This is a genomic window from Pseudomonas sp. NPDC087814, from assembly GCF_044742865.1.
Classification (GTDB): Bacteria; Pseudomonadota; Gammaproteobacteria; order Pseudomonadales; family Pseudomonadaceae; genus Aquipseudomonas.
This window is the reverse complement of sequence record NZ_JBIUVK010000033.1, coordinates 1-57,396: the sequence shown is the minus strand read 5'-3', so window position 1 is coordinate 57,396 and position 57,396 is coordinate 1. Positions and strand designations below refer to the sequence as shown.

Below are 57,396 nucleotides of genomic sequence, written 5' to 3'. Positions count from 1 at the left end.
GGGTGTTCGCACCACAGGCTGTTCCGGCCTTGCCTACGTGCTGGAGTTTGTCGACGAGGTGGTCGAGGAAGATCAGGTGTTCGAGAGTCACGGCGAAAAAGTGATCATCGACCCGAAAAGCCTGACCTACCTGGACGGCACCGAACTCGATTTCGTCAAGGAAGGGTTGAACGAAGGCTTCAAGTTCAACAACCCCAACGTGCGCGGTGAATGTGGCTGCGGCGAAAGCTTCAACATCTGAGGCTGATCGTGGGTACTCCTTGTCATTTCGCTTTGTTCGAGCTGCAGCCGAGTTTTCGACTGGACCTTGAACAGCTTGCCACGCGCTACCGTGAACTGGCGCGTGGGGTGCATCCGGACCGCTTCGCTGACGCTTCCGAGCGTGAGCAACGCCTGGCGCTGGAGCAATCAGCCAGCCTCAACGAAGCCTATCAGACGCTCAAGAACCCTCCCAAACGCGCGCGCTACCTGCTCGCGATGGGCGGTCGCGAGCTGCCGCTTGAAGTCACGGTCCAGGACCCTGATTTCCTGATGCAGCAGATGCAATGGCGCGAGGAGCTTGAAGAACTGCAGGACGAGGCTGGCCTGGCCGGAGTCGCAGTGTTCAAGCGCCGTCTGAAAGTGGCCCAGGATGAACTCAACGAAAGCTTCGCAGCCTGTTGGGATGATGCAGCGCAACGTGAACAGGCCGAACGCCTGATGCGGCGCATGCAGTTCCTCGACAAGCTCACCTACGAAGTGCGCCAGTTAGAAGAGCGCCTCGACGATTAACCCAGTGCCGCCCAGGTTGCACGCCTGATATACAGATAAGTCCTGATTACCATGGCCCTACTGCAGATCGCCGAACCCGGTCAAAGTCCTCAACCGCACCAGCGTCGTCTGGCGGTCGGGATTGACTTGGGCACTACCAATTCGCTGGTCGCTGCATTGCGCAGCGGTCTTTCCGAGCCGCTGCCCGACGCGGATGGCCAGGTCATCCTGCCGTCTGCCGTGCGTTATCACGCTGACCGTACCGAAGTGGGCGAGTCGGCCAAGCTGGCGGCGTCTACCGATCCTTTGAATACCGTGCTGTCGGTCAAGCGCTTGATGGGTCGTGGTTTGTCCGATGTCAAGCAGCTGGGCGACCAGCTTCCATACCGCTTTGTCGGCGGCGAATCACATATGCCGTTCATCGACACGATCCAGGGCCCGAAAAGCCCGGTGGAAGTGTCGGCCGATATCCTCAAGGTCTTGCGCCAGCGCGCCGAGACCACCTTGGGTGGCGAACTGGTAGGTGCGGTGATTACTGTTCCTGCATATTTCGATGACGCTCAGCGCCAGGCCACCAAGGATGCGGCGAAACTTGCCGGCCTGAACGTGCTGCGCCTGCTCAACGAGCCGACCGCAGCCGCTGTGGCTTACGGCCTGGATCAGCACGCCGAAGGCCTGGTGGCTATTTACGACCTGGGCGGCGGTACCTTTGATATTTCGATCCTGCGCCTGACCGGCGGTGTCTTCGAAGTGCTGGCTACCGGTGGCGATACCGCCCTGGGTGGCGATGACTTCGATCACGCCATTGCTGGCTGGATCATCACCAGCGCCGGCTTGTCTGCCGACCTGGACCCGGGTGCGCAACGTAATTTGCTGCAAACTGCCTGTGCCGCCAAAGAAGCGCTGACTGACGCTGCGTCGGTTGAAGTTTCCTACGGTAGCTGGTCGGCTCAACTGACCCGCGAAGCGTTCGATTCGTTGATCGAACCGATGGTCGCCCGCAGCCTGAAAGCCTGCCGCCGCGCCGTGCGTGATTCCGGTGTCGAGCTGGAAGACGTGGTCGCCGTGGTCATGGTGGGTGGTTCGACCCGCGTGCCGCGTGTTCGTGAGGCGGTCGCTGAAGCCTTCGGCCGTCAGCCGCTGACTGAAATCGACCCGGATCAAGTGGTGGCTATCGGTGCCGCGATCCAGGCCGATACCCTCGCCGGTAACAAGCGTGATGGTGGCGAACTGCTTTTGCTCGACGTGATTCCGTTGTCCCTGGGGCTGGAAACCATGGGCGGCCTGATGGAGAAGGTGATTCCCCGCAACACCACCATCCCCGTTGCCCGCGCCCAGGACTTCACCACGTACAAAGATGGTCAGACGGCCATGATGATTCATGTGCTGCAGGGCGAGCGTGAGCTGATCAGCGACTGCCGTTCCCTGGCGCGCTTCGAATTGCGCGGCATTCCGGCGATGGTGGCTGGTGCGGCGAAGATTCGCGTGACCTTCCAGGTCGACGCCGACGGCTTGCTCAGCGTTGCCGCTCGCGAACTGGCCTCCGGCGTTGAAGCCAGCATCCAGGTCAAGCCGTCCTACGGCCTGACCGACGGCGAAATCGCCAAGATGCTCAAGGATTCGTTCCAGTACGCCGGTGACGACAAGGTCGCCCGCGTGCTGCGTGAGCAGCAAGTCGACGCCCAGCGCCTGCTCGAAGCGGTGCAGGGCGCCCTTGAAGCTGACGGCGAGCGTCTGCTGGATGCCGAAGAGCGCATGGTCATCGACCTGCAAATGCAGGAACTGGCTGAATTGATGAAAGGCACCGATGGTTACGCCATCGAGCAACAGACCAAGCGCCTGTCGCAAGTGACCGATGCCTTTGCCGCCCGTCGCATGGACCAGACGGTGAAAGCCGCCCTGGCGGGCCGCAACTTGAACGAACTTGAGGATTAACTGATGCCGCAGATCATTTTTCTGCCACACGCCGAGCATTGCCCGGACGGTATGGTTGTGGAGGCTGAGACCGGCAAGTCCATTCTCGAAGTCGCTCACGATAACCACATCGAGATCGAAAGCGCCTGCGGCGGCGTTAACGCCTGTACCACGTGCCATTGCATCATTCGCGAAGGTTTCAATAGCCTGGAAGAGGCTGATGAGCTGGAAGAGGACTATCTTGATAGGGCGTGGGGCCTTGAGCCGACGTCGCGATTGAGCTGTCAGGCAAAAGTGGGAACAGAAGACCTTACCGTCGAAATTCCGAAGTATTCGCTCAACCATGCCGCCGAAGCGCCGCATTGATTCAAGGAAATGTCATGAGCCTGAAATGGGTTGATGTACAAGAAATCGCTATCCTGCTGGCCGATGGTCACCCGGACTTGAACCCTTATTCGCTGAACTTTGTAGCTTTGCGTGACATGGTCATGGCCTTGCCAGGGTTCGAAGATGACCGGGAACGCGGCGGTGAAAAGGTGCTTGAAGCTATTCAGACTGCCTGGAAAGAAGAGCAGGACTGAAGCCTCCCTTACGCAGTTAGGCAATACCCAAGAACCCGCGTATAATTCGCGGGTTTAATTTTTCGCAAATTACCGTTTCTGGAGTTACACCATGGCTGTTCAACGTACTTTCTCCATCATCAAGCCTGACGCTGTTGCAAAAAACGTCATCGGCGAGATCACCACTCGTTTCGAAAAAGCCGGCCTGAAGGTTGTAGCTTCGAAACTCAAGCAACTGTCCAAGGCTGAAGCTGTTGGCTTATTCGCTGAGCACTGCGGTCGTTGTTTGTTCGGCGAACTGGTTGCCTTCCTGATCTCCGGCCCTGTTGTTGTTCAGGTTCTGGAAGGCGAAAACGCTATCGCTCTGAACCGTGAGCTGATGGGCGCTACCAACCCTAAAGAAGCTGCTGCCGGCACCATCCGTGCTGACTTCGCTGAATCGATCGACGCCAACGCCGTTCACGGTTCGGACTCCGAAGCCGCTGCTGCCCGCGAAATCTCGTACTTTTTCGCTGCTACTGAAGTAACCGCTCGCTAAGCATTGGCTTAAAAGAGCGAAGGTGAATCCATGACTACATTGACTGCAAAAACCAACCTGCTGGGTCTGACTCAACAGGAAATGGAAAAATTCTTCGACTCAATCGGGGAGAAGCGTTTTCGTGCCGCTCAGGTAATGAAGTGGATTCACCATCTTGGCGTCGATGATTTCGACGCCATGACGAACGTCAGCAAGGCCCTGCGCGACAAGCTCAAGGCCATTGCCGAAGTTCGCGGCCCCGAAGTGGTCAGCGAGGACATTTCCACCGACGGCACCCGTAAGTGGGTGGTGCGCGTGGCGTCCGGCAGCTGCGTCGAGACCGTGTATATTCCCCAGGGCAAACGCGGCACTCTGTGCGTTTCGTCCCAGGCAGGCTGTGCCCTGGACTGCAGTTTCTGCTCCACCGGCAAGCAAGGTTTCAACAGCAACCTCACCGCCGCCGAAGTCATCGGCCAGGTGTGGATTGCCAATAAATCGTTCGGCAGCATCCCGGCGACCGCCGACCGTGCCATCACCAACGTGGTGATGATGGGCATGGGCGAGCCGCTGCTGAACTTCGACAACGTTGTCGCGGCCATGCACCTGATGATGGACGACCTGGGCTACGGTATCTCCAAGCGCCGCGTGACCCTGTCGACCTCCGGCGTGGTACCGATGATCGATGAGCTGGCCAAGCACATCGACGTCTCCCTGGCGTTGTCGCTGCACGCACCGAATGACGCATTGCGTAACCAATTGGTGCCGATCAACAAGAAGTATCCGCTTAAGATGCTGCTCGAATCTTGCCAGCGCTACATGGCGACCTTGGGCGAAAAGCGTGTGTTGACCATTGAGTACACCATGCTCAAGGACATCAACGACAAGGTCGAGCACGCGGTCGAGATGATCGAGTTGCTCAAGAACGTACCGTGCAAGATCAACCTGATTCCGTTTAACCCGTTTCCCCATTCTGGCTATGAGCGGCCGAGCAACAACGCCATCCGCCGTTTCCAGGATCAACTGCACCATGCAGGCTTCAATGTCACCGTGCGCACCACCCGCGGCGAAGACATCGATGCGGCATGTGGCCAATTGGTAGGACAGGTGCTGGATCGCACCCGTCGCAGCGAACGTTATATCGCCGTGCGTGAATTGAGTGCCGCCGACGATATGCCGCAAAGCGCCGCGACTCGAACCTGAGAGAGGATCTCTATGCCCTTGCGCCTTGCGCTGCTTTTGCTTGTTGCCAGCCTCGCGGCTGGCTGTGTTTCATCGGGCCATGACAGCCCGTTGCAAACCGGCAAGGGCCGTGACGAAGCGCGAGCTGCCTATGTGCAGCTGGGCTTGGGGTACTTGCAGCAAGGGATGACCGAACAGGCCAAGGTGCCGCTGAAAAAAGCCCTCGAGCTGGATGGCAGCGACGCCGACGCCAATGCTGCGTTGGCCTTGGTGTTCCAGGCCCAGGCCGAGCCCGAATTGGCCGATCAATATTTCCAAAAGGCCCTGGCCACACGCCCTGGCGACCCAAGACTGCTGAATAACTACGGCAGTTTTTTGTTTGCGCAGAAACGTTATGCCCAGGCATCCGAATATTTCCAGCAGGCTGCGGCCGATACCCTCTATCCTGAGCGTTCGCGGGTTTTCGAGAACCTGGGGGTGACCTCAATGCTTCTCGGCCAGCGCGACACCGCACGCCAGCAACTGGAAAAAGCCCTGCACCTGAACCAGCGCCAGCCACGGGCCTTGCTCGAAATGGCTGAGTTGTCCTTCGAAGACAGGCATTATGTGCCGGCACGTGACTATTACGAGCGTTTTAGCCTGCTGAGCGGGCAAAATGCACGTAGTCTATTGCTCGGTGTGCGCCTGGCGACGGTTCATGAAGAACGCGACAAGGCCGCACTTTTTGGCCAGAAACTCGAACGACTCTATCCCGGTACGCCGGAATATCAGCAATACCTGTCGGAGCAATGATGAAAGCGGCGCACCCGGAAGTTGTAGCAGCTAATCGTGGAAACCCAGGCGAGACCTTGCGTCAGGCCCGCGAAAGCAATGGTTGGTCGCTGGCAGAAGTGGCCCTCAAGCTCAATTTGACCACGACTTCATTGGGCAACCTTGAAGCTGGCGCATTCGACAAGCTGCCAGGGCATACCTTTGCCCGCGGCTATATCCGCGCCTACGCGAAGTTGCTGGGTATCGACCAGGCTGCATTGGTCCAGGAATTCGACCAAATCACCGGTACCGATTCCCAGGGCAGCAATGTCCATGGTCTTGGCCGCATTGAAGAGCCTGTGCGGGTTTCCCACACCATTTTGCGCATTGTCAGCCTGTTGCTGCTCATCGCCGTGATCGGCGGTGGTTTTGTATGGTGGCAGGATCAGACCGCCCAGCGTGGCAAGGACTTGTCCAGCAACGCCATGGAGCACGTCGAAGTCGAAAGCGCCGACGGCACCACCCAGATTCATCCGTTGGATGAGCCGGAAGACCAGGCCGTGGCCCAGGGTCAGGCGGCGCCTGAGGCAGAGCCAAGCGCCGAGCAGCCTGCGCCCGAAGCAGGTACTGCCGCCGCAGTGGCACCCGTCGCACCCGCTCCAGCGGTTGCAGTGACGCCTGCTGCTCCAGCTCATACGCCAGCAACGCCAGCAGTACCGGCGCAGGCTCCGGCAACAACGGCTCCCGTCGCCCCGGCGATTTCCGCGCCAACCACCCCGGTACTGATCGCCGGTGATGGCCGAGTACAAATTACCTACGTCGCTGACTGCTGGACGCAAGTCTCCGATGGCAACGGCAAGGTGCTGTTCAGTGGTCTGAAGCGTAAGGGAGATACACTTGACCAGGGCGGCAAGCCTCCTTTGACGCTGCGTCTGGGCTTTGCCCGTGGCGCGCAAGTGGCCTACAACGGCCAGCCTGTGGACGTGGCGCCGTTCACCAGTGGCGAGACTGCTCGCCTCAAGTTGGGACAATAAAGTCATGCACGGCGAATCTCCAATCAAACGTCGCGTATCGCGCAAGATCTGGGTCGGCTCGGTGCCGGTGGGCGGCGATGCCCCCATCGCAGTACAGAGCATGACCAACAGCGACACCAATGATGTGGCGGCCACTGTCGCCCAGATCAACCGCCTGGAAGCGGCGGGCGTCGACATCGTGCGGGTTTCCGTACCGGACATGGACGCTGCCGAAGCCTTTGGCCGCATCAAGCAACTGGTCAAGGTGCCGCTGGTCGCCGATATCCACTTCGACTACAAGATCGCGTTGCGCGTGGCCGAGTTGGGCGTCGATTGCCTGCGGATCAACCCGGGCAACATCGGCCGTGAAGACCGGGTTCGCGCCGTGGTGGATGCCGCACGTGATCGCGGGATTCCAATCCGCATCGGCGTCAACGCCGGCTCCCTGGAAAAAGACCTGCAAAAGAAGTACGGCGAGCCGACGCCGGCCGCACTGGTCGAGTCCGCGCTGCGCCACGTAGAACACCTTGAACGCCTGAATTTCCAGGACTTCAAGGTCAGCGTAAAGGCTTCCGACGTGTTCATGGCGGTAGAAGCGTACCGCCTGCTGGCCAAGGAAATCGTCCAGCCGCTGCACCTGGGTATCACTGAAGCCGGCGGTTTACGCTCAGGCACAGTGAAATCTGCGGTGGGTCTCGGTATGCTGCTGGCCGACGGGATTGGCGATACTATTCGCATCTCCCTCGCGGCAGACCCGGTAGAGGAAGTGAAAGTCGGTTACGACATTCTCAAATCCCTGCATTTGCGTTCCCGTGGCATCAACTTCATTGCCTGCCCGAGCTGCTCGCGGCAGAACTTCGACGTGGTGAAAACCATGAACGAACTGGAAGTACGCCTCGAAGACCTGCTGGTGCCGCTGGATGTCGCGGTGATCGGCTGTGTGGTCAACGGGCCGGGTGAGGCCAAAGAGGCCCATGTGGGCCTGACCGGTGGTACGCCAAACCTGATTTACATCGACGGCAAGCCGTCGCAGAAATTGACGAATGACAATCTGGTGGATGAGCTGGAACGGCTGATCCGCCAGAAAGCGGCCGAAAAGGTCGAAGCTGACGCAGCGGTTATCGCGCGCGGCTGATCGAACGAATTTAAGGATTTGATGTGAGCAAGTCTCTGCAAGCCATTCGTGGCATGAACGACATCCTGCCTGAGCAGACGCCCCTGTGGCGCTACTTCGAGGGCACTGTCGCGCGCCTGCTGGATAACTACGGTTACAAGCAGATCCGCATGCCGATCGTCGAGTTCACCGAGCTGTTCAAGCGCTCCATCGGTGAAGTGACCGACATCGTCGAAAAAGAGATGTACACCTTCGAAGACCGCAACGGTGACTCCCTGACCCTACGTCCGGAAGGTACTGCCGCGTGTGTGCGTGCGGTGCTCGAACATGGCCTCACCGGCGGTGGCCAGCCGCAGAAGCTCTGGTACATCGGCCCGATGTTCCGCCACGAGCGTCCGCAGAAAGGCCGTTATCGCCAGTTTCACCAGATCGGCCTGGAAGTCTTCAACCTAGACGGTCCGGACATCGACGCCGAGCTGATCGTGCTGACCTGGCGCCTGTGGGGCATGCTGGGCATCCGTGATGCGGTCAAGCTTGAACTCAACAGCCTGGGCACCAGCGAATCCCGGGGCCGCTACCGCGAAGCCCTGGTGGAATTCCTGTCGGCCCACCTGGACAAGCTGGACGAAGACAGCCAGCGCCGCCTGAAAACCAACCCGCTGCGGGTACTGGACACCAAGAACGCCGAGACCCAGGCCGTACTGGTGGACGCGCCGAAAATGGCCGACTACCTGGACGACGAGTCCCGTATCCACTTCGAGGGCCTCAAGGCTCGCCTGGATGCAGCCGGTATTCCTTACGTCATCAACCCGAAACTGGTGCGTGGCCTCGATTACTACAGCAAGACCGTGTTCGAGTGGGTCACCGACAAGCTCGGCGCCCAGGGCACGGTGTGTGCCGGTGGTCGTTACGACGGCCTGGTCGAGCAGATGGGCGGCAAGCCGACCACCGGCGTAGGTTTTGCCATGGGCATCGAGCGGCTGATCCTGCTGCTGGAAACCCTGGAGCAGGTTCCCGAAGAAATCTCCCGTCAGGTGGACGTGTACTTCTGTGCCTTTGGCGAGGCGGCCGAACTGGCTGCCCTGGCCCTGAGCGAGAAACTGCGCGACCAACTGCCGAACCTGCGCTTGCAAGTCAATGCCGGCGCCGGCAGCTTCAAAAGCCAGTTCAAGAAAGCCGACAAGAGCGGTGCGTTGTATGCACTGATCCTGGGTGATGATGAGTTGGCCCAGCAAGTGGTAAGTTTCAAACCCCTGCGTGGTCAGGGTGAACAACAAAGCATTGCCTTTGATGCGCTTGCAGCGCACCTGGCCACCTGCATCGTGCAGGGTTGAAGCTGTCAAACAGCCGATTTAGCGATTAAGGAGTATTGGGGTGTCGAGTACTGATGATGACCAGCTGGCCGAGTTCAAAGACTGGTGGCAGCGCAACGGCAAGCCCCTGGTCACTGGCGGCTTGCTGGCTTTAGTAGTGGTGTTCGGCTGGCAAGCCTGGCACAAGTATCAGGCTAACCAGTCGCAAGGCGCCTCGATTATCTATCAGCAACTGCTGGAAACCACGCTGACGCCAAACGGCAAGCCTGACCTCGCCCAGGTTGCAGACCTGGCCGGCAAGCTGAAGAGCGAATTCGGCGGTAGCACCTACGCGCAATACGGCAGCCTGTTCGTCGCAAAAGTTGCGGTCGACAACGGCAAGCTGGATGACGCCGCCTCCGAGCTGAAAGCCATCACCGACAAGCCGGCCAACCCGACACTGGGTGAAATCGCACGTCAGCGTCTGGCTCAGGTACTGGCGGCACAGAACAAGGCCGACGAAGCACTGAAACTGCTCGACGGCGATGCTGACAAGGCATTCCTGGCCACTCGTGAAGAGCTCAAGGGCGACCTCCTGGTCCAATTGGGTCGTACCGACGAAGCCAATGCTGCGTACCAAAAAGCCAAGGCGGCGCTGTCTGATGAAGCGGCGGTCGGTGGCTTACAAATCAAGCTCGACGACTTGGCCAAACCGGATGCGTGACGAGATCCGTTGGAAACATGCAGCATTGCTGGCTCTGGCCGTTTTGGCCGCGGGTTGCAGCAGCAACAGCAAAAAAGAACTGCCTCCGGCCGAGCTGACCAGCTTCAAGGAAGAAGTGGTCCTGCAAAAGCAGTGGAGCCGCTCCATTGGTGACGGTCAGGGCGATCTGTACAACCTGATGGTCCCGGCGATCGACGGTGACACTATCTACGCCGCTGATTCCACCGGTGTTGTGGTCTCCATGGATCGCATGAACGGCGACGTCAAGTGGAAGAAAGACCTCGAACTGCCTGTGTCCGGCGCCGTTGGCGTGGGTTCTGGCCTGGTGATGCTCGGCACGCTGAAAGGCGACGTCGTGGCACTGGATTCGAGCACCGGTGAAGAGAAATGGCGCGCTCGCGTGACTAGTGAAGTGCTCTCGCCACCGGCTACCAACGGTGACGTGGTTGTCGTGCAGACCCAGGATGACCGTGTGATCGGCCTCGACGCCGCCACCGGTAACCAGCGCTGGTTGTATGACAGCACGCCGGCGGTCCTGACCTTGCGCGGTACCAGCGGTCCGGTTGTGACCAGCAACCTGGCACTGGCAGGCCTGTCGACCGGTAAAGTGGTCGCCCTGGACACCCAGAACGGCGTGCCGGCCTGGGAAACCCGGGTCGCGATTCCTCAAGGTCGTTCGGAACTGGACCGCGTAGTGGACATCGACGGTGGCTTGCTGCTGTCGGGTGATACCCTTTACGTCGCTACTTATCAGGGCCGTGTTGCGGCGCTGGACGTGCAGAGCGGCCGGATCAACTGGCAGCGTGATGCTTCCAGCTACGCCGGTGTCGCCCAAGGGTTTGGCAGCGTCTACGTAAGCCTGGCGTCCGGCACCGTTGAAAGTGTCGACGAGCGTTCCACCACTGCATTGTGGAGCAACGACTCCCTGGCCCGCCGTCAGTTGTCGGCACCGGAAGTGTTCTCCAGCTACGTGGCGGTAGGCGACTTTGAAGGTTACCTGCACCTGCTGAGCCAGGTGGACGGTCGCTTCGTGGGTCGCGAACGTATCGACAGCGACGGCCTGCGTGCCCGTCCGCTGGTGGTAGGTAACATGCTTTACGTGTATGGCAACAGCGGCAAACTGGAAGCGCTGACCATCAAGTAATGGTTTGACTATGCTTGGGGTAATTCCCAGGCGGCCCTGCTTCGGCAGGGCATGCGGCGCTTTCGAGCGCTGCCCCGAGCACCAGCCGCTGCCTTGCAGCGGCTTTTGTATTTTCTGAAATAACGAAGTGGAGAGCCGCATGGTTCCCGTAATCGCCCTGGTGGGCCGACCGAACGTCGGCAAGTCCACCTTGTTCAACCGCCTGACCAGGACTCGCGACGCCATCGTCGGCGACTTGTCCGGTCTGACCCGTGATCGCCAATACGGTGAGGCAAAGTGGCAAGGGCGCTCCTACATTATTGTCGACACCGGTGGTATCTCCGGTGACGAGCATGGCATGGACGAAAAGATGGCCGAGCAGTCGCTGCTGGCCATTGAAGAAGCTGATGTCGTGTTGTTCCTGGTGGACGCCCGCGCGGGCTACACCGCTGCAGACCAGATGATTGGCGAGCACCTGCGCAAGCGCAACAAGCGTTCCTACGTGGTGGCCAACAAGATCGACAATATCGATCCTGAAATGGCCCGCGCCGAGTTCAGCCCGATGGGCCTGGGCGATGCGATCCCGATCGCCGGTGCCCACGGTCGCGGCATCACCCAGATGCTGGAAATCGCCCTGCGCGACTTCCCGCGTGATGACGTGGATGAAGTCGAAGGCGAAGAAGAAATCGTTGCCGAAGGCGAGGAAGCCAAGCGCATTCCTGGCCCAAGCGAAAAAGACGGTATCAAGATCGCGATCATCGGCCGTCCGAACGTCGGCAAGTCGACCCTGGTCAACCGCATGCTCGGTGAAGACCGGGTAATCGTCTATGACGAGCCGGGCACCACTCGCGACAGCATCTACATCCCGTTCGAGCGTAACGACGAGAAGTACACGCTGATCGACACTGCCGGTGTGCGCAAGCGCGGCAAGATCCACGAGGAAGTTGAAAAGTTCTCCGTGGTGAAAACCCTGCAGGCGATCAAAGACGCCAACGTAGTGATCTTCGTCATGGACGCCCGCGAAGGCGTGGTAGACCACGACCTGAACTTGCTGGGCTTTGCCCTGGAAGCCGGTCGCGCCCTGGTGATTGCGATCAACAAGTGGGACGGCATGACGCCGAGCGAGCGCGACTACGTCAAGGTCGAGCTGCAGCGTCGCCTGTTCTTCGTCGAGTTTGCCGATATCCACTTTATATCGGCACTGCACGGTACCGGCGTGGGTAACCTCTACGCCTCGGTGCAGAACTCGTTCAAGTCCGCGGTTACCCGCTGGCCGACCAACCGCCTGACCCAGATTCTTGAAGATGCGGTCAGCGAGCACGCGCCGCCGATGGTCAACAACCGTCGGATCAAGCTGCGCTACGCTCACTTGGGTGGTGCCAACCCGCCGATTATCGTGATTCACGGTAACCAGCTGGAGAAGGTGCCGAAGTCCTACGTGCGTTACCTGGAAAATACCTACCGCCGCGTCTTGAAACTGGTCGGTACGCCGATCCGTATCGAGTTCAAGGGTGGCGAGAACCCGTACGAAGGTAACAAGAACAGCCTCACCGACCGCCAGGTAAACAAAAAGCGCCGGATGATGACGCACCACAAGAAGGCCGACAAAAAGCGCCGCGACAAGCGCTGATCCTGATCGGTTGAAAAAGGGCTCTTTCGGAGCCCTTTTTTTGTGCCTGGCGGTTGACCCTTCGCGGCATGCAGCTTAAAACTTGGGGCTCACCGCAAGGGGCGCACCGATGATCACCAGCAAGCTGCCGAATGTCGGCACCACCATCTTCACCACCATGTCGCAACTCGCTGCCGAAACCGGTGCGCTCAACCTGTCCCAGGGCTTTCCCGACTTTAACGGGCCCCAGGAGTTGCTCGATGGAGTGGGCAGACACATTGCCCTGGGCCATAACCAATACGCCCCGATGACCGGCCTGCCGGTACTGCGCCAGCAAGTGGCGGCCAAGATCGCCCGCAGCTATGGCGCAACGGTGAATGCCGACAGCGAAGTGACCATCACCCCAGGCGCCACTGAAGCGATCTTCTGTGCGATCCAGGCGGTGATCCGCAGCGGTGATGAAGTCATCGTGTTCGATCCGGCCTACGACAGCTACGAGCCTTCTGTGGAACTGGCAGGCGGTCGCTGCGTACACGTGCAACTGGGCCTGGATGATTTCGCCCTGGACTTCGAGCAACTGCGCGCTGCGCTGTCGCCGCGCACCCGCATGATCATCCTCAACAGCCCGCATAACCCCACCGGTGCCCTGATCAGCCGTGCCGAGCTGGACCAGTTGGCCGAGTTGATCCGCGACCGCGACATCTACCTGGTCAGCGACGAGGTCTACGAGCACCTGGTGTTCGACGGTGTGCCCCACGTCAGCGTGTTGGCCCACGAAGAGCTGTATCAGCGTGCGTTTGTGGTCAGTTCGTTCGGCAAGACCTACCACGTCACCGGCTGGAAAACCGGCTACGTGGTCGCGCCGCCAGCCCTCAGCGCCGAGCTGCGCAAGGTGCATCAATATGTCAACTTTTGCGGCGTGACCCCGTTGCAGTACGCTTTGGCAGACTTCATGGCCGAACACCCGGAACACGTCGAGGAGCTGCCGGCTTTTTATCAAGCCAAGCGCGACCTGTTCTGCGACCTGCTGGAACCGTCGCGTTTCAGCTTTACCCGGGTGGCCGGTACCTACTTTCAATTGGTGGATTACTCACAGATTCGCCCGGACCTGGATGACGTCGCCATGTCGCTGTGGATGACCCGCGAACACGGCGTTGCGACCATTCCGGTCTCGGAGTTCTACCAGAACCCACCGCAAGGCCAGCGCCTGGTGCGACTGTGCTTTGCCAAACGCGAGGAGACGCTGCGTCAAGCAGCCGAGAAACTATGCGTGATCTGAGTGCACTGCCCAACCTGAACATCGCCCTGGTGCAAACCACCCTGGCCTGGCACGACCGCCAGGCCAACCTGGAGCATTTTGAACTGCTGCTGGAACAGGCCAAGGGTGCCGACCTGATCGTGCTACCGGAGATGTTCACCACCGGTTTCTCGATGGAATCGGAAACCCTCGCCGAGCCTGAAAACGGCCCCACCCATCAATGGCTGCAGGCCCAGGCGAAGAAGTACAACGCGGTGATCACCGGCAGCGTGATCATCCAGGCCGCCGATGGCAGTCACCGCAACCGCCTGCTGTGGGCGCGACCGGATGGTGAGGTGTTGCACTACGACAAGCGTCACCTGTTCCGTATGGCCGGTGAACACGACCACTACACCCCCGGCGAGCGCCAGGTGCAGTTCGAACTCAAGGGGTGGCGGATTCGTCCGTTGATCTGCTACGACCTGCGATTCCCGGTGTGGAGTCGTGACGCCCAGGACACTGACTTGCTGCTGTACACCGCCAACTGGCCGGGCGCACGTCGCCAGCACTGGAACCGTCTGCTGCCGGCACGGGCCATTGAAAACCTGTGCTACGTGGCGGCGGTGAATCGGGTGGGCACGGACGGCAAGGGCTTTGCCTACACCGGCGACAGCCAGGTCGTGGACTTCCAGGGCGAAAGCCTGCTGAGCGCAGGGGAGGCGGACGGGGTGTTCCAGGTGTGCCTGGACGCAGCGGAATTGGCGGAGTACCGCACGCGCTTCCCGGCGAACCTGGATGCGGACAGCTTCGAGTTCGTATAAATCGTTCCCACGCTCTGCGTGGGCACGCCTCTTGTGACGCTCCGCGTCACGCTTCGGGACGCGGAGCGTCCGAGCTGCATTCCCACGCGGAGCGTGGGAACGATCATAAAAAAGGCCCCTGGATTCTCGTCCCGGGGCCTTTCGCATTTCAGCGGTCGTGTTTATGCCGCTTTCGCTTCCAGCTGGCTCAACGAGCGGTTCAGCGCGCTGAACACCGCCTTGAAGCTCGCCGTGGTGATGTTTTCATCAATGCCCACGCCATGCACCGGACGCTCACCGTTCACTCGCAGCTCGATGTAGGCCGCCGCCTTGGCATTGGTGCCGGCGCCAATCGCGTGTTCGTTGTAATCCATGATCTCCACACCAATCGGCAGCCCGGCCACCAGCGCTTCCAGGGCGCCGTTGCCTTTGCCGTGCCAGCGCAGGTTGGTTTCGCCCTGGCCCTTGCCGGAGACTTCAACTTCCACCGAGCTGTTGCCGTTCTCTTCCTGCAAGCGATGGCTGACCAGCGCGTAAGGAATGTTGGCTTGCAGGTATTCACGCTGCAACAAGCTGTAGATCTGCGCGGCGGTCATCTCCAGGCCCACGCGGTCGGTTTCGGCCTGTACCACCTGGCTGAACTCGATCTGCATGCGGCGCGGCAAGCTGATGCCGTATTCCTGCTCCAGCAGGTAGGCGATGCCGCCTTTGCCCGACTGGCTGTTGACGCGGATCACCGCCTCGTAGCTGCGGCCGATGTCGGCCGGGTCGATCGGCAAGTACGGCACTTCCCACAAGGCGTCGTCTTTCTGCTGGGTGAAGCCCTTGCGGATCGCGTCCTGATGGGAGCCGGAGAAGGCGGTGTGAACCAGGTCGCCGACGTACGGGTGACGCGGGTGCACCGGGATCTGGTTGCACTCTTCGACTACCTTGCGGATGCCGTCGATGTCGGAGAAGTCCAGCTGAGGGTCGAGGCCCTGGGTGTACATGTTCAAGGCCACGGTGACCAGGTCGACGTTACCGGTACGCTCGCCGTTGCCGAACAGGCAGCCTTCGACACGGTCGGCGCCGGCCATCAGGCCCAACTCGGTGGCGGCTACGCCGGTGCCACGGTCGTTGTGGGTGTGCAGGCTGATGATCACGCTGTCGCGACGGTTGATATGACGACCGAACCACTCGATCTGGTCGGCATAGATGTTCGGGGTGGCGCACTCGACGGTGGCTGGCAGGTTGAGGATCACCTTGTGCTCAGGCGTCGGGTTCCAGACCTCGATCACCGCGTCACAGACTTCCTTGGCGAACTCAAGCTCAGTGGCGCTGAACGTCTCTGGCGAGTATTCGAAGGTCCACTGGGTTTCCGGCTGCTGGGCGGCGTATTTGACGAACAGCTTGGCCGCGTTGACCGCGATGGCCTTGATGCCGTCCTTGTCCTGGTTGAACACGATGCGGCGGAACGACGGCGAGGTGGCGTTGTACAAGTGAACGATGGCTTTCTTCGCCCCGCGCAGGGATTCGAAGGTGCGCGCGATCAAGTCTTCACGGCCCTGGGTCAGCACCTGGATGGTGGTGTCCTCGGGGATGTGATTGTCTTCGATCAGGGTGCGCACGAAGTCGAAATCGGTTTGCGATGCGGCCGGGAAGGAGGCTTCGATTTCCTTCACACCGACGGCGACCAGGGTCTTCCAGAAACGCAGCTTTTTCACCGCGTCCATCGGTTCGATCAGCGACTGGTTGCCGTCGCGCAGGTCGGAACTGCACCAGATCGGCGCGGTGGTGATGGTTTTCGAAGGCCAGGTGCGGTCCGGGATATCAATGGTCGGGAACGCGCGGTACTTCGAAGACGGGTCTTTGAGCATGCTCATCGGGAAATCCTTTGTCTAGGGGCCGAGAAAAGGCGGCCTGCCGTAAAACTGTTATTGGGGATAAAGCAGAAGACGAGGCAGATCGATTCAGCCTGGCAGTCGTGCGCTGACTAGGCACAGGCTGCGGTGCTGGCGGAGCTGAATGAGGGTGTGAGAGGTTTTCATAGGTCCAACCCTAACCGCCGGGGTGAAAGATGGCAAGCAGTCGGAAAAAATTGAGAGAAGTTCTGCTATTACTGAGGAAAACGAGATTTTATGGTTGAGAATTGTGCGCGAGGTTGTTTTGTTTGCGCACCCGTTGCCGGGTGCGCAATTGAGCGTCAGGGCTGAAACGCGCCGATAAAGATCGCCGGATCCACCCGTGCGTCGTTCAGGCTGATGTTCCAATGCATATGCGGCCCGGTCGCCCGGCCGGTGGAACCGACCTTGCCCACCACTGCACCACGAGCCAGTTGCTGGCCCACGCTCACATCAATCTTCGACATATGGCAGAACATGCTGATAAAGCCCTGGCCATGGTCGACAAACACGGTGTTGCCGTTGAAGAAGTAGTTGCCGGTCAGGATCACCTTGCCCGCTGCCGGGGTCTTGATCGGCGTGCCGGCGCCCACGGCAAAGTCCAGGCCGGAATGCGGATTCCGCTCCTCGCCATTGAAGAAACGTCGCACGCCGAACTTGCTCGACAGCGGCCCGTTCACCGGCTTGTCCAGCAGCAGGTTGCTCGGCGTGTTCGGGCTGAAACTGCGATAGGCCTTGAGCTGGACTGCCAGCTCGCCTTCGATGCGCTTGAGTTGCGCTGGGTCCGGGTTCACCTGGCTCTTGTTCTTCAGGGTGATGTGCTGCTCGGGGTATTTCTTGAAGCCCACGACAAACGGCAGGTTCTGGCTGCCGCTGGTGATGCGTTGGGTGCCGGGCTTGACCGTCAGCGGGATGCCCACAATCGCCAGCCAGTTGTTTTGCTCCTTCACCACCAGCACTGGGCGGTTCATGTAGGTGGCTTTGGGCGCCGTGGCCGAAGTGCCGAGGTCGACCACCGCCACGCCACCGGGCACCGGCTTGTTCAGCAGCCGGGTGATGTAGCTGTCGGCATGGGCGTTAAAGGTCAGGCACAGCAGCATCAACAAACTTAAAAAGCGTGGCATCAATCAATCCAGTAACGAGAGGGTGACGGGCGTCAGGTGGTTGTCTTCCACCCGTACCTGCAATTGGCCTTCACCGAGGCGCGCGGTCAGGCGCTGCCCGGTGTGGGTTTGCGCGGCGTTGCGAATCGCCTGGCCGCGTTCGTCGAGCAAGATGCTGTAGCCGCGTCCAAGCGTCGCCAGCGGGCTGACCACGTGCAGCGTCTGCACCTGGCTTTGCAGTTGCAGGCGACGGGCCTTGAGGCCTTCGCGCATGGCACGGGGCAGGCGTTCGGCAAGGCTGTCCAGGCGTTGGCGCAACAGCGCCAGTTGGCGGCCGGGGTGTTGGCCGGCGAGGCGGGTTTCCAGGCGGATCAAACGCTCGCGACGGGTGTTGAGGCTGCGCTCGAAGGCACGCCGCAGGCGCATGTCCAGGTCATCCAGGCGCTGGGCCTGTTGGCGCAGGCGCTCGCCCGGGTGACGCAGGCGACGAGCCATGCCTTCCAGGCGCAGGCGGTCGTGAGTCAGGCGGTTGCGCATCAGCATCACCAGGCGGCGGTGCAGGTTCTCTACCTGGCGAGTCAGGTGGCTGGAGTCCGGCGCCAACAACTCGGCAGCGGCGGAAGGCGTTGGGGCGCGTACGTCGGCGACAAAGTCGCTGATCGACACATCGGTCTCATGGCCAACGGCGCTGACGATGGGCGTCACGCAGGCGTCCACCGCACGCGCCACGGCTTCTTCGTTGAAGCACCAGAGGTCTTCCAGCGACCCGCCGCCACGGGCCAGGATCAGCGCGTCGAAGCCGCGTGCATCGGCCAGCTTCAGTGCGCGGACGATCTGCGCCACGGCTTCACGACCTTGTACGGCTGTCGGGATCAACGTCAGTTCCACGTTGGGTGCCCGGCGGCGGAACACGCTGATGATGTCGCGAATTACCGCGCCGGTGGGCGAGCTGATAATCCCGATGCGCCTTGGGTGGGCGGGCAGCGGCACCTTGCGCTCGGCACTGAACAGGCCTTCGGCGCTGAGTTTTTCCTTCAGCGCGTCGAAGGCCAGGCGCAGTGCGCCGTCACCGGCCGGCTCCACCGTGTCGAGAATCAGCTGATAGTCGCCACGGCCCTCAAACAGCGAGACCTTGCCCCGCACCTTCACCGCCAGGCCGTCTTTCAACGCCTGGCGCACCCGTGCGGCGTTCTGCCGGAACAGCGCACAACGCACCTGGGCGCCACTGTCCTTGAGGGTGAAATACACGTGGCCGGAGGCCGGGCGGGCGAGGTTGGAGATCTCGCCTTCGACCCAGATATTGGTGAACACGTCTTCCAGCAACACCCGCGCGCGGCCGTTGAGCTGGCTGACAGTCAGGACTTCGCGGTCCAGGCCCAGACGGGCAAAGGGATCTTTAATCATGGGCGGCAGTTTATAGGCATTCGTGCAGGGTTTGACAGAACTGCTCCACCAGCGCGCTCGGCGTTTGCTGGCAGGCGAGGGCGACGGTGCTTTGGCAATCGGGATCGGCCAGGGGTAAAAAATGGATGTTGGCCGGCGCAATGTCCCGCATCGACTCCGGCAGCAAGGCGATTCCGAATCCGGCCTGGATCAGCTGTAGCTGCGTGGTCTTGCGCGACATCACCCGCGCCGCCTTGGGGAAAAATCCTGCACGCATGCACAACTCGGCTGACAGGTAACTCAGCCCTCCGCGCTGGGGGTGAGGGATCGAGATAAACGCTTCGTTCTTCAGTTGCGCCAAATCGATACCGGATGTGTGCCCGGCCAACCGGTGGTTCGGCGGCACGGCCAGCAACAGCCTTTCGCTATATAAAGGCACGATGCGCACGCCTTCGCGCTGGCGCAACACCGGTAAGCGCAACAGCCCGACCTCCAGTCGGCCGTCGGCGATTTCTTCCAACTGGGCTTCGGAGGACAGTTTGGCGATGTCCATCGACACGCCCGGGCATCGTTCCAGCCAGGCACCGATGCCGCGCAGCAGGCGGCCACTCATCGGCACCGTGCTCGAATGGCTCATTCGTAGCGTGCCGAGCTGTCCATTGCCCACTTGCGTCGCCATCTCACTGGCCTTGAGCAGTTCGCCCAGCAGGTTGCGTGCCCGCGGATAAAAAGCCTCGCCCGCAGCCGTCAGCCGTGGCTGGCGCGCAGTGCGTTCAAACAGCGGCGTTTGCAGCAGGTTTTCCAGCTCCTTGATCTGCCGGCTCAGTGCCGATTGCGCCACAAACAGCCGCTCGGCCGCTGCGCTGAAGCTGCCGCTCTCGGCGATTTCGACGAAGTAACGCAATTGCCGGGTGGAAATCACAAGTCATGCCTTTTCGAGATGAGTGATGGGCTTTGAAGATATTAGTCGCAACGCTTGCCAATGGCTAAAGTGATGGCCATCTCTAATAAGGAATACGTCATGAGTCCGGTCGAGCTGTTGAGTCATTGGTCGTTTGGCGGTGTGGACTGGCTGGTGATCGGCGTGGCGATTGCCCTGGCGTATATCGTGTTCGGCATTGCAGGCTTTGGTACCGCATTGGTGGCGGGGCCGATCCTGATTCTGTTCATGCCGCTGTCGAAGATCATCCCCTTGCTGGTGCTGCTGGATTTTGTCGCGGCCTTCGGCAACCTTCTGCAATCGCGCCGGGATGTGGTGAAACCGGAGTTGTTCAGGCTACTGCCGTGCATGGCGATTGGCTGCACCCTTGGGGTGATCTTCCTGCTCAACCTGCACTCTGATTTATTGCTGCTGTTGATGGGGCTGTTTATCAGCGCCTATGCGATCTACAGCCTGGCGGTGAAGGCCAAGCCCACGCAGATGGCAGCCGGCTGGGCGATTCCCATGGGGGTTGTCGGCGGGCTGTTTGGCGCGTTGTTTGGCAGTGGCGGCTTTCTGTATGCGATCTACCTCAACAGCCGATTGCCCAAGGATGGCGCGCGGGCGACCCAGAGTGCGTTGATCAGTTGCAGCACGGTGGTGCGCCTGAGCCTGTTTCTGATCGCGGGCGTGTATGCCGAGCTACCCTTGTTGATGTTGGCGGTGTGCCTGTTGCCGGCCATGGCGCTCGGGCTGTGGGCGGGGCGGCGGTTGACCCTGCGCATGTCCCGCGAGGCGTTTGTGCGGTTGGTGACCTGGCTGGTGCTGGCCAGTGGCATTGCCTTGATTGCCCGTTACTTGAGTACTTGACCTGATTGTTTCAGGGATTAAGCTGCCAGCCTTCAGGGCCTCTTCGCGAGCAAGCCCGCTCCCACATTTGGAACGCATTCCCCCTGTGGGAGCGGGCTTGCTCGCGAAGGCGCCAGTAGCCACGCCGCAGGACTCCCATGAATTCCCAAAGCATCCTTGTCCCGAAAATCTCCACGCTACCCGTCCACGAACCCCGCGCCCGGGCGATCGTGCGCTGGCTGGTGCGCAAGAACATCGTCAAGGAAGAACTCACCACCTGCGGGCGCACCGGCAACCGCATGGGCTATGCCCTGGCCGACGGTGCCCGCGCCGTGGTGCTGCACCCCGACGCGCTGCCGTTCAACGAGCCGATCAACGGCCTGGAGATCATCTACAAGCGCTGCATCTACACTCCGGCCAAAGGCTTCCTGGAAGAGGCCGGCTGTCCCGAGTGCCTCAAGGAAGTCGGCGAAGCCCTGTTCGAAAGCCTGGAAGACTGGATGCCCGGCCACACCGATAACTTCACCTGCCCGCTGTGTGGGCATGAGGACGACATCAACGGTTTCCTGTTCCTGCAGGAATGCGGCTTTTCCAACCTGGGATTCATCTTCAATAACTGGGCGGAGGCGGGGTTCAAGCAGAGTTTTATCGACGAATTTGCCGACTGGCTGGACCAGAAGATGAGTTGGGTCAAAGTCGAACTTTAATCCGATGTGATCGTTCCCACGCTCCCGCGTGGGAACGCTTCCCGTGACGCTCCGCGTCGCCCTGGCCAGGACGCGGAGCGTCCAAAGCGGCGTTACCACGCAGAGCGTGGGAACGATCAGTGCTGCAAAAATCATCCATCTATCAGTATTACCAAGTTTGTCAGAGTTTTACATTGAACCCGAGGGGGTGTCTGACTATAATGGCGCGCTTCCATTTTCCCGCTCGGGAGCCCCCGCGATGCTGCGTATCAGCCAAGAAGCTCTGACATTCGACGACATTCTCCTAGTGCCCGGTTATTCCGAGGTGCTTCCTAACGAAGTCAGTCTCAAGACCCGCCTAACCCGTGGCATCGAGCTGAATATTCCTCTGGTTTCCGCTGCCATGGACACCGTCACTGAAGCCCGTTTGGCAATCGCCATGGCTCAGGAAGGCGGCATCGGCATCATCCACAAGAACATGACCATCGAGCAGCAAGCTGCCGAAGTTCGCAAGGTCAAGCGTTACGAAGCCGGTGTGGTCAAGGACCCGATCACCATCGAGGCCGATGCCACCGTTCGTGACCTGTTCGACCTGACCCGCCTGCACAACATCTCCGGCGTTCCGGTGCTGCACGATGGCGACCTGGTCGGCATCGTCACTTCCCGTGACGTGCGTTTCGAGAACCGTCTTGAAGTCACCGTCCGTGAAGTGATGACGCCTAAAGAGCGCCTTGTTACTGTCAAGGAAGGCGCCGACAAGAACGATGTGCGCGAGCTGCTGCACAAGCACCGCATCGAACGCGTACTGATCGTCGACGACAAATTCGCCCTCAAGGGCATGATGACCGTCAACGACATCGAAAAAGCCAAGGCTTACCCGCTGGCCAGCAAGGACGATCAAGGTCGTCTGCGCGTAGGCGCTGCGGTCGGTACCGGCAAAGACACCGGTGACCGTGTAGCGGCCCTGGTGGCTGCCGGTGTTGACGTGGTGGTGGTCGACACTGCCCACGGTCACTCCAAAGGCGTGATCGACCGCGTTCGCTGGGTCAAACAGAATTTCCCTGACGTGCAAGTGATCGGCGGCAACATTGCCACCGGCGCTGCCGCCAAGGCCCTGGCCGAAGCCGGTGCTGATGCGGTCAAGGTCGGTATCGGCCCTGGCTCGATCTGCACCACCCGTATCGTGGCCGGTGTAGGCGTGCCGCAAATCAGCGCCATCGCCAACGTCGCCGCGGCCCTTGAAGGCACTGGCGTACCGTTGATCGCCGACGGCGGCATCCGTTTCTCCGGTGACCTGTCCAAGGCCATCGTCGCCGGTGCTTCCTGCGTGATGATGGGCTCGATGTTCGCCGGTACTGAAGAAGCGCCGGGCGAGATCGAACTGTTCCAGGGTCGTTCGTACAAGGCTTACCGTGGCATGGGTTCCCTGGGCGCCATGTCCCAGGCTCAAGGCTCTTCCGACCGCTACTTCCAGGACTCCTCCGCGGGCGCCGAGAAGCTGGTACCGGAAGGCATTGAAGGGCGTGTTCCGTACAAGGGCACCCTGAGCGCCATCATCCATCAACTGATGGGCGGCCTGCGTTCCTCGATGGGCTACACCGGCAGCGCCGACATCGAAGAAATGCGCACCAAGCCTGAGTTCGTGCGGATCACCGGTGCCGGCATGGCCGAGTCCCACGTACACGACGTACAGATCACCAAGGAAGCGCCAAACTACCGCGTAGGTTGATGCTTCCAGCAAATAGTTAAGTAACCGGGGCTGTCTTATTCAGCCCCGAGTTGTTTCTGATTCATTAGACGAGACTGATCTCATGGCCCTCGACATTCACGCCCACCGCATCCTGATCCTCGACTTCGGTTCCCAGTACACTCAGCTGATCGCCCGCCGCGTGCGTGAAATCGGCGTGTACTGCGAACTGCATCCGTTCGACATGGACGACGAAGCGATTCGCGAATTCGCTCCAAAAGGCGTCATTCTCGCCGGCGGCCCCGAGTCCGTGCACGAAGCCAACAGCCCGCGTTGCCCGCAGGCGGTGTTTGACCTGGGCGTGCCGGTCTTCGGTATCTGCTACGGCATGCAGACCATGGCCGAGCAACTGGGCGGCAAGGTTGAAGGTTCCGAGCTGCGTGAGTTCGGTTACGCCCGTGTCGACGTGGTCGGCAAGAGCCGCCTGCTGGACGGCATCGAAGACCACATCGACGCCGACGGCCTGTTTGGCCTCGACGTATGGATGAGCCACGGTGACAAGGTCACCCGGATGCCGGAAGACTTCCACATCCTGGCCAGCACCCCGAGCTGCCCGATTGCCGGCATGTTCAACGACGAGCGCGGCTACTACGGCGTGCAGTTCCACCCGGAAGTGACCCACACCAAGCAAGGCGGTCGCATCCTGTCGCGCTTTATCCTCGACATCTGCCAGTGCGAAGCCCTGTGGACCCCGTCGAAGATCGCTGAAGACGCCATCGCCAACGTACGTGCCCAGGTCGGCACCGACAACGTCCTGCTGGGCCTGTCCGGCGGCGTTGACTCCTCCGTGGTTGCGGCGCTGCTGCACAAGGCCATCGGCGACCAACTGACCTGCGTCTTCGTCGACAACGGCCTGCTGCGCCTGCACGAAGGCGAGCAAGTGATGGCCATGTTCGCCGAGAACATGGGCGTCAAGGTGATCCGCGCCAACGCTGAAGATCAGTTCCTGAACAACCTGGCCGGCGAGTCCGACCCGGAGAAGAAGCGCAAGATCATCGGTCGCACCTTCATCGACGTATTCGATGCCCAGTCCAACAAACTGGACAACATCAAGTACCTCGCCCAGGGCACCATCTACCCGGACGTGATCGAATCGGCCGGCGCCAAGAGCGGCAAGGCCCACGTGATCAAGTCCCACCACAACGTGGGCGGCCTGCCTGAGGAAATGAACCTCAAGCTGGTAGAGCCACTGCGCGAACTGTTCAAGGACGAAGTCCGTCGTCTGGGCCTGGAACTCGGCCTGCCGTACGACATGGTCTACCGCCACCCATTCCCGGGCCCGGGCCTGGGCGTGCGGATCCTCGGTGAAGTGAAGAAGGAATACGCCGACCTGCTGCGTCGCGCCGACCACATCTTCATCGAAGAACTGCGCAAGGCCGACTGGTACCACAAGGTCAGCCAGGCGTTCGTAGTGTTCCAGCCGGTGAAGTCGGTTGGCGTGGTCGGCGATGGCCGTCGTTACGCCTGGGTTGTGGCCCTGCGTGCGGTGGAAACCATCGACTTCATGACCGCCCGTTGGGCACACCTGCCGTACGAACTGCTGGAGACGGTCAGCGGCCGTATCATCAATGAGATTGAAGGTATTTCGCGCGTGACTTATGACGTGTCGAGCAAGCCGCCGGCGACCATTGAGTGGGAATGATCCTGCCGTAGCAGGTGAGCGCTGAATAACAAAACCCCGGCCTGGTGCCGGGGTTTTGTGTTTCTGGCGTTTGTCTACCGCCGCGCAATATCCGAAAAGTAAAACTTATCCAGCGTATGCCGCGACTCGGTGTACTCGAACTGCCGTCCATCCTGCAAAAACGTCTGGTTGCTCACCACGATCACATGGCTCTGACCTTCGAGGTCCAGGTGTGTCTGATCGTCCTTTCCCCGTGGCAGCGCTTCGATGGTGCGCTGGGCATAGCTGATCTGCAGCTGCAAGGTCTGTTCGATAAACGCATAGATCGACTGCTCGGCAATCTCCCGATCCAGCCCCGGTATCAGGTCGGCGACGAAGTGGTTGATGTCGAGGATCACCCGTTTGCCGTCGATCCGCCGCACCCGTTTGACCCGGGTAATCAGGCTGCCAGCTTCGGCCTCAATGTGTTGCATCAACGGGCCTTCCAGCGGGAATTGGCTGAACTCCACCACTTCGGTACTGACGTCGTCGCCGAGGGCGGCATGGGTCTCGCGAAAGCTGACGATACCGCCGAGCTGGAACTCGATGGGGTTGGGTGACAGCACGAAGGTGCCCTTGCCGTGGATCTTTTGCGCGAAGCCGCGCTCCTGCAATTGCTCGATCGCCCGGCGTACCGTGCCACGGCTGGCCTGGTAGGCGTCCATCAATTCGGTTTCGGAGGGCAGGCGCGTGCCGCGTTGCAGGCGTTCGGTGGTGATGCTGGCAAGCAGATCGGTATAGATCTGGTTGTATTTACTCATGGGGAAGGGCTCTGTGCCGCGTTGGCGTTCAAGGCAGGAACCTTAGTGGCAGCGATGGGGTTTGTCCATGCAACCCATTGTAGAACTCGGAAATTTCTGACTCAAAAAACAGAAAATTAATCATTTTCAAACTCGTACATACGAGTTATTGCTTTAACTCGTACAGACGAGTACTTTTGGCTTCGGCGTGCTGCCTATGACCGCCCAATAAAAAAAACCAGAGTGGATACCAAGCATGAGCCACGACTATCCGAATATTGCCCGCGAGATTCTCAAGAACCTTGGCGGCAGCGACAACCTTGAGCAAGCTGCCCACTGCGTGACCCGCTTGCGCCTGGCCCTCAAGGACCCGAGCCTGGCCAACAGCGGCGAGCTGAACCAGGTCGACCTGGTCAAGGGTTCGTTCTTCACCGGCGGCCTGTTCCAGATCGTGATCGGCCCCGGCGAAGTGGAAAAAGTCTACGCCGCCCTGCGTGAGCAAACGGGCCTCGCCGCGTCGACCATCGCGGAGGTGAAACAGAAAAGCGCCGACAAAATAAACCCGATGCAGCGCCTGGTGCGGGTGTTCTCCGATGTGTTCATGCCGATTTTGCCGGCGCTGATCATTGCCGGTTTGCTCATGGGGGTGAACAACCTGATGGGCGCCAAGGGCATGTTCATCGCGGACAAGACCTTGCTCGACGCCTATCCGAACCTGGATGGCCTGTGGAGCCTGATCAACCTGATGGCCAACACCTCGTTCGTGTTCCTGCCGGCACTGGTGGGCTGGTCGGCGGCCAAGCGCTTTGGTGGCAGTGAAATCCTCGGCATTGTCCTCGGCCTGATGCTGGTGCACCCCGATCTGCTCAACGCCTGGAACTACGGCAAGGCGGTCGCCGGCCTCGACGGCCAGAGCCTGCCGTACTTCGATATTTTCGGCTGGTTCAAGATCGAGAAGGTCGGCTACCAGGGCCAGATCCTGCCGATCCTGCTGGCCGCCTACGTGATGAGCGTGATTGAGAAATGGCTGCGGGCACGGGTGCCGAATGCCATTCAGTTGCTGGTGGTGCCGATCACTACCATCGTCGTCACCGGCGTACTGGCGCTGGCGATCATCGGCCCGGTGACCCGCCACCTCGGCATCCTGATCACCGAAGGCGTGGTCACCCTGTTTGACCTGGCGCCGATGGTCGGCGGCGCAATCTTCGGCCTGCTGTATGCACCGCTGGTGATCACCGGCATGCACCACATGTTCCTCGCCGTGGACCTGCAACTGATCTCCACCCAGGGCGGCACCTTTATCTGGCCGATGATCGTCATGTCCAACCTGGCCCAGGGCAGCGCGGCGCTCGGCGTGTTCTACATGAGCCGCAATGCACGGGACAAGAGCATGGCGTCCACCTCGGCGATTTCCGCCTACTTCGGCATCACCGAGCCGGCGATGTTCGGGGTCAACCTGCGCTTCAAGTTTCCGTTCTACGCGGCGCTGACCGGCTCGGCGCTGGGCAGTATTTTCCTCTCGCTGAACAAGGTGCAGGCCTCGGCCATCGGCGTCGGTGGCTTGCCCGGGTTCATCTCGATCATCCCGCAGTACATCCCAAGTTTTGTCATCGGCATGGTCGTCGCGATTGTCGTGCCGTTTGTTTTGACCTGTGTGTTGAGCATGAAAATTGTCCGGCCCGGATACCGGGTCGCCTGATCTACCGCTATCGCAGGCAAGCCAGCTCCCACAGTTGATCGCATTTCCAGATTGAAGGAACCCGTCATGCAAAACTGGCAACATTCGGTGATCTACCAGATCTACCCCAAAAGCTTCCACAGCCACGCGGGTAACGCCACCGGTGACCTGCTGGGCATCGTGGACAAGCTCGATTACCTGAAGTGGCTGGGCGTCGACTGCCTGTGGATCACCCCGTTCCTGCGCTCGCCCCAGCGCGACAACGGCTACGACATCAGCGACTACTACGCCATCGACCCGAGCTACGGGACCATGGCCGATTGCGACCTGCTGATCAGCGAAGCCGCCAAGCGCGGCATCACGCTGATGCTCGACATCGTGGTCAACCACACTTCCATCGAACACGAGTGGTTCCAGCAGGCCCGCAGCAGCCTCGACAACCCGTACCGCGACTTCTACATCTGGCGCGACCAGCCGAACAACTGGGAATCCAAGTTCGGCGGCTCGGCCTGGGAATACGAGGCGCAGACCGGCCAGTACTTCCTGCACCTGTTCGACCACACCCAGGCCGACCTGAACTGGGACAACCCCAAGGTGCGCGCCGAAGTGTTCAAGTTGATGCGCTTCTGGCGCGACAAGGGCGTGGGCGGTTTCCGCCTGGACGTGATCAACCTGATCTCCAAGCCGGCGGATTTTCCGGAAGACAACAGCGACGGTCGGCGCTTCTACACCGACGGCCCGAACGTGCATGAATACCTGAAGGAAATGCACCGTGAAGTGTTCGAGGGGCATGACCTGATCAACGTCGGCGAGATGTCGTCCACCAGCCTTGAGCACTGCATTCGTTATTCGAATCCAGAGTCGAAAGAGCTGTCGATGACCTTCAACTTTCACCACCTGAAAGTCGATTATCCGAACCTGCAGAAGTGGGTCGCGGCCGACTTCGACTTCCTGCAACTCAAGCAGATTCTGTCCGACTGGCAACTCGGCATGCAGGCCGGTGGCGGCTGGAATGCGCTGTTCTGGTGTAACCACGACCAGCCGCGGGTGGTCTCGCGTTTTGGTGACGACGGCGAGCACCGCGTGGTCTCGGCGAAGATGCTCGCCACTGCGCTGCACTTCCTCCAGGGCACGCCTTTCGTGTACCAGGGCGAAGAGTTGGGCATGACCAATCCGGGCTTCGACACCATCGACCAATACCGGGATGTCGAGACGCTGAACATCTATCGGCTCAAGCGTGAGGCCGGTGAGTCCGAGGCATCGAGCATGGCGGCGATCATGCAGAAGTCCCGCGATAACAGCCGCACACCGATGCAATGGAATGCCGAGCAAAACGCTGGCTTCAGCCGCGGCGAACCGTGGATCGGCATCCCGGCCAACGCCGCGCAGATCAACGTGCAAAGCGAGCTGGATGACCCGCAATCGGTACTGCATCACTACCGTGCGCTGATCAAGCTGCGTCGGCATGAGCCGCTGATTCAGGAAGGCGTTTATCGCCAACTGCTGCCGCAGCACACCCAGGTCTGGGCGTACCTGCGCGAAGGCCACGGCGAACGCCTGCTGGTGCTGAACAACTTCTACGGCACGCCATGCCAGATCGAACTGCCCGATGGCCTGCTGACGGCGGCGAGTGAGCAACGCCTGCTGATCAGCAACTACGACGACTGCCCACAGCGCTCGAGCCAGGTCTCGCTGCGCCCGTATGAATCGTTTGTGCTGCATCTCAAGGACTGAGACCCGCTTTACCCCCGGCGTGGGAGAGCCGGGGCGCTTAAAAAAACATAATAAAAATATCGGAGTGCTTCATGAAAACAACAATAAAGCTGGGCCTCGTTGCATCCTGCCTGACCTTGCCGATGGCAGCCCAGGCGTTGGAATTTGCCGGCTACTTGCGTAGCGGTGCGGGGACTTCAACCGGCAGTGGCAAGCAGCAGTGCTTCCAGTTGCCGGGTGCACAATCCAAATACCGCCTGGGCAACGAGTGCGAGCAGTACGCCGAACTCGAATTGCGCCAGGACCTGCTGACCCTCGACGACGGCTCGGTGTTCAGCGTCGACGCCATGGCTTCGCTGTACAACAAGTACGACCGGGCGCTGAAGTTCCAGGGCGAAGACAACGGCTCGGCACGCATGCCGCAGATGTACGCGCAGTGGTCGAACATCCCCAGCCTCAACGGCGGTTCGCTGTGGGCCGGCCGGCGCTACTACAAACGAAACGATATCCATATCTCCGACTTCTACTACTGGAACCAGAGCGCCACGGGTGGCGGTATCGAGGACGTGAAAATCGGCGACCTGAAATACAGCTACGCACTTTCCCGCAAGGACAACCTGTACCAGAAGGAATACGCCACCCGTCACGACTTTAACGTGGCCGGGTTCAAGACCAACCCCGGCGGCGAGCTGGAACTGGGCTTGAGCTATATCGAAAAAGCCGGTGGCCGTGACACCAACAGCGGCTGGGCCATTACCGCCCAGCATGTGCAGAAACCCTTCCTCGGCGGGCGCAACAAATTTGCCCTGCAGTACGGCGAAGGCCCCGGCACCGGCCTCGGTTATACCGGCGATACCTTCCTCGATAAAAGCAGCAAGAGCTACCGCGCAGTGGAGTTCTTCGACTGGCAAGTGACGCCACGGTTTGGCGGGCAGATCGAGGCCGTGTACCAGAAGGATATTCGCCCGGGCAGCCAGGATCAGACCTGGATGTCGCTGGGCGTGCGCCCGGCCTATGCGATTTCCGAACAGTTCAAGCTGGTCACCGAACTCGGTCATGATCAGGTCGAGGCCACCGGTGGCACGCGCAAGCTGAGCAAATTTACGTTCGCCCCGACCTGGTCGCCCAAAGGCCCGGATTTCTGGGCACGACCGGAAGTGCGCTTGTATTACACCTACGCGACCTGGAACGAAGCGGCCAAGCGTGCGGCCAATGAACTGGCGGCAGGTTCGGCGTTGTCCGACACCGGCAGTTATGGCTCGGCGTTGCATGGCTCCAACTTTGGTGTGCAGGTTGAGTACTGGTGGAAATAAGCCGTCGATGCCCAATGATTTTTACAGAACCAAACAGCAGGTGAAGTCATGACCACAACCCAATCCCTGGAATTGCTGGCGCCATTGTCCGGGGTGCTGCTCGCCCTGGACCAGGTGCCTGATCCGGTGTTCTCCAGTCGCCTGATCGGCGATGGCCTGTGCATCGATCCGACCTCGCAGACCCTCTGCGCGCCACTGGCCGGGGTGATCAGCAATATCCAGGACAGTGGTCATGCGGTGAGCATCACCGATGACAACGGCGTCCAGGTGCTGATGCACATCGGCCTGGACACCGTGAACCTGGCGGGCAAGGGTTTCACCCGATTGGTCGAGGAAGGCCAGCGGGTGGAAGCCGGGCAACCGCTGATTGAATTCGATGCCGACTACGTGGCGCTCAATGCCCGTAGTTTGCTGACCCTGATGCTGGTGGTCAGTGGCGAGCCCTTCAAGCTGCTGACGCCCGAGCAGGGCCTGGTGGACGTGGGGCAGCCACTGCTGCGAGTCACGCCGCAAGCCGTTGCCGACGAGGTGAAAGACGAGGAGGGTGACGCCCTGTTCTCCAGGCCACTGACCTTGCCCAACGCCAACGGCCTGCATGCGCGCCCGGCGGCGGTGCTGGCGCAGGCGGCCAAAGGCTTCAAGGCGAGTATTTACCTGCACAAGCAAACCGAGAGCGCCAACGCCAAGTCGCTGGTACGGATCATGGCGTTGCAAACGGTGCAGGGTGACACCTTGCAAGTCAGCGCGGCCGGCGAGGATGCCGAAGCGGCGATCCAGGCGCTGGTGACCTTGCTGGCCGAAGGCTGCGGTGAAACCGTCGCGGCTCCTCAACCTGGCGCTGCACCCGTGGCGCCTGATTCATCGGCGACCTTGCTGCGCGGCGTGTGCGCCTCGCCCGGTTCGGCGTTTGGCCAGGTGGTGCAGGTCAAGGAGCCGGCACTGACGTTCGTAGAGACCGGCAAAGGTGAAGCGCTGGAACGTGCGGCCCTGACCCATGCCCTGAACAACGCCAATCAGGCGCTGCAAGCCCTGCAGGAAAAGGCCGTCGGCACTGCCCAGTCCGAGATCTTCCGCGCCCATCAGGAGTTGCTGGACGATCCGGCCCTGCTGGAACAAACCCGCGACCTGCTGGACCAGGGCAAGAGCGCGGCCTTCGCCTGGAACAGCGCCACCGAGGCCACCGCCACGCTCTTCCAGGGCCTGGGCAACGCCTTGCTTGCCGAGCGCGCTGCCGACCTGGCAGACGTTGGCCAGCGGGTGCTGAAATTGATCCTCGGGGTTCAGGACAGCGCCTGGGATTTGCCGGAGCAGGCAATCCTGATTGCCGAACAACTTACGCCTTCGCAAACCGCCAGCCTCGACACGCGCAAGGTGCTGGGTTTTGTGACGGTGGGCGGCGGCGCTACCAGCCACGTCGCCATTCTCGCCCGCGCCCTTGGCTTGCCGGCCATCTGCGGGGTGCCGGCGCAGGTGCTGGAACTGGCCAACGGCAAGCAAGTGCTGCTGGATGCCGACAAGGGCGAGTTGCACCTGGACCCGGACCTGGCCGAGATCGAACACTTGCAAGCCAGCCGCCAACAACAAGTGCTGCGCCGCCAGCGGGAAGTGGAGCAGGCGTCGTTGCCCGCTACGACCCGCGACGGTCATCATGTCGAAGTGACGGCCAACGTCGCATCGTTGCAGGAGGTGGAGCAGGCATTGTCCCTGGGGGGCGAAGGCGTTGGTTTGCTGCGTTCCGAGTTCCTCTACCTGGACCGCAACCGCGCGCCGAGCCCCGAAGAGCAGGCGGGCACCTACAGCGCCATCGCCCGTGCATTGGGCCCGCAGCGCAATCTGGTGGTGCGCACCCTCGACGTTGGTGGCGACAAGCCGTTGGCCTATGTGCCGATGGACAGCGAGACCAACCCGTTCCTTGGCCTGCGCGGGATTCGCCTGTGCCTGGAGCGCCCGGAACTGTTGCGTGAACAATTCCGTGCAATTCTCGCCAGTGCCGGTTTCGCCCGTTTGCACATCATGTTGCCGATGGTCAGCCTGCTCTCGGAGCTGCGCCTGGCGCGGCAGATTCTTGAAGAGGAAGCGCTGGCCCTGGGGCTGACGGAACTGCCGAAGCTGGGAATCATGATCGAAGTGCCATCGGCGGCATTGATGGCCGATCTGTTTGCGCCGGAGGTGGATTTCTTCTCCATCGGCACCAACGACCTGACCCAATACACCCTGGCCATGGACCGCGATCACCCGCGCCTCGCCAGCCAGGCCGACAGCTTTCACCCGGCGGTGCTGCGCCTGATCGCCGCCACCGTCAAGGCGGCCCATGCCCATGGCAAGTGGGTCGGCGTGTGTGGGGCGTTGGCGTCTGAAGCGCTGGCGGTGCCGGTGCTGATCGGGCTGGGGGTGGATGAGTTGTCGGTCAGCGTGCCGCTGATCCCGACCATCAAGGCTACCGTGCGCGAGCTGGACCTGGCGGACTGCCAATCCATCGCCCGCCAGGTGCTGGGCCTGGAAGAAGCGTCGCAGGTTCGCGAGGCGTTACGCCTGTATCACGCGGCTACCGTTGAAACCTCATTGGTTGTGGAGAACTGACATGTTCGAGAAATTTCAGCGGGCGTTCTGGAAGGCCCTGACGCCGGATCTGGTGCTTGAAACGCCGCAGGCAGCTCCAGTGAGCGAAACACTGTTGGCCCCGGCAGTGCTGAATGCGCTGGGCGGCGCGGAGAATCTCAAGTCGCAGCAGCGGGTAGCACTGACCCGGGTGCGGGTGCAGTTGCAGGATGCGGGGCGGTTGGATGCGCAGGCGCTCAAGGCGGCAGGCGTGCCGGGCGTGATGGTGTTGGCGGGTGGGGTGGTGCACCTGCTTACCGGCCTGAACACCGCTCTATAAGACGACGAAGATCAAATGTGGGAGCGGGCTTGCTCGCGAAGGCGGTGTGTCAGTCAATCCATGTGCTGGCTGAACCACCGCCTTCGCGAGCAAGCCCGCTCCCACATTGGTTTTGTGGTGTTTGGAGAATCGGGGGATTACAGCGGCGGGGTTTCTTCTGTCGGCTTGGTCTTGTCCACACCCGGCACATGCAGGTTGCCTTCGACCACCTGGTTGCCTTCCAGCTGCGGCTGCGTCACCCACGTCAGAATGTCGTAGTAACGCCGGATGTTCGCCACAAAATGCACGGGCTCACCGCCACGGGCATAGCCATAACGCGTCTTGCTGTACCACTGCTTCTGCGACAGGCGCGGCAGCATCTTCTTCACGTCCAGCCACTTGTTCGGGTTCAGGCCTTCTTTTTCGGCCAGCTTGCGCGCGTCGTCCAAATGGCCGGTGCCGACGTTGTACGCCGCCAGGGCAAACCAGGTGCGGTCCGGCTCGGCAATCTTGTCGTCCAGCTCATCCTTGATCTTGGCCAGGTACTTGGCGCCGCCCATGATGCTCTGCTTGGCGTCCAGGCGGTTGGACACGCCCATGGCCTGCGCCGTGTTCTGGGTCAGCATCATCAGGCCGCGCACGCCGGTCTTGGAGGTCACCGCCGGCTGCCAGAGTGATTCCTGGTAGCCGATGGCCGCCAGCAGGCGCCAGTCGACCTTTTCTTCCTTGGCATAGGCCCGGAAGTGTTTCTCGTATTTGGGCAGGCGCTGCTGCAGATGCTGGGCGAAGGTGTAGGCGCCCATGTAGCCGAGTACATCGACGTGCCCGTAATAGCGATCTTTCAGGCGTTGCAGCGTGCCGTTCTTTTCCACCTTGTCGAGGTAGTTGTTGACCTCGTTGAGCAGGCTGTTGTCTTCACCGGCGGCAACCGCCCAGGCTTGATGGCTGGCGTCACCGAGGTCAAAGGCCACCCGCACGTTGGGGAAGTACACCTGGTTCATCGCCACTTCGTTGGAGTCCACCAGGGTCAGGTCGATCTGGCCCTCATCCACCATGCGCAGCAGGTCGACCACCTCAACGGCGTCAGACTCTTCGTAGTCAATTCCGGGAAACTGTTTTTTCAGCTGCGCCAGTTGCTCGGCGTGGGTGCTGCCCTTGAGCACCATGATCTTCTTGCCCACCAGGTCTGCCGCGGTGGTCGGCCGGGACTGGCCGTTGCGGTAGATGATCTGCGGGGTGACTTCCAGATAAGGGTGGGAGAAACGCACTTGCTGGCGACGCTGTTCACTGCTGACCAGGCCGGCGGCGGCCAGTACCGGGCCGTTGGGTTTGCCGATCTGCGAGAACAGGTCATCCAGGTTGTCGGCCGCCTCGATCTCGAGCTTTACCCCCAACTCGTCGGCAAAACGTTTTACCAGTTCGTATTCGAAGCCGGTTTCGCCGTTACGGTCCTGGAAATAAGTGGCCGGACTGTTTCGGGTGACCACCCGCAATACGCCATCCTCCTTGATTCGCTCGAGCGTGTTGGGTTTATCCACACACGCACTGAGCAGCAGGAAGAGTCCGGTAACGAAGAGCCATTTGGCGCATCGCGGGCGTAAAGCAGTAGGGGAGAACATCTGCGCAGTATACGCAAAGGACCCTCGGCGCCATATCTCGACAGCGGGGCACTTGTCTGCTAGCGCCCGTAAACCTTGGCTGCAGCCCGCAGAAACGGGGCTTGGCAGCCGATTGTGACGGATAAAATAACTGCCCGGAATAGCCTGTATGGCCATATGATATCGTGCGATTTATGCCAACTGACGTCCGGCTGCGGCCACTGGTGCCGTTTCGGGTGCCGTTGGCGACGGTTTACGCTAGAATGCACGGCCTCAAAGCACACCCCCTTCCCGAGGCTGTCCCGAAGATGTTGATCCTGCGCGGCGCTCCTGCCCTTTCTGCCTTTCGCCACAGCAAACTCCTTGAGCAACTGAGCCAGAAGGTACCTTCTGTCAGTGGCTTGTATGCTGAATTTGCTCACTTCGCCGACGTTACTGGCGTTTTGACCGCCGACGAACAGCAAGTGCTGGCGCGCCTTCTGAAGTACGGTCCCAGCGTTCCTGTCCAAGAGCCTAACGGCCGCTTGTTCCTGGTCCTGCCACGGTTCGGCACCATCTCGCCCTGGTCGAGCAAGGCCAGCGACATCGCCCGCAACTGCGGCCTGGACAAAATCCAGCGCCTGGAACGCGGGATTGCCTTCTATGTAGCAGGCCAGTTCAGCGAGGCCGAGGCCGAGCTGATCGCCAGCAGCCTGCACGACCGCATGACCCAGATCATCGTCAGCCAGCTGGAACAGGCCGCCGGTCTGTTCAGCCACGCCGAGCCCAAGCCGCTGACCGCGATTGACGTGCTCGGTGGTGGCCGTGCCGCCCTGGAAACCGCCAACACCGAGCTGGGCCTGGCCCTGGCCGAAGACGAAATTGACTACCTGGTCAACGCCTTCATCGGTCTGAAGCGCAACCCGCACGACATCGAACTGATGATGTTCGCCCAGGCGAACTCCGAGCACTGCCGCCACAAGATCTTCAACGCCAGTTGGGACATCGACGGCCAGAGCCAGGAAAAAAGCCTGTTCGGCATGATCAAGAACACCTACGTGATGCACAGCGAAGGCGTTCTGTCGGCTTATAAGGACAACGCCTCGGTCATCGTCGGCTCTGTCGCCGGCCGTTTCTTCCCGGACCCTGAAACCCGCCAGTACGGCGCGGTGCAGGAGCCGGTACACATCCTGATGAAAGTCGAGACTCACAACCACCCGACCGCGATTGCCCCGTTCCCGGGCGCAGCCACCGGTTCCGGCGGCGAGATTCGCGACGAAGGTGCAACCGGTCGTGGCGCCAAGCCAAAGGCCGGCCTCACCGGCTTCACCGTGTCCAACCTGCAGATCCCGGGCTTCGAACAGCCGTGGGAAGTGCCGTACGGCAAGCCTGAGCGCATCGTCACCGCGCTGGACATCATGATCGAAGGCCCGCTGGGCGGCGCCGCGTTCAACAACGAATTCGGGCGTCCGGCCCTGACCGGTTACTTCCGTACTTTCGAGCAATCCATCACCACCCCCCGTGGCGATGAAGTGCGCGGTTACCACAAGCCAATCATGTTGGCCGGCGGCATGGGCAACATCCGCGCCGAACACGTACAGAAAGGCGAGATTCTGGTCGGCTCCAAGCTGATCGTCCTCGGTGGCCCGGCGATGCTGATCGGCCTGGGTGGCGGCGCCGCTTCCTCCATGGCCACCGGCACCAGCTCGGCCGACCTGGACTTCGCTTCCGTACAGCGTGAAAACCCTGAGATGGAACGCCGTTGCCAGGAAGTCATCGACCGTTGCTGGCAACTGGGTGACAAGAACCCCATCAGCTTCATCCACGACGTCGGCGCAGGTGGCTTGTCCAACGCCTTCCCGGAACTGGTCAACGATGGCGAACGTGGCGGCCGTTTCGAACTGCGCAACATTCCAAACGACGAGCCGGGCATGGCTCCGCACGAAATCTGGAGCAACGAATCCCAGGAACGCTACGTGTTGGCGGTAGGTCCTGCAGACTTCGAACGCTTCCAGGCGATTTGCGAGCGTGAGCGCTGCCCGTTTGCGGTAGTCGGCGAAGCCACTGCCGAGCCGCAACTGACGGTCACCGACAGCCACTTCGGCAACAGCCCGGTGGACATGCCGCTGGAAGTGCTGCTGGGCAAAGCCCCGCGCATGCACCGTTCGGCCGTGCGTGAAAACGAACTGGGCGACGATTTCGACCCGTCGACCCTGGCCATCGCCGACTGCGTGGAGCGCGTCCTGCACCACCCGGCCGTTGCCAGCAAAAGCTTCCTGATCACCATCGGCGACCGCACCATCACCGGTCTGGTTGCCCGTGATCAAATGGTCGGCCCGTGGCAGGTCCCGGTGGCTGACGTTGCCGTCACCGCTACCAGCTTCGACGTGTACACCGGTGAAGCCATGGCCATGGGCGAACGCACTCCGCTGGCGCTGCTGGACGCCCCGGCGTCGGGCCGCATGGCCATCGGCGAAACCTTGACCAACATCGCCGCGTCACGCATCGCCAAGATCTCCGACATCAAGCTGTCTGCCAACTGGATGTCCGCTGCCGGTCACCCGGGTGAAGATGCGCGCCTGTACGACACCGTGAAAGCGGTCGGCATGGAGCTGTGCCCTGAGCTGGGCATCACCATTCCGGTGGGCAAGGACTCCATGTCCATGGCCACCCGCTGGAACGATGAAGGCGTGGACAAGAGCGTCACCTCGCCGCTGTCGCTGATCGTTACCGGCTTTGCGCCAGTCACCGACATTCGCCAGACCCTGACCCCGCAACTGCGCATGGACAAGGGCACCACCGACCTGATCCTGATCGACCTCGGTCGCGGTCAGAACCGCATGGGCGCCTCGATCCTTGCCCAGGTGCACGGCAAGCTCGGCAAGCAGGCCCCGGACGTCGACGACGCCGAAGACCTGAAAGCTTTCTTCGCCGTGATCCAGGGCCTGAACGCCGACGGCCACCTGCTGGCTTACCACGACCGTTCCGACGGTGGTTTGCTGACCAGCGCCGTGGAAATGGCCTTCGCCGGTCACTGCGGCCTGAGCCTGAACCTCGATGGCCTGGCAGAAACTTCCGCTGACATCGCAGCAATCCTGTTCAACGAAGAGCTGGGCGCCGTTATCCAGGTTCGCCAGGACGCAACCCCGGACGTACTCGCACAGTTCAGCGCCGCTGGCCTGGGCGACTGCGTGGCCGTGATTGGCCAGCCGATCAACAACGGTGAAATCAACATCGTCTTCAACGGCGAAACCGTGTTTGAAGGCCAGCGCCGCCTGCTGCAACGCCAGTGGGCCGAGACCAGCTACCAGATCCAGCGCCTGCGCGACAACGCCGACTGCGCCGAGCAGGAATTCGAGGTGATCCTGGAAGAAGACAATCCGGGCCTGAGCACCAAGCTCAGCTTCGACGTCAACCAGGACATCGCCGCGCCTTACATCAAGAAAGGCATCCGCCCACAAGTGGCCGTACTGCGTGAGCAGGGCGTCAACGGCCAGGTGGAAATGGCGGCGGCGTTCGACCGTGCCGGCTTCAATGCGATCGACGTGCACATGAGCGACATCCTCGCCGGTCGCGTCGACCTCAATGAGTTCAAAGGCCTGGTTGCCTGCGGTGGTTTCTCCTACGGCGACGTACTGGGTGCCGGTGAAGGCTGGGCCAAGTCGGCCCTGTTCAACAGCCGTGCCCGTGACGCGTTCCAGGGCTTCTTCGAGCGTAATGACAGCTTCACCCTGGGTGTGTGCAACGGTTGCCAGATGATGTCCAACCTCAGCGAACTGATCCCGGGCAGCGAGTTCTGGCCGCACTTTGTGCGTAACCGCTCCGAGCAGTTCGAAGCGCGGGTTGCGATGGTCCAGGTACAGGAATCCAACTCGATCTTCCTGCAAGGCATGGCCGGTTCGCGCATGCCAATCGCCATCGCCCACGGTGAAGGCCATGCGGAATTCGCCAGCGAAGAAGCACTGCTGGAAGCCGACCTGTCCGGTACTGTGGCCCTGCGTTTTGTCGACAACCACGGCAAGGTCACCGAAGGCTACCCGGCCAACCCGAACGGCTCGCCGCGCGGGATCACCGGGCTGACCAGCCGCGACGGTCGCGTCACCATCATGATGCCGCACCCGGAGCGTGTGTTCCGCGCCGTGCAGAACTCGTGGCGCCCGGAAGAGTGGAACGAAGACGGCGCGTGGATGCGCATGTTCCGTAACGCTCGCGTCTGGGTGAACTAAGTCGGTGTACAAGCTCAGCTTCTTTGTGCCCGACAGCCACGTGGAGACGGTGAAAACCGCCGTCTTCGCAGCCGGCGGCGGGCGCATCGGCAACTACGACAGCTGCGCCTGGCAGGTACTGGGCCAGGGCCAATTCCGCGCGATGGACGGCAGCCAGCCGTTTATCGGGCAGGTGGGGCAGGTTGAAGTGGTTGAAGAGTGGAAGGTTGAGTTGGTGGTGGCGGATGAGTTGATCGTGGCTGTGGTGGCTGCGTTGAAGCTTAGCCATCCGTACGAGACACCGGCGTATGAGGTGTGGCAGTTGGCGGATTTTTGATTCGCTGGTTGAAAAACAAGAAACCCGCTGGGCCAGTTTGGTCAGCGGGTTTTTTGTTGCCTGTCACGGCCATTCGCGAGCAAGCCCGCTCCCACATTTGACCGCGTTGCCATGACGGGCACCGATCAAAATGTGGGAGCGGGCTTGCTCGCGAAGAGGCCCTGATGCTCAGCAAGGATTCAGGCTTTTACCCCAACCTCACGGCCACTGACCAACCGCTCCAACGCCTCACCCAACCCCGAAGCCTTGTCACCAATCAGCAAGTGCCAAACCCCACTCTCAAGCTGGCTCACACCCTGGCAACCCAGCGCCGTCAGTTGAGATTCCGACAACACCGAACCATCCCCCAACTCCACCCGCAGCCGCGTCATCGCCACCGCATCCAATTGCAAAACATTGGCCCGACCGCCCAGCGCACTCAGCCATTTCTCGGCCTCATGCACGTTCACCGGCGTGCTCTTCTCAACAGGCGCTACCACCACCGCAGGCGCCGCAACATACGAAGGCATCGCCAACCGAATCTCATCGGCAATGCTGTCCGCCATCGGCCCGACCACCACCTGCAAACTCCCGCCATTACCCGGTCGAACCACCGCCATCGCACCCAGCGCCTTCAACTCGGCATCCACCGCCTTGTTGCGATCCACCATGTCCAGCCGCAGACGCGTCGTGCAAGCACCCACACTCAGCAGATTCTCCGCACCACCCAGCGCCCGAATATAAGCCCCGGCCCGTTGGTTATCAGTCATGGCCTCAGCCTGCACCACCTGAATATCCTCACGCCCGGGCGTCTTCAAATTGAAGCGACGGATGCAGTAATTGAACACGCTGTAGTAGATCACCGCATACGCCAGCCCAACCGGGAATACCAACCAGCCGTTGGTGGATTTACCCCAACCCAGCACCATGTCGATAAACCCACCGGAGAAGGTAAAGCCCAGGTGAATGTTGAGCATGTTGGTGATCGCCATCGACAACCCGGTCAGCAGCGCATGCACCAGGTACAGGAACGGCGCGAGGAACATGAAGGCGAATTCGATCGGCTCGGTGACCCCGGTCAGGAACGAGGTCAGCGCCATCGACAGGAAAATCCCGCCCATGATCTTACGCCGCTCCGGCAGTGCATTGCGGTACATCGCCAGGCACGCCGCCGGCAGGCCGAACAGCATTACCGGGAACATGCCGGTCATGAACTGCCCACCTTTCGGGTCGCCGGCAAAATAGCGAGTCAGGTCGCCGGTCACTACCGCGCCGGTCGTCGGGTCGGTGAAGGTGCCGAACACAAACCACGCCATGTTGTTGAGGATATGGTGCAAGCCGGTGACGATCAGCAGGCGGTTGAACACGCCAAACACGAACGCACCAAAACTGCCGCTTTCCATCAGCAGCACGCCGAAGCTGTTGATGCCTTGCTGCACGGGTGGCCATATCAAACCAAAGATCACCCCCAGCGCCACTGCGGAGAACCCGGTGACGATCGGCACAAACCGTCGCCCACCAAAGAATGCGAGGTACTCCGGCAGCTTGATGTCCTTGAAGCGGTTATACAGCGCACCGGCCATCAAGCCGCTGGCGATGCCCGCGAGCATGCCCATGTTGATGCTGGCGTCCATCACCTTGAGGGTGGAGACCATCACCAGGTAACCGATGGCGCCTGCCAGGCCCGCCGTGCCGTTGTTGTCGCGGGCAAAACCCACGGCAATGCCGATGGCGAAGATCAGCGCCAGGTTGGCGAAGATCGCCTGCCCGGCGTCGTGCATCACCGCGATGTTCAGCAGGTCAGTGTCGCCCAGCCGCAGCAGGAGGCCGGCGATCGGCAGAATCGCGATCGGCAGCATCAGCGCACGGCCCAGGCGTTGCAGCCCTTCGATAAAATATTGGTACACGGCGTGTCTCCCTATTCTTGTTGTTTTCAGCTCAGCGGCCAGTGGTGTTGACAGGCTTGGCGAACGGCTTTGGCGCTGCTCAGGTTAAGCAGGCTTTGGCTCAGTTGCCGGCATTGGGCTGCGTCCAGGTGACGGACACGGTCCTTGATTTCTCCGATTTGCGGCGGGCTGACGGACAGCTCGCTGATGCCCAGGCCGATCAGCACCGGCGTGGCCAGCGGGTCGGACGCCAGCGCCCCGCACACACCGACCCAGCGCCCATGCTTGGCTGCGCCGATGCACGTCTGGGCGATCAGCCGCAACAGCGCCGGGTGCATGGCATCGACCCGGGCGGCGAGGCCGGCGTGGTCGCGGTCCATGGCGAGGGTGTACTGCGATAGGTCATTGGTGCCGATGGACAGAAAGTCCGCGTGCTCGGCCAGTTGTTCGGCCATCAGCGCCGCCGCCGGCACTTCGATCATCACCCCCAGTTCCGGGCGTTGGGTCAGTTCCAACTCGGCGCACAGTTCATCGAGGCGCTGGCGAATGTGCAGCAGTTCGTCGACTTCGCTGACCATTGGCAGCAGGATGCGGCAGCGTTCCAGCGGGCTGACCTGGAGAAGGGCACGCAGTTGCTGGTCCAGCACCTCCGGACGCACTTGCGCCATGCGAATGCCCCGCAGGCCCAGCACCGGGTTGGTCTCGAACGGCAGCGGCAGGTAGTCGAGTTGCTTGTCGCCGCCGACGTCGATGGTGCGGATGATCACTGATTTGTCGCCCATGGCATCCAGCACGGCTTGGTAGGCCTGGCGCTGCTCCTGTTCATCGGGCGCAGTGCGGCGGTCGACGAAGAGAAATTCTGTGCGCAGCAGGCCGACGCCATCGGCGCCATTCTCGAAGGCCAGTAGGGCTTCGACGCTGGAGGCTACATTCGCGGCCACTTCAATACGCACGCCATCCTGAGTGCTGGCGGTGCCTTGAGCCTCCGCGTGCTGCTGTTGGCGCCGCAGTTTCTGTGCATCGCGCAACTGGTGAACCTGGGCGTGGCGCGCATCATCCGGCGTCAGCTCCAGGCGGCCGTTGGCGGCATCCAGCACCACGCGCTGGCCTTGGGGCACATCAAGCAATTCAGTGCCCAGTGCAACCACGCACGGCAAGCCTTTACCCCGCGCCAGAATCGCCACATGAGACGTCGCGCCGCCTTCGGCCATGCAGATACCGGCGGCGTGTTGATTGCTCAGTTGCAGCAGATCCGATGGGGTCAGCTCATGGGCCGAGACGATAGCGCCGGCCGGCAAATCAAAATTCCAGGCCTCGCCCAGCAACGCCCGCAGCACGCGTTGCTGCAAGTCGCGCAGGTCGTTGGCGCGTTCGGCGAACAGCGGTTTGCCTAGGGCGAGCAGCACCGCGCATTGGGCCTGGATCGCATCACGCCAGGCGTGAGTGGCGGCGCTGCCCTGTTCGATGGCGGCGGTGGCGGCCTCCAGCAACGTAGGGTCTTCCAGCAGGGCCAGGTGGGCGGCGAAGATCTCTTCTTCCTCCACATCCTTGCGCTGACGGGCCTGGTCCAGGGTGTGGCGGATTTCGCTACGCACCTGTTCCAGGGCGCTGTCCAGGTGCTGCAATTGTTCATCCGGCACGTTGTTGCCCGGGTCCACCGGCAGCTCGATTCCGTTCAGGCGGAACAACGGGCCGCAGACCAACCCCGGCGCGGCACACACGCCTTGCAGTACTCCGGCTTCGGTATTCGCGCGGCGTGGGGCGACGGCCACTGGAGCGTGATGCGCTTCGCCAACTTCCACCGACAGCGCAGCGATCAGTGCTTGCAGCGCCGCTTCACAATCCTTGCCACGACAGGTGACCTGCACCTCGTCCTGCTCACCAATCCCCAGGCCCATCAAGCCGATCAGGCTGTCGCACGAAGCCGACTTGCCGGCGAAATGCAGCTGCGACTGGCTGCTGAATGCCTGTGCGGTCTTGCGGATCAAGGCAGCGGGGCGCGCGTGCAGGCCGCCACGATGGGTGATGCGAATAGTCGCGCTGGCTTCGGTGACCGACTCATCAATCACTTTCGCTGCACCGGCCAACCGTGCAACCACATGCAGCAGCGGCTCGCCGACCTTCACTGTTTTCAAGGTGATCGGCCGTAGCTCAAACAGCTCGCTGTTGGTCAGGATGATCAGGCTGACCAGGCTTTTGCACTGGCGCGCAATCAGGTCCAGGTCAAACTGGACCAGTGCCTGGCCCTTGCTGACCCGCGCACCTTGCTTGACCAGCAGCGCAAAGCCTTCGCCATTCAATTCCACCGTGTCGATGCCCACGTGCATCAGCAATTCAGCGCCGTTATCGGCGCGAATGGTCAGCGCATGCCCGGTGCGGGCGACGTGGATGATCACGCCATCACACGGCGCGTGCAGGCAATCGTTGAGCGGGTCGATGGCAATGCCGTCGCCCATGGCGCCACTGGCGAACACTTCGTCGGGAACGTCGCCCAGGGTCAGCACCGGCCCACTGAGGGGAGCGCTGAGGGTGAGGTCTTTATTATTGTGGGACATGGGCACGGTACTCATCAGAAAAACGCTGCAATCAACTCAGTGGGTGCGGGTCACTTTGCTCAAGTGACGCGGTTGGTCCGGGTCCATGCCCCGGGCCTCTGCCAAACCGGCGGCCATCACGTAGAAAGTCTGGATCGCCAGGATCGGGTCCAGGGCCGGGTGTTCGGCGCGGCTCAGAGTCAGGTCGCGCTCGGCGATGTCATCGGGAGCGGCCAGCAGCACGCGGGCACCGCGCTGGCGCATATCGGCGGCCAGGCTCAGCAGGCCGGCTTGTTCGGCGCCGCGTGGGGCGAAGACCAGCAGCGGGTAGTTGTCATCGATCAGGGCCATCGGGCCATGGCGCACTTCGGCGCTGCTGAAGGCTTCGGCCTGGATCGCCGAGGTTTCCTTGAGCTTGAGCGCGGCTTCCTGGGCAATGGCAAAACCGGCGCCACGGCCGATCACCATCAGTTGCTGGCAGTCGCGCAGGGCGTCGATGGCCAGGCTCCAGTCTTGCCTGGCGGCTTCACGCAAACCTTCGGGCAGTGCCTTACAGGCTTGCAGCAACTCGTCTTCCTGATTCCAGTGGCCGATCAGCTGGGCGCTGGCGCTCAGGGTCGCGATAAAGCTTTTGGTGGCGGCGACGCTGCGTTCCGGCCCGGCGCACAGCGGCACATGGAATTCGCAGGCGGCTTCCAGTGGCGAGTCTTCGGCGTTGACCATCGAGATGCTCAAGGCGCCGCGCTTGCGCAACAGGCGCAGGCTGTTGACCAGGTCCGGGCTCTGTCCCGACTGGGAGAAACCGAACGCCACTTGCCCGCTGACCTTGAGCGGCGATTGCAGCATGGTCACCACCGACATCGGCAGCGACGCCACCGGAATCCCCAGATGTTGCATGGTCAGGTAGGCGAAGTAACTGGCGGCGTGGTCCGAGCTGCCACGGGCGATGGTCATCGCCACTTGCGGTGGCTGGCGACGCAGGCGGCCGGCGACTTCCACCAGCAGCGGGTCCAGGCGTTGCAGTTGAGCCTCGACGGCCTCACAGGAGGCCAGGGCCTCTTCAAGCATTTTTGAAGTCAATGGTTTCTCCTTCGACCATTACGTCGGTGAGGTGCAGGGAGCGGTCCAGGCGCACGCAGTCGGCAAAGCTGCCGGGTTGCAGGCGACCGCGTTCTTCGAGGCCCAGGTAGTCCGCAGGAAATTGCGACAGGCGTTGTGAGGCTTCGCTGATCGGCAGGCCGATCTTCACCAGGTTGCGCAGCGCCTGGTCCATGGTCAGGGTGCTGCCGGCCAGCGTTCCATCGGCCAGGCGGACGCCGCCCAGGCACTTGGTCACGGTGTGGCTGCCCAGCTTGTATTCGCCGTCGGGCATGCCGGCAGCGGCGGTGGAATCGGTGACGCAGTACAGGCACGGGATCGAGCGCAGCGCCACGCGCATGGCACCGGGGTGCACGTGCAGCAGGTCGGGAATCAACTCGGCGTATTTGGCGTGGGCCAGGGCCGCGCCGACGATGCCGGGCTCGCGGTGATGCAGCGGGCTCATGGCGTTGTACAAGTGGGTAAAGCTGGTGGCCCCGGCGGCGAGGGCGGCGACACCTTCTTCATAGCTGCCCAGGGTGTGGCCGATCTGCATGCGCACGCCACGTTCGCTGAGGGCGCGGATCAGGCCGTCATGGCCGGCGATTTCCGGAGCAATGGTGATCACCCGGATCGGCGCCAGGCGCAGGTATTCTTCGACTTCGGCCATCAAGGCGGTGTGGGCGAAGTTCGGTTGTGCGCCGAGTTTTCCCGGATTGATGTAGGGGCCTTCCAGGTGCACGCCCAGGACACGAGCGGTGCCGGTCGGGCGGCTTTCGCAATAGGTGCCGATTTCGCCGAGCACGCGGGAAATCTCATCCACTGGCGCGGTCATGGTGGTAGCCAGCAGCGAGGTGGTGCCAAACCGCACGTGGGTGCGGGTGATGGTGTGGAAGGCGTCGGTGCCTTCCATGATGTCTTTGCCGCCACCGCCGTGCACGTGCAGGTCGATAAAGCCTGGCAGCAGGTACGGCAGGTCGTTGTCAGCCGGGTTGCACGGGCTGCCTTCTACGGCAGTGACCTTGCCGTGCTGGTGCACCAGGCGGCCGCGAATCCAGCCGTGTGGCGTGAGGATATTGTCTTCGGACATGGGCAGTTCTCTAAATTCGCAGTTCAGCGGAATAGTCGTGGCGGCGCAGTTCTGCGACGAAGTCGTAGTAGTCGTTGCGGCAGTAGGTGTCGGTGATTTCAATCGGGGTGTTGTCGGCGGTGTAGCCCACCCGGGTCATCAGCAGCATGGCGGTGCCGGGGGCGATGCCCACCAGGGCTGCGAACTCGTCCGAGGCGTTGATCGCCTGGATGTGTTGCAGGGCGCGGACGATGGGCTTGCCGATGCTTTCCAGGTATTCGTACAGCGAATTGCCGATGGCCTGCGGGTGGGGCAGGACGGAGGCGGGCATGGCGGTCATTTCAATCGCCATCACCGTGTCGTCGGCCTTACGCAAACGCTTGAGCCGCGCGACTTTGTCGCTGGGTGACAGGCCCAGGCGAATCAATTCTTCATGGGTCGGCGGGGTGATGTCGCGCTCGAGCCATTGGGACGTCGGCACAAAGCCCTTGAGCCGGAGCATTTCGCTGAAGCCCGAGAGGCGCGACAGCGGTTGTTCCAGGCGTGGCGTGATGAAGGTTCCGGAGCCTTGGCTGCGACGGATCAGGCCTTGTTCGAACAGCACTTCCAGCGCCTTGCGGGCGGTCACCCGGGAAATGCTCAGTTGCTCGCTGAGGGCACGTTCCGACGGCAATGCCTGCTCGGATTTCCACTGGCCGGCATGAATCGCGGCTTCGAGGTTGCGGGCCAGTTGCAGGTACAGCGGCGTCGATTGTTTATCGTCGGGGCGCAGGGCCAGGATGGGGTTCATCGTGTCGGTTTCCGATGCGGTTATTGGAGTGTTGTCGCCCGGTAGTGATCGCAAGCTAATACCACTTAAATACCATGTCAATGCAGCGAAAACAGTGCAGGCGAGCGTTTGCGGGCGCATTAATAGTGCGCCAGTTCAAGTGGTATTAGAGAGGTCTTTATTTCAGGCAGAGGCGCGCAGCTTGCCGAGGTGAACTGGTATTCACCGGCAGGCCACCCATGGGGCGGGAATTTTTTTTGAATTATTTTACGAGGGGCAGGAAATTACGGACGAATCTCGATCATCGTGCCGTCTTTCACCAGGTTCCAGACTTCGCGCATGTCGACATTGCGCATGCCGATGCAGCCGTCGGTCCAGTCCAGGGTGTGGAACAGCTCTTCGGGGTAGTCCTCGGCGTCGGGGGTGCCGTGGATCATGATCATGCTGCCGGGCTTGACCCCTTCGCGGCGGGCGCGCGCGGAATCGCTGATATTGGGGTAGGAGATGTGCATGGCCAGGTTGAAGCGGTCGCTGGTCTTGCGCCAGTCGATCCAGTAGAAACCTTCCGGGGTGCGGCGGTCGCCTTCCATCAGCTTGGTGCCCTTGGGGTTCTTGCCCAGGGAAATGCGGTAGGTCCTGAGGGGCTTGCCGTCATTAATCAGTTGCAACTGATGGGCAGACTTGAGCACCAGGATTTTCTCGACGGGTTTGCCCCCCAGGATCACTTGGGTGGAGGCTGGCGACAGCGTGGCAAACGACAGGCAGATCAGAGCAAGCAACCAACGCATTGAAACGGTATCCCCTGAAAAGACTACGTGCCGCCTGGATTGTTATTTGGCCAACTGGGTCAGCGGCGGCACCGATTCGCTGCGCACCGGATACGACTGTTGCCGGCGGTCAGCAAAAAAGCATTCTAAGGTACGCCCGACCGTGCGGAAAGCCAGCTCGGACCAAGGGATGTCGGCTTCATCGAATAAGCGCACTTCAAGGCTTTCGGGGCCGGCGGCAAAATCCAGGTCGATCAGTTCGGCCCGGTAGAAGATGTGCACCTGGCTGATGTGCGGCACGTCGATCAGGGTGTAGATGCTCAGGTTGCGCACCCGGGCGCAGGCTTCTTCCAGGGTTTCGCGCATCGCGGCCTGCTCGACGGTCTCGCCGTTCTCCATGAAGCCGGCGGGCAAGGTCCAGAAACCCAGGCGCGGCTCGATGGCGCGCCGGCACAGCAGCACCTGGTCGCCCCACACCGGTACGGTGCCCGCGACGATATTGGGGTTCTGGTAGTGAATGGTCTGACAGTGATCGCAGACATAACGCAGGCGTGCGTCGCCTTCGGGAATGCGCTGGGTGACCGGTTTACCGCACTGGCTGCAGAAGTTCATGCTGGGGTTCCTGGAGAGTGCGCCTATCTTGGCGTGACCGGGTATGGGCTGCAAGTTGTCGTTTAGCGACATGGCCAGGGTTTTGGGGTTGGGCGTGCGCAAGGTTTGGTGCATGATGCAAGGTAGCCAACAGACCGAGATGACTCATGCTGGACGAGCTACTTCGCCGGGTAAGCAATCATACGCCCCACACGCTGGAGACCGACGGTCGTTTCCCGGAAGCGGCGGTACTGGTGCCGATCACCCGCAGTGACGAACCCGAGCTGATCCTGACCTTGCGCGCCAGCGGGTTATCCACCCATGGCGGCGAAGTGGCGTTCCCTGGCGGGCGCCGCGACCCTGAAGATCCCGACCTGATATTCACCGCGCTGCGCGAAGCCGAAGAAGAAATCGGCCTGCCGCCGGGCCTGGTGGAAGTCATCGGCCCGTTGAGCCCGCTGATTTCCCTGCACGGTATCCGTGTCACGCCTTATGTAGGCGTTATCCCCGATTACGTCGAATACCTGGCCAATGACGCCGAGATCGCCGCTGTTTTCAGCGTGCCCCTGGAGTTTTTTCGCCAGGACCCGCGCGAACACACCCACCGTATCGATTACCAGGGCCGCAGTTGGTATGTGCCCAGTTATCGGTTTGGCGAATACAAGATCTGGGGCCTGACGGCGATCATGATCGTCGAGCTGATCAATCTGCTCTATGACGATGCCGACATTAGCCTGCATCGACCGCCGAAAAGCTTCATCAATACCTAAGAGCCAGATGGCCATCGTTCCTGCCGTGAGGATCCACCTATGAAATACCGCCTGGGCGACGCCCGAGTCGAAACCCATCCCAACAGCTGGGTGGCCCCCAATGCCACGCTGGTGGGCAAGGTCAAACTGGAGGAGGGCGCCAACGTCTGGTTCAACGCGGTGTTGCGCGGCGACAACGAGCTGATCCTGATCGGCAAGAACAGCAACGTGCAGGACGGCAGCGTGATGCACACCGACATGGGTTACCCGCTGACCCTCGGCACCGGCGTGACCATCGGCCATAACGCCATGTTGCATGGCTGCACCGTCGACGATTACAGCCTGATTGGCATCAATGCGGTGATTCTTAACGGGGCGAAGATCGGCAAGCACTGCATCATCGGCGCCAATTCGCTGATCGGCGAGGGCAAGGAAATTCCCGATGGTTCGTTGGTGATGGGCTCGCCGGGCAAGGTGGTGCGGGAACTGACCGACGTGCAGAAGAAAATGCTCGAGGCCAGCGCTGCGCACTATGTGCATAACGCCCAGCGGTATGCCCGTGATCTGGTTGAGCAGGAAGAATGAACCCGGTAGAACGACCCGTCGCCTCGCCGTGCGTGAGCATTTGTGCGCTGGATGACGATGATATCTGCACGGGATGCCAGCGCACGGTGGATGAAATCACCCGCTGGAGTCGCATGGACAATACCGAGCGCCGGGTGGTGTTGGGGTTGTGCCATGAGCGGGCGAAGGCGAGTGGGCTGGTGTGGATGATTCCGGGGAAGTCCGGCGCCTGATAGACGGCTTTCGCGAGCAAGCCCGCTCCCACATTTGATTGCGTTTATCTTGGAGGAATGCGTTCAAAATGTGGGAGCGGGCTTGCTCGCGAAAGGGCCCGCCCAGACGACATATTTCCAAATGTGAAGTACCCTGTGCCCCTTGTTCACAGGTCCCTCGCCCCATGTTCTTCCTGATTGCCTACATCAGCAGCGTCGTGCTGATCAACTTTGCCTTTTCCACCGCTCCGCACCTGGATGTGATCTGGTCCGCCTGGGGCGGTTTGGTATTTGTCCTGCGGGACATGGTGCAAACCCGTTTCGGCCATGGCGCGATCATCGCCATGCTGGCGGCGCTGGTGCTGTCCTATATCACCTCCGATCCGTCCATCGCCCTGGCCAGCGCCACGGCGTTCGCGGTGTCCGAATGCATTGACTGGCTGGTGTTCAGCATCACCAAGCGCCCACTCCACGACCGCCTGTGGATAAGTTCGGCGCTGAGTATCCCCCTCGATACCTTCATCTTTTTCGGCCTGATCGGCGCCTTGACGCCCGCGGTCGCCGGCACTGCCCTGGTGTCGAAATTCGCCGGCGTTACCGTGGTGTGGCTGGCCATGGCCTGGCGTTTGCGCCGGCAGCGCGTCGCCAACTGAAGCCAATCTTTACAGTTCATGTAAAATGCCGGCCTTTCTCCCCACGATCCGCTCCCCTGAGGACCTGAGATGACCCGAATCGGAACTCCATTGTCGCCAACCGCGACCCGCGTAATGCTGTGTGGCTGCGGTGAGCTGGGCAAGGAAGTGGTAATCGAACTGCAACGCCTGGGCGTTGAAGTGATTGCCGTGGATCGCTACGCCAACGCACCGGCCATGCAGGTTGCCCACCGCAGCCACGTGATCAACATGCTCGATGGCGCCGCCCTGCGTGCCGTGATCGAAGCCGAAAAGCCGCACTTCATCGTGCCGGAAATCGAAGCGATCGCCACCGCCACCCTCGTGGAGCTGGAAGCCGAAGGCTTCACCGTGATCCCGACCGCCCGCGCGACGTTGCTGACCATGAACCGCGAAGGCATCCGTCGCCTGGCCGCCGAAGAGCTGGACCTGCCGACCTCGCCGTACCACTTCGCCGACACCTTCGAGGACTACAGCAAGGCCGTCACCGACCTGGGCTTCCCGTGTGTGGTCAAGCCGGTGATGAGTTCGTCGGGCAAGGGCCAGAGCCTGCTGCGCAGCGCCGATGACGTGCAGAAAGCCTGGGATTACGCCCAGGAAGGCGGGCGTGCCGGCAAGGGCCGCGTGATCATCGAAGGCTTTATCGACTTCGACTACGAAATCACCCTGCTGACCGTGCGCCACATTGGCGGCACTACCTTCTGCGCGCCTGTCGGTCACCGTCAGGAGAAGGGCGACTATCAGGAATCCTGGCAGCCACAGGCCATGAGCCCGATTGCACTGGCGGAATCCGAGCGCGTTGCCAAGGCGGTAACCGAAGCGTTGGGTGGTCGTGGTCTGTTTGGCGTCGAGCTGTTTATCAAAGGCGATCAGGTGTGGTTCAGCGAAGTGTCGCCGCGCCCCCATGACACTGGCCTAGTGACCCTGATTTCCCAGGACTTGTCGCAGTTCGCCCTGCATGCGCGGGCAATTCTCGGCCTGCCGATCCCGTTGATCCGTCAGTTCGGGCCTTCGGCTTCGGCAGTGATCCTGGTGGAAGGCAAGTCGACCCAGACGGCGTTTTCCAACCTGGGTGCAGCCTTGAGCGAGCCGGATACGGCGTTGCGTCTGTTCGGCAAGCCGGAAGTGAATGGCCAGCGCCGTATGGGCGTGGCGCTGGCGCGGGATGAGTCGATTGAGGCAGCGCGGGCTAAAGCCACTCGTGCTTCGAAGGCTGTTGTTGTAGAGCTGTAACCGAGTCGCGCCCATCGCGAGCAAGCCCGCTCCCACATTTGAATGTATTCGCAAATCAAAATGTGGGAGGGGGCTTGCTCCCGAAGGCGGTTTATCAGGCGACCTTGTTCAAATCGTTATTGCGCGTCTCTTTCAGGCACAGCACAGCAATCAAGCTGATCACCGCTGCCGCCGACACATACCCGCCGACATAACTCAAACCGCCCATCGCCACCAGCTTGGTCGCGAAGAACGGTGCCGCCGACGCACCCACGATCCCACCCAGGTTATACGCCGCCGAAGCACCGGTATAACGCACGCGGGTCGGGAACAGTTCCGGCAACATCGCGCCCATCGGGGCAAACGTCACGCCCATCAGGAACAGCTCCAGCGCCAGGAACAGTGCCACGGCCCAGGTTGAACCGTGGGTCAGCAACGGCTCCATGGTGAAGCCGGAGAGGATGGTCAGAATCGCCCCCACAATCAGCACCGGCTTACGCCCGTAACGGTCGCTGGCCCACGCCGCCAGCGGCGTCGCCGCGCCCATGAACAGCACCGCGAAGCACAACAGCCCGAGGAAGGTTTCACGGCTGTAACCCAGCGTAGACACGCCGTAGCTCAGGGAAAACGCGGTGGTGATATAGAACAGCGCATAACACACCACCATCGAGGCCGCACCCAGCAGGACCGGCAGCCAATGCTGGCTGAACAGTTCCACCAGCGGCACCTTCACCGGCGCTTCCTTGGCCACGGCGTTCGCGAACACCGGCGTTTCATGCAGTTTGAGCCGCGCATACAGCCCCACCATTACCAGCGCCGCGCTGAGAATGAACGGAATGCGCCAGCCCCAGCTGCGGAACTGCTCGTCGCTCAGGCTCATGGCCAGGATCAGGAACAGCCCGTTGGCCGCCAGAAAGCCAATCGACGGGCCCAGTTGCGGGAACATGCCGAACCAGGCGCGTTTGCCCTTCGGGGCGTTCTCGGTGGCCAGCAACGCCGCGCCGCCCCATTCGCCGCCAAGCCCGAGGCCCTGGCCGAAGCGCAGTACGCAGAGCAGGATCGGTGCCCAGGCGCCGATGCTGTCATATCCGGGCAGCAAGCCGATCAGCGTGGTGCACACGCCCATCAGCAGCAGGGAAGCCACCAGTGTCGACTTGCGGCCAATCCGGTCACCAAAGTGGCCGAACAGCGCCGAGCCCAGTGGCCGCGCGATAAACGCGATACCGAAGGTCAGGAACGAGGCGAGCATCTGCGCCGTGCCGGAGGTTTGCGGGAAGAACACCGGGCCGATCACCAGCGCGGCGGCAGTTGCGTAGATATAGAAGTCGTAGAACTCGATGGCGGTGCCGATGATGCTCGCGGTGGCGACCCGGGCCGTCGAGTTGGTCGGGGCGGCGGTCGCCGTCTCGTTATAGGTGGTGCTCATTGAGGTATCCCTGACGGTCATTGCGCGTTTGGACGCGGATTATTATTGGTCGAACACCCATGGATCAGGGTTGTGCGCGGGGCGGCTCGGGATGGGAGCAAACACCGGTCAGACACGGTAAAACGCTGCCTGGACGCGCTCAGTGCGGGTAGCACGCGGTCGGGCGGGGCTTGGGTAAGCCGCCCGATTATAGGAAGGGGTTTGCGGATCCAACAAGGGGCTTAAGCGGCGACCGGCACCGTGCTGGTGTGCCAGATCAGCACCTTGGCGACGCGGTTGTCCTCGGTCTCGAGGATTTCCAGGCGATAACGGCCGATTTTCAGGCACACGGCGCAGTCCGGGATGGTCTCCAGCGCTTCGGTCACCAGGCCGTTGAGGGTCTTGGGGCCGTCGCTGGGCAGGTGCCAGCCGAGGGTTTTGTTCAAGTCACGGATCGAGGCGGCGCCGTCGATCACGTAGCGGCCATCCAGTTGGGGCTGGATGTGCGGGTTGTCGAGGTGCTGCTCGTTTTCGAACTCACCGACGATTTCTTCAAGAATGTCTTCCAGGGTCACAATGCCCAGCACTTCGCCGTATTCATCCACCACCATGCCGAGGCGGCGCTGTTGCTTGTGGAAGTTCAGCAATTGCAGTTGCAGCGGTGTGCTTTCCGGGACGAAGTAGGGCTCGTGACAGGCCTCCAGCAGGGCTTCCTTGGTCAGGCTGGCGTCCGGCAGCAGGTGGCGGATCTGCCGGGTGTTGAGCACCGCCTCGACCTGGTTGATGTCGCTGTGGAACACCGGCAGCCGGGTTCGGGTGGAAACCCGCAGTTGCTCGATGATTTCCTCTACCGGGTCATCCAGGTTGATGCCGTCCACTTCGCTGCGGGGCACCAGGATGTCGTTGACGGTGATGTTGTCCAGGGCGTGGATGCCCGGCATGCCCGGCGCGCGGGTGTTGGGGATTTCGGCTTCCGGCTCGTCGTCCTGGTCCGGCTGCGGCTCGTCGCTCTTCTTGACCAGCCCGGGCTTGCGGGTGAACGGGCGCAGCAGCAACAGGCTGACACCGTTGAGTAGCCAGGCCAGCGGATAAAGGATTTTCAGCGGCACGCTCAGCAAGGTATTGCCGAAGCCAAGGATGGTTTGCGGGTGGCGAGTGGCCAGGGCGCGCGGCAGATAGTCGGCCAGCACCAGCAGCACCGCGCTGGAGATCACCCAGCCGAGCCACGGGCCGTTTTGCGCCCAGGCGTAGATCGCCAGCAGGGTGCAGAGAATCACCACCACGGCGCGGCACAGGGTGTTGCAGAGGATCAGGCTGTTGCGCGGGAAGTTCAGGCGGGCGGCGGCTTTGTCACCCTGGCGGGTGCCGGGGCGCAGGGCCAGCAAATGTTGCTGGGCGGCTTCGATGGCGGTAAACAGCGCCGACCATAAAACCAGCAAGGCTACTACCGCAAGCATCGGCCCCAAGGGCAAGTTGTCCATGTCGGCTGCCCGTCAGATATGCAGGATGTATTCGCGAACCAGCTTGCTGCCGAAATAGGCCAGCATCAGCAGGCAGAAACCGGCCAGGGTCCAGCGGATCGCCTTGTGCCCGCGCCAGCCGAGACGGTTGCGGCCCCACAGCAGCACGCTGAACACCACCCAGGCCAGGCAGGCCAGCAGGGTTTTATGCACAAGGTGCTGGGCAAACAGGTTCTCGACGAACAGCCAGCCGGAGATCAGCGACAGCGACAGCAGCGTCCAGCCGGCCCAGAGGAAGCCGAACAGCAGGCTTTCCATGGTTTGCAGCGGCGGGAAGTTCTTGATCAGCCCGGACGGGTGCTTGTGCTTGAGCTGGTGGTCTTGCAACAGCAGCAGCAAGGCCTGGAACACCGCGATGGTGAACATGCCGTAGGCGAGGATCGACAGCAGGATGTGGGCGAGGATGCCCGGCTCTTCATCAATGACCTGCACGGTGCCGGTCGGTGTGAATTGCGCCAGCAGCACCGTCAGCATCCCGAGCGGGAACAACAGCACCAGCAGGTTCTCCACCGGGATCCGGTAGCAGGCCATCAGGGTCAGCGCGATCACCGCGGCGGCAATCAGGCTGGCAGCGCTGAAGAAATCCAGGCCCAGGCCGACCGGCGTCATCAAGTGCGTGAACAGGCTGGCGGCGTGAGCCAGCAGGGCGAGGACGCCAAGGCCTACCAGCAGGCGTTTGTCGGCCTTGGCGCCTTGGGCCAGACGAGTGCCCTGATAGAGGGTCGCAGCGGCATACAAGATGGCGGCGGCGAGGCTGGGTAGCAAACTGGGTGACAAAGGGAGCATAAATCCTGTTAAGCAGGCCCGAAAGGCGCTGAGTTTGGCATACACCTGCGTAACACGAAAGACTCTCAGGCCAGACAGCGGGTGTGCATGGCGACAGTCTTCGCTATAATCCGCGACCTGCCCACGCCGCAGGCTCGCCGAGCGCTGTTTTTAATAGCGATTTACCACAGCCTGGGCCGCCATTACCTCGGTCTAACAATGCATTTCGATGAATAGGGCCTGAAAGGATCGCGCATGTTTGAAAATCTGACTGACCGTCTCTCGCAGACGCTGCGCCATGTCACCGGCAAGGCCAAGCTGACCGAGGACAATATTAAAGACACCCTGCGTGAAGTGCGCATGGCGTTGCTGGAAGCCGACGTCGCCTTGCCGGTGGTGAAGGACTTCGTCAACTCGGTCAAAGAGCGCGCGGTCGGCACCGAAGTGTCCCGCAGCCTGACGCCGGGCCAGGCCTTTGTGAAGATCGTCCAGGCCGAACTCGAAAGCCTGATGGGCGCGGCCAACGAAGATTTGAACCTCAGCGCCGTGCCGCCAGCCGTTGTGCTGATGGCCGGTCTGCAAGGTGCGGGCAAGACCACCACCGCCGGCAAACTGGCGCGCTTCCTTAAAGAGCGCAAGAAGAAGTCGGTGATGGTGGTGTCTGCCGACGTTTACCGCCCGGCGGCTATTAAACAGCTGGAAATGCTCGCGGGCGAAGTGGGCGTGACCTTCTTCCCGTCCGACCTGAGCCAGAAGCCGGTCGATATCGCCCAGGCGGCTATTAAAGAAGCCAAGCTGAAATTCATCGACGTGGTCATCGTCGATACCGCCGGTCGCCTGCACATCGACGAAGAGATGATGGGCGAGATCAAGGCGCTGCATGCCGCGATCAACCCGGTAGAAACCCTGTTCGTGGTCGATGCCATGACCGGCCAGGATGCGGCCAATACCGCCAAGGCCTTTGGTGATGCACTGCCGCTGACCGGTGTGATCCTGACCAAGGTCGACGGCGATGCCCGTGGCGGTGCCGCCTTGTCGGTACGCGCCATTACCGGCAAGCCGATCAAGTTCATCGGTATGGGCGAGAAGAGCGAAGCGCTCGAGCCGTTCCACCCTGAGCGGATCGCCTCGCGTATCCTCGGCATGGGCGACGTGCTCAGCCTGATCGAGCAAGCGGAAGCGACCCTCGACAAGGACAAGGCCGACAAGCTGGCTAAAAAGCTGAAGAAGGGCAAGGGCTTCGACCTCGAAGACTTCCGCGACCAGTTGCAACAGATGAAGAACATGGGGGGCCTCGGCGGCCTGATGGACAAGCTGCCGAACATCGGCGGCGTGAACCTGGCGCAAATGGGCAATGCCCAGGGCGCGGCAGAGAAGCAATTCAAGCAGATGGAAGCCATCATCAATTCCATGACCCCGGCCGAGCGCCGCGACCCTGAGCTGATCAGCGGTTCGCGCAAACGTCGGATCGCCATGGGTTCCGGCACCCAGGTGCAGGACATCGGTCGCTTGATCAAGCAGCACAAGCAGATGCAGAAGATGATGAAGAAATTCTCCGCAAAAGGCGGGATGGCCAAGATGATGCGCGGCATGGGCGGTATGTTGCCCGGCGGCGGCATGCCGAAAATGTAAAGAATTCGAGCAGAAGTTCGCTTCTGCTCCGACCCGCAGGGATGCGGGATCTCCAGCAAACCCGCCATTGGCGGGAGCTGACTTGCCGTTTTAACCGACGGCTCTATAGCAGATCTGAATGGCACGCTGATAGGCGCCAGAAAAAGACATTTGCAAAAGTCCGGATATTCCTTAGAATATGCGGCCTTTCGGGCACCTATGCCCGCTGTGCATTTAGATTTGCAGCACCGACTACAGGAACGATGTTCACATGCTAACAATCCGTCTTGCCCTTGGCGGCTCCAAAAAGCGCCCGTTTTACCACTTGACCGTAACTGACAGCCGCAACCCACGTGACGGCTCTCACAAGGAACAAGTTGGCTTCTTCAACCCGATCGCTCGTGGTCAAGAAGTCCGTCTGTCCGTGAACCAAGAGCGCGTAGCCTACTGGCTGAGCGTTGGTGCACAACCTTCTGAGCGCGTTGCTCAGTTGTTGAAGGATGCATCTAAGGCTGCGGCCTGAGCAATATGAACGCGACGCCAGCGGTTGCTGATGATTTGATCGTTATCGGCAAGATTTATTCTGTTCATGGCGTTCGCGGCGAAGTGAAGGTGTATTCCTTTACTGATCCGACTGAAAACCTGTTGCAGTACAAGACCTGGACGCTCAAGCGCGAAGGTAGTGTGAAACAGGTAGAGCTGGTCAGTGGACGCGGGAGCGACAAGTTCCTGGTCGCAAAGCTCAAGGGTCTTGATGATCGTGAAGAAGCTCGTCTTCTGGCGGGT

At 61.3% G+C, this 57,396-nt stretch carries 51 protein-coding genes (1 of these 51 only partly in view); 35 read left to right on the top strand and 16 right to left on the bottom strand.

Going from position 1 to position 57,396, the window contains the following annotated elements:
* From iscA to ACIOMR_RS21385, 16 genes are all read left to right on the top strand, one after another.
* A protein-coding gene (gene iscA / locus ACIOMR_RS21460; RefSeq protein WP_003209680.1) for an iron-sulfur cluster assembly protein IscA crosses the window boundary here: on the top strand, positions 1–241 show its 3' portion. Its footprint begins 83 nt before the window's first position; only the last 241 of its 324 coding nucleotides appear in the window; the start codon falls outside the window, past its left edge; it ends in the stop codon at positions 239–241.
* 8 nt (positions 242–249) lie between these two features.
* Positions 250–771 carry a co-chaperone HscB gene (gene hscB / locus ACIOMR_RS21455; protein ID WP_401196254.1) on the top strand — a complete coding sequence of 174 codons (522 nt, stop codon included), beginning with the start codon at positions 250–252 and terminating at the stop codon, positions 769–771.
* 51 nt (positions 772–822) lie between these two features.
* On the top strand, positions 823–2,685 hold the full coding sequence (gene hscA, locus ACIOMR_RS21450; protein WP_087695132.1) for a Fe-S protein assembly chaperone HscA: 1,863 nt from the start codon (positions 823–825) through the stop codon (positions 2,683–2,685).
* A 3-nt stretch (positions 2,686–2,688) separates the two neighbouring features.
* Positions 2,689–3,030 (top strand): ISC system 2Fe-2S type ferredoxin, encoded by a 342-nt coding sequence (gene fdx, locus ACIOMR_RS21445; RefSeq protein WP_003209674.1) that lies wholly within the window; start codon positions 2,689–2,691, stop codon positions 3,028–3,030.
* A 14-nt stretch (positions 3,031–3,044) separates the two neighbouring features.
* Positions 3,045–3,245: a Fe-S cluster assembly protein IscX gene (iscX, locus tag ACIOMR_RS21440; RefSeq protein ID WP_177116667.1), complete on the top strand. Its 201-nt coding sequence runs from the start codon at positions 3,045–3,047 to the stop codon at positions 3,243–3,245.
* 91 nt (positions 3,246–3,336) lie between these two features.
* Positions 3,337–3,762 (top strand): nucleoside-diphosphate kinase, encoded by a 426-nt coding sequence (gene ndk, locus ACIOMR_RS21435; RefSeq protein ID WP_401196250.1) that lies wholly within the window; start codon positions 3,337–3,339, stop codon positions 3,760–3,762.
* A 30-nt stretch (positions 3,763–3,792) separates the two neighbouring features.
* Positions 3,793–4,941 carry a 23S rRNA (adenine(2503)-C(2))-methyltransferase RlmN gene (rlmN, locus tag ACIOMR_RS21430; RefSeq protein ID WP_003209670.1) on the top strand — a complete coding sequence of 383 codons (1,149 nt, stop codon included), beginning with the start codon at positions 3,793–3,795 and terminating at the stop codon, positions 4,939–4,941.
* 12 nt (positions 4,942–4,953) lie between these two features.
* A complete protein-coding gene (gene pilW / locus ACIOMR_RS21425) occupies positions 4,954–5,712 on the top strand; it encodes a type IV pilus biogenesis/stability protein PilW (RefSeq protein ID WP_401196248.1) in 759 nt (252 codons plus the stop codon).
* The gene (locus tag ACIOMR_RS21420; protein ID WP_003209667.1) at positions 5,712–6,704 is read left to right on the top strand and encodes a RodZ family helix-turn-helix domain-containing protein; all 993 of its coding nucleotides are present in this window, start codon (positions 5,712–5,714) and stop codon (positions 6,702–6,704) included. The genes pilW and ACIOMR_RS21420 overlap by 1 nt, the downstream gene beginning before the upstream one ends.
* Before the next feature lie 4 nt (positions 6,705–6,708).
* Positions 6,709–7,818 (top strand): flavodoxin-dependent (E)-4-hydroxy-3-methylbut-2-enyl-diphosphate synthase, encoded by a 1,110-nt coding sequence (gene ispG / locus ACIOMR_RS21415; RefSeq protein WP_003209666.1) that lies wholly within the window; start codon positions 6,709–6,711, stop codon positions 7,816–7,818.
* Positions 7,819–7,841: 23 nt separating this feature from the next.
* Positions 7,842–9,131: a histidine--tRNA ligase gene (gene hisS / locus ACIOMR_RS21410; protein ID WP_003209664.1), complete on the top strand. Its 1,290-nt coding sequence runs from the start codon at positions 7,842–7,844 to the stop codon at positions 9,129–9,131.
* 40 nt (positions 9,132–9,171) lie between these two features.
* The gene (locus ACIOMR_RS21405; RefSeq protein ID WP_401196244.1) at positions 9,172–9,813 is read left to right on the top strand and encodes a YfgM family protein; all 642 of its coding nucleotides are present in this window, start codon (positions 9,172–9,174) and stop codon (positions 9,811–9,813) included.
* The gene (bamB, locus tag ACIOMR_RS21400; protein WP_401196241.1) at positions 9,806–10,957 is read left to right on the top strand and encodes an outer membrane protein assembly factor BamB; all 1,152 of its coding nucleotides are present in this window, start codon (positions 9,806–9,808) and stop codon (positions 10,955–10,957) included. The genes ACIOMR_RS21405 and bamB overlap by 8 nt, the downstream gene beginning before the upstream one ends.
* 139 nt (positions 10,958–11,096) lie before the next feature.
* Positions 11,097–12,566 (top strand): ribosome biogenesis GTPase Der, encoded by a 1,470-nt coding sequence (gene der, locus ACIOMR_RS21395; protein WP_003209661.1) that lies wholly within the window; start codon positions 11,097–11,099, stop codon positions 12,564–12,566.
* Between the two features lie 109 nt (positions 12,567–12,675).
* Positions 12,676–13,824, top strand: a complete 1,149-nt coding sequence (locus tag ACIOMR_RS21390; protein WP_401196238.1) for a pyridoxal phosphate-dependent aminotransferase — start codon at positions 12,676–12,678, stop codon at positions 13,822–13,824.
* Positions 13,812–14,603, top strand: coding sequence for an amidohydrolase (locus ACIOMR_RS21385; protein WP_003209658.1), 792 nt, complete (start codon positions 13,812–13,814; stop codon positions 14,601–14,603). Before ACIOMR_RS21390 ends, ACIOMR_RS21385 begins: the two co-directional genes overlap by 13 nt.
* Positions 14,604–14,764: 161 nt before the next feature.
* Here ACIOMR_RS21385 and leuA read toward each other — a convergent pair whose 3' ends face one another.
* The 4 genes from leuA to ACIOMR_RS21365 form a co-directional block, all read right to left on the bottom strand.
* A complete protein-coding gene (gene leuA, locus ACIOMR_RS21380; RefSeq protein WP_003209657.1) occupies positions 14,765–16,444 on the bottom strand; it encodes a 2-isopropylmalate synthase in 1,680 nt (559 codons plus the stop codon).
* 320 nt (positions 16,445–16,764) lie between these two features.
* Positions 16,765–17,586 carry a peptidoglycan DD-metalloendopeptidase family protein gene (locus ACIOMR_RS21375; RefSeq protein ID WP_008438272.1) on the bottom strand — a complete coding sequence of 274 codons (822 nt, stop codon included), beginning with the start codon at positions 17,584–17,586 and terminating at the stop codon, positions 16,765–16,767.
* A gap of 3 nt (positions 17,587–17,589) precedes the next feature.
* Positions 17,590–18,969, bottom strand: coding sequence for an exodeoxyribonuclease VII large subunit (gene xseA, locus ACIOMR_RS21370; protein ID WP_003209653.1), 1,380 nt, complete (start codon positions 18,967–18,969; stop codon positions 17,590–17,592).
* A gap of 10 nt (positions 18,970–18,979) precedes the next feature.
* Complete coding sequence (locus ACIOMR_RS21365) at positions 18,980–19,870, bottom strand: LysR family transcriptional regulator (protein ID WP_177020411.1); 891 nt, start codon at positions 19,868–19,870, stop codon at positions 18,980–18,982.
* A 99-nt stretch (positions 19,871–19,969) separates the two neighbouring features.
* On the opposite strand from ACIOMR_RS21365, the gene ACIOMR_RS21360 reads away from it, so the two are divergent.
* The 4 genes from ACIOMR_RS21360 to guaA all read left to right on the top strand — a co-directional run bounded on the left by ACIOMR_RS21360 (position 19,970) and on the right by guaA (position 24,791).
* Positions 19,970–20,737 carry a sulfite exporter TauE/SafE family protein gene (locus ACIOMR_RS21360; RefSeq protein WP_003209649.1) on the top strand — a complete coding sequence of 256 codons (768 nt, stop codon included), beginning with the start codon at positions 19,970–19,972 and terminating at the stop codon, positions 20,735–20,737.
* A 137-nt stretch (positions 20,738–20,874) separates the two neighbouring features.
* Complete coding sequence (locus ACIOMR_RS21355) at positions 20,875–21,423, top strand: hypothetical protein (protein WP_003209647.1); 549 nt, start codon at positions 20,875–20,877, stop codon at positions 21,421–21,423.
* A 238-nt stretch (positions 21,424–21,661) separates the two neighbouring features.
* Positions 21,662–23,131, top strand: coding sequence for an IMP dehydrogenase (guaB, locus tag ACIOMR_RS21350; RefSeq protein WP_003209646.1), 1,470 nt, complete (start codon positions 21,662–21,664; stop codon positions 23,129–23,131).
* Between the two features lie 82 nt (positions 23,132–23,213).
* On the top strand, positions 23,214–24,791 hold the full coding sequence (gene guaA / locus ACIOMR_RS21345) for a glutamine-hydrolyzing GMP synthase (RefSeq protein WP_003209644.1): 1,578 nt from the start codon (positions 23,214–23,216) through the stop codon (positions 24,789–24,791).
* A gap of 74 nt (positions 24,792–24,865) precedes the next feature.
* Here the strand turns inward: guaA and treR are convergent, their stop codons facing one another.
* Entirely contained in the window at positions 24,866–25,570 is a 705-nt protein-coding gene (gene treR / locus ACIOMR_RS21340) for a trehalose operon repressor (protein WP_003209636.1), read from the bottom strand.
* Positions 25,571–25,805: 235 nt separating this feature from the next.
* On the opposite strand from treR, the gene treP reads away from it, so the two are divergent.
* The 5 genes from treP to ACIOMR_RS21315 all read left to right on the top strand — a co-directional run bounded on the left by treP (position 25,806) and on the right by ACIOMR_RS21315 (position 33,131).
* Positions 25,806–27,248: a PTS system trehalose-specific EIIBC component gene (gene treP, locus ACIOMR_RS21335; protein WP_401196231.1), complete on the top strand. Its 1,443-nt coding sequence runs from the start codon at positions 25,806–25,808 to the stop codon at positions 27,246–27,248.
* 66 nt (positions 27,249–27,314) lie between these two features.
* A complete protein-coding gene (gene treC / locus ACIOMR_RS21330; RefSeq protein ID WP_178903275.1) occupies positions 27,315–28,961 on the top strand; it encodes an alpha,alpha-phosphotrehalase in 1,647 nt (548 codons plus the stop codon).
* A gap of 71 nt (positions 28,962–29,032) precedes the next feature.
* Positions 29,033–30,253 (top strand): carbohydrate porin, encoded by a 1,221-nt coding sequence (locus tag ACIOMR_RS21325; protein ID WP_087695126.1) that lies wholly within the window; start codon positions 29,033–29,035, stop codon positions 30,251–30,253.
* A gap of 48 nt (positions 30,254–30,301) precedes the next feature.
* The gene (gene ptsP, locus ACIOMR_RS21320; protein WP_177116665.1) at positions 30,302–32,833 is read left to right on the top strand and encodes a phosphoenolpyruvate--protein phosphotransferase; all 2,532 of its coding nucleotides are present in this window, start codon (positions 30,302–30,304) and stop codon (positions 32,831–32,833) included.
* Position 32,834: 1 nt separating this feature from the next.
* Complete coding sequence (locus tag ACIOMR_RS21315) at positions 32,835–33,131, top strand: PTS transporter subunit EIIB (protein ID WP_003209625.1); 297 nt, start codon at positions 32,835–32,837, stop codon at positions 33,129–33,131.
* 137 nt (positions 33,132–33,268) lie between these two features.
* Here ACIOMR_RS21315 and mltF read toward each other — a convergent pair whose 3' ends face one another.
* Positions 33,269–34,729, bottom strand: a complete 1,461-nt coding sequence (gene mltF / locus ACIOMR_RS21310) for a membrane-bound lytic murein transglycosylase MltF (protein WP_177008154.1) — start codon at positions 34,727–34,729, stop codon at positions 33,269–33,271.
* 287 nt (positions 34,730–35,016) lie between these two features.
* Here mltF and purL point away from each other — a divergent pair, with 287 nt between their 5' ends.
* Both purL and ACIOMR_RS21300 read left to right on the top strand, forming a co-directional pair.
* A complete protein-coding gene (gene purL / locus ACIOMR_RS21305) occupies positions 35,017–38,913 on the top strand; it encodes a phosphoribosylformylglycinamidine synthase (protein WP_401196225.1) in 3,897 nt (1,298 codons plus the stop codon).
* 4 nt (positions 38,914–38,917) lie between these two features.
* Entirely contained in the window at positions 38,918–39,229 is a 312-nt protein-coding gene (locus ACIOMR_RS21300) for an NGG1p interacting factor NIF3 (RefSeq protein ID WP_087695123.1), read from the top strand.
* 179 nt (positions 39,230–39,408) lie between these two features.
* Here the strand turns inward: ACIOMR_RS21300 and nagE are convergent, their stop codons facing one another.
* From nagE to ACIOMR_RS21265, 7 genes are all read right to left on the bottom strand, one after another.
* On the bottom strand, positions 39,409–41,067 hold the full coding sequence (gene nagE, locus ACIOMR_RS21295; protein WP_218180506.1) for an N-acetylglucosamine-specific PTS transporter subunit IIBC: 1,659 nt from the start codon (positions 41,065–41,067) through the stop codon (positions 39,409–39,411).
* A 74-nt stretch (positions 41,068–41,141) separates the two neighbouring features.
* Complete coding sequence (gene ptsP / locus ACIOMR_RS21290) at positions 41,142–43,649, bottom strand: phosphoenolpyruvate--protein phosphotransferase (RefSeq protein WP_401196222.1); 2,508 nt, start codon at positions 43,647–43,649, stop codon at positions 41,142–41,144.
* A 36-nt stretch (positions 43,650–43,685) separates the two neighbouring features.
* Entirely contained in the window at positions 43,686–44,708 is a 1,023-nt protein-coding gene (locus tag ACIOMR_RS21285) for an SIS domain-containing protein (protein WP_401196219.1), read from the bottom strand.
* On the bottom strand, positions 44,689–45,795 hold the full coding sequence (gene nagA / locus ACIOMR_RS21280) for an N-acetylglucosamine-6-phosphate deacetylase (RefSeq protein ID WP_087695120.1): 1,107 nt from the start codon (positions 45,793–45,795) through the stop codon (positions 44,689–44,691). Before nagA ends, ACIOMR_RS21285 begins: the two co-directional genes overlap by 20 nt.
* A 10-nt stretch (positions 45,796–45,805) precedes the next feature.
* Complete coding sequence (locus ACIOMR_RS21275) at positions 45,806–46,564, bottom strand: GntR family transcriptional regulator (RefSeq protein WP_003209609.1); 759 nt, start codon at positions 46,562–46,564, stop codon at positions 45,806–45,808.
* A gap of 263 nt (positions 46,565–46,827) precedes the next feature.
* Positions 46,828–47,331 carry a murein L,D-transpeptidase family protein gene (locus tag ACIOMR_RS21270; RefSeq protein ID WP_003209608.1) on the bottom strand — a complete coding sequence of 168 codons (504 nt, stop codon included), beginning with the start codon at positions 47,329–47,331 and terminating at the stop codon, positions 46,828–46,830.
* A 42-nt stretch (positions 47,332–47,373) separates the two neighbouring features.
* The gene (locus ACIOMR_RS21265) at positions 47,374–47,922 is read right to left on the bottom strand and encodes an NUDIX hydrolase (protein ID WP_003209606.1); all 549 of its coding nucleotides are present in this window, start codon (positions 47,920–47,922) and stop codon (positions 47,374–47,376) included.
* Positions 47,923–48,068: 146 nt separating this feature from the next.
* Here ACIOMR_RS21265 and ACIOMR_RS21260 point away from each other — a divergent pair, with 146 nt between their 5' ends.
* The 5 genes from ACIOMR_RS21260 to purT all read left to right on the top strand — a co-directional run bounded on the left by ACIOMR_RS21260 (position 48,069) and on the right by purT (position 51,330).
* Positions 48,069–48,671: a CoA pyrophosphatase gene (locus ACIOMR_RS21260; RefSeq protein WP_003209605.1), complete on the top strand. Its 603-nt coding sequence runs from the start codon at positions 48,069–48,071 to the stop codon at positions 48,669–48,671.
* A 39-nt stretch (positions 48,672–48,710) separates the two neighbouring features.
* The gene (locus ACIOMR_RS21255; RefSeq protein ID WP_008438249.1) at positions 48,711–49,235 is read left to right on the top strand and encodes a gamma carbonic anhydrase family protein; all 525 of its coding nucleotides are present in this window, start codon (positions 48,711–48,713) and stop codon (positions 49,233–49,235) included.
* Positions 49,232–49,447: a DUF1289 domain-containing protein gene (locus ACIOMR_RS21250; protein WP_008438244.1), complete on the top strand. Its 216-nt coding sequence runs from the start codon at positions 49,232–49,234 to the stop codon at positions 49,445–49,447. The genes ACIOMR_RS21255 and ACIOMR_RS21250 overlap by 4 nt, the downstream gene beginning before the upstream one ends.
* Positions 49,448–49,611: 164 nt before the next feature.
* Positions 49,612–50,079, top strand: a complete 468-nt coding sequence (locus ACIOMR_RS21245; RefSeq protein ID WP_003209599.1) for a hypothetical protein — start codon at positions 49,612–49,614, stop codon at positions 50,077–50,079.
* Between the two features lie 69 nt (positions 50,080–50,148).
* The gene (gene purT, locus ACIOMR_RS21240; RefSeq protein WP_023659130.1) at positions 50,149–51,330 is read left to right on the top strand and encodes a formate-dependent phosphoribosylglycinamide formyltransferase; all 1,182 of its coding nucleotides are present in this window, start codon (positions 50,149–50,151) and stop codon (positions 51,328–51,330) included.
* Between the two features lie 94 nt (positions 51,331–51,424).
* Here the strand turns inward: purT and ACIOMR_RS21235 are convergent, their stop codons facing one another.
* The 3 genes from ACIOMR_RS21235 to ACIOMR_RS21225 form a co-directional block, all read right to left on the bottom strand.
* Positions 51,425–52,735 carry an MFS transporter gene (locus tag ACIOMR_RS21235; RefSeq protein ID WP_003209595.1) on the bottom strand — a complete coding sequence of 437 codons (1,311 nt, stop codon included), beginning with the start codon at positions 52,733–52,735 and terminating at the stop codon, positions 51,425–51,427.
* A 221-nt stretch (positions 52,736–52,956) separates the two neighbouring features.
* On the bottom strand, positions 52,957–54,195 hold the full coding sequence (locus tag ACIOMR_RS21230; RefSeq protein ID WP_008438241.1) for a transporter associated domain-containing protein: 1,239 nt from the start codon (positions 54,193–54,195) through the stop codon (positions 52,957–52,959).
* 12 nt (positions 54,196–54,207) lie between these two features.
* A complete protein-coding gene (locus tag ACIOMR_RS21225; RefSeq protein WP_010176828.1) occupies positions 54,208–55,020 on the bottom strand; it encodes an inner membrane protein YpjD in 813 nt (270 codons plus the stop codon).
* 234 nt (positions 55,021–55,254) lie between these two features.
* On the opposite strand from ACIOMR_RS21225, the gene ffh reads away from it, so the two are divergent.
* From ffh to rimM, 3 genes are all read left to right on the top strand, one after another.
* Positions 55,255–56,631 (top strand): signal recognition particle protein, encoded by a 1,377-nt coding sequence (gene ffh, locus ACIOMR_RS21220; protein ID WP_003209589.1) that lies wholly within the window; start codon positions 55,255–55,257, stop codon positions 56,629–56,631.
* Positions 56,632–56,881: 250 nt separating this feature from the next.
* Positions 56,882–57,133, top strand: coding sequence for a 30S ribosomal protein S16 (gene rpsP, locus ACIOMR_RS21215; protein ID WP_003209587.1), 252 nt, complete (start codon positions 56,882–56,884; stop codon positions 57,131–57,133).
* A 5-nt stretch (positions 57,134–57,138) separates the two neighbouring features.
* A partial coding sequence (gene rimM, locus ACIOMR_RS21210) for a ribosome maturation factor RimM (protein WP_401196211.1) occupies positions 57,139–57,396 on the top strand: 258 nt, incomplete at its 3' end.

Bases quoted from the DNA above. Each gene is read 5' to 3' on its own strand.
- treC (WP_178903275.1), top strand. From the start codon at position 27,315: ATGCAAAACTGGCAACATTCGGTGATCTACCAGATCTACCCCAAAAGC.
- iscX (WP_177116667.1), top strand. From the start codon at position 3,045: ATGAGCCTGAAATGGGTTGATGTACAAGAAATCGCTATCCTGCTGGCC.
- ACIOMR_RS21275 (WP_003209609.1), bottom strand. From the start codon at position 46,564: ATGAACCCCATCCTGGCCCTGCGCCCCGACGATAAACAATCGACGCCG.
- bamB (WP_401196241.1), top strand. From the start codon at position 9,806: ATGCGTGACGAGATCCGTTGGAAACATGCAGCATTGCTGGCTCTGGCC.
- pilW (WP_401196248.1), top strand. From the start codon at position 4,954: ATGCCCTTGCGCCTTGCGCTGCTTTTGCTTGTTGCCAGCCTCGCGGCT.
- ffh (WP_003209589.1), top strand. From the start codon at position 55,255: ATGTTTGAAAATCTGACTGACCGTCTCTCGCAGACGCTGCGCCATGTC.
- ACIOMR_RS21245 (WP_003209599.1), top strand. From the start codon at position 49,612: ATGTTCTTCCTGATTGCCTACATCAGCAGCGTCGTGCTGATCAACTTT.
- ACIOMR_RS21260 (WP_003209605.1), top strand. From the start codon at position 48,069: ATGCTGGACGAGCTACTTCGCCGGGTAAGCAATCATACGCCCCACACG.
- ACIOMR_RS21250 (WP_008438244.1), top strand. From the start codon at position 49,232: ATGAACCCGGTAGAACGACCCGTCGCCTCGCCGTGCGTGAGCATTTGT.
- ptsP (WP_177116665.1), top strand. From the start codon at position 30,302: ATGACCACAACCCAATCCCTGGAATTGCTGGCGCCATTGTCCGGGGTG.
- xseA (WP_003209653.1), bottom strand. From the start codon at position 18,969: ATGATTAAAGATCCCTTTGCCCGTCTGGGCCTGGACCGCGAAGTCCTG.
- leuA (WP_003209657.1), bottom strand. From the start codon at position 16,444: ATGAGCATGCTCAAAGACCCGTCTTCGAAGTACCGCGCGTTCCCGACC.
- ACIOMR_RS21375 (WP_008438272.1), bottom strand. From the start codon at position 17,586: ATGCCACGCTTTTTAAGTTTGTTGATGCTGCTGTGCCTGACCTTTAAC.
- hscA (WP_087695132.1), top strand. From the start codon at position 823: ATGGCCCTACTGCAGATCGCCGAACCCGGTCAAAGTCCTCAACCGCAC.
- ACIOMR_RS21230 (WP_008438241.1), bottom strand. From the start codon at position 54,195: ATGGACAACTTGCCCTTGGGGCCGATGCTTGCGGTAGTAGCCTTGCTG.
- ACIOMR_RS21270 (WP_003209608.1), bottom strand. From the start codon at position 47,331: ATGCGTTGGTTGCTTGCTCTGATCTGCCTGTCGTTTGCCACGCTGTCG.
- ACIOMR_RS21355 (WP_003209647.1), top strand. From the start codon at position 20,875: ATGAATTCCCAAAGCATCCTTGTCCCGAAAATCTCCACGCTACCCGTC.
- ACIOMR_RS21225 (WP_010176828.1), bottom strand. From the start codon at position 55,020: ATGCTCCCTTTGTCACCCAGTTTGCTACCCAGCCTCGCCGCCGCCATC.
- ndk (WP_401196250.1), top strand. From the start codon at position 3,337: ATGGCTGTTCAACGTACTTTCTCCATCATCAAGCCTGACGCTGTTGCA.
- nagA (WP_087695120.1), bottom strand. From the start codon at position 45,795: ATGTCCGAAGACAATATCCTCACGCCACACGGCTGGATTCGCGGCCGC.
- mltF (WP_177008154.1), bottom strand. From the start codon at position 34,729: ATGTTCTCCCCTACTGCTTTACGCCCGCGATGCGCCAAATGGCTCTTC.
- rpsP (WP_003209587.1), top strand. From the start codon at position 56,882: ATGCTAACAATCCGTCTTGCCCTTGGCGGCTCCAAAAAGCGCCCGTTT.
- ACIOMR_RS21235 (WP_003209595.1), bottom strand. From the start codon at position 52,735: ATGAGCACCACCTATAACGAGACGGCGACCGCCGCCCCGACCAACTCG.
- guaA (WP_003209644.1), top strand. From the start codon at position 23,214: ATGGCCCTCGACATTCACGCCCACCGCATCCTGATCCTCGACTTCGGT.
- ACIOMR_RS21265 (WP_003209606.1), bottom strand. From the start codon at position 47,922: ATGAACTTCTGCAGCCAGTGCGGTAAACCGGTCACCCAGCGCATTCCC.
- ispG (WP_003209666.1), top strand. From the start codon at position 6,709: ATGCACGGCGAATCTCCAATCAAACGTCGCGTATCGCGCAAGATCTGG.
- nagE (WP_218180506.1), bottom strand. From the start codon at position 41,067: ATGCTGCCGATCGCGATTCTGCCGATCGCCGGCCTCCTGCTGCGGCTG.
- ptsP (WP_401196222.1), bottom strand. From the start codon at position 43,649: ATGTCCCACAATAATAAAGACCTCACCCTCAGCGCTCCCCTCAGTGGG.
- treP (WP_401196231.1), top strand. From the start codon at position 25,806: ATGAGCCACGACTATCCGAATATTGCCCGCGAGATTCTCAAGAACCTT.
- ACIOMR_RS21385 (WP_003209658.1), top strand. From the start codon at position 13,812: ATGCGTGATCTGAGTGCACTGCCCAACCTGAACATCGCCCTGGTGCAA.
- ACIOMR_RS21315 (WP_003209625.1), top strand. From the start codon at position 32,835: ATGTTCGAGAAATTTCAGCGGGCGTTCTGGAAGGCCCTGACGCCGGAT.
- fdx (WP_003209674.1), top strand. From the start codon at position 2,689: ATGCCGCAGATCATTTTTCTGCCACACGCCGAGCATTGCCCGGACGGT.
- ACIOMR_RS21360 (WP_003209649.1), top strand. From the start codon at position 19,970: ATGAGTCCGGTCGAGCTGTTGAGTCATTGGTCGTTTGGCGGTGTGGAC.
- purL (WP_401196225.1), top strand. From the start codon at position 35,017: ATGTTGATCCTGCGCGGCGCTCCTGCCCTTTCTGCCTTTCGCCACAGC.
- der (WP_003209661.1), top strand. From the start codon at position 11,097: ATGGTTCCCGTAATCGCCCTGGTGGGCCGACCGAACGTCGGCAAGTCC.
- rlmN (WP_003209670.1), top strand. From the start codon at position 3,793: ATGACTACATTGACTGCAAAAACCAACCTGCTGGGTCTGACTCAACAG.
- ACIOMR_RS21255 (WP_008438249.1), top strand. From the start codon at position 48,711: ATGAAATACCGCCTGGGCGACGCCCGAGTCGAAACCCATCCCAACAGC.
- treR (WP_003209636.1), bottom strand. From the start codon at position 25,570: ATGAGTAAATACAACCAGATCTATACCGATCTGCTTGCCAGCATCACC.
- purT (WP_023659130.1), top strand. From the start codon at position 50,149: ATGACCCGAATCGGAACTCCATTGTCGCCAACCGCGACCCGCGTAATG.
- ACIOMR_RS21325 (WP_087695126.1), top strand. From the start codon at position 29,033: ATGAAAACAACAATAAAGCTGGGCCTCGTTGCATCCTGCCTGACCTTG.
- guaB (WP_003209646.1), top strand. From the start codon at position 21,662: ATGCTGCGTATCAGCCAAGAAGCTCTGACATTCGACGACATTCTCCTA.
- ACIOMR_RS21420 (WP_003209667.1), top strand. From the start codon at position 5,712: ATGAAAGCGGCGCACCCGGAAGTTGTAGCAGCTAATCGTGGAAACCCA.
- ACIOMR_RS21390 (WP_401196238.1), top strand. From the start codon at position 12,676: ATGATCACCAGCAAGCTGCCGAATGTCGGCACCACCATCTTCACCACC.